Raw genomic sequence first — 57,671 nt, forward strand, 5'->3', positions numbered from 1 at the left:
CTCCGGCTTCTCCGGGTCCTTCTCGACCTTGGAGCGCAGCCGCTGGACGTGCACGTTGACCAGGCGGGTGTCCGCCGCGTGGCGGTAGCCCCACACCTGCTCCAGGAGCACCTCCCGGGTGAACACCTGCCACGGCTTGCGGGCCAGCGCGACGAGCAGGTCGAACTCCAGCGGGGTCAGCGCGATGGACTGCCCCTCCCGCTTCACGGAGTGCCCGGCCACGTCGATGACCAGGTCGCCTATCGCGAGCTGCTCCGGCGCCGGTTCCTCCGACCTGCGCAGCCGCGCCCGGATCCGGGCCACCAGCTCCTTGGGCTTGAAGGGCTTGACGATGTAGTCGTCCGCCCCCGATTCCAGGCCCACCACCACGTCGACCGTGTCGCTCTTCGCGGTCAGCATCACGATGGGCACCCCGGACTCCGCCCGGATGAGACGGCACACCTCGATACCGTCCCGGCCGGGCAGCATCAGGTCGAGGAGGACCAGATCCGGCTTCGTCTCACGGAACGCGGCCAGCGCCTTGTCACCGTCGGCTACGAAAGACGGTTCAAAACCTTCACCACGCAGCACAATGCCGAGCATCTCGGCCAGTGCGGTGTCGTCGTCGACGACAAGGACTCGTCCCTTCATATAAGCCATCATCCCATTAGCTCGTCGTGGCCTGGCGTGACCTGGCACACAGCTCCGCCAGCGCCTCGGCCGTCACGGGTGAGACGACGCCCTCCTCGGTGACGATCGCCGTCACCAGCTCGGGCGGCGTCACGTCGAACGCCGGGTTGTACGCCTGGGTCCCCAGCGGCGCCACGGGGATCCCGCCGACCGCCTCCGCACCCACCACCGGCACCTGCGGTCCGGACAGCTCGGTGACCTCGTGGCCGCCGCGCTGCTCCACCTCCACGGAGGCTCCGTCGGGGGTGTCCGGATCCACCGTCGTCACCGGTGCCACGACGACGAGCGGCACGTGATGGTAGCGGGCCAGCACCGCCAGCGGATAGGTGCCGATCTTGTTCGCCACCGATCCGTCGGCGGTGATCCGGTCGGCCCCCACCAGCACCGCGTCCACCTCGCCCGCCGCGAACAGCGAACCGGCCGCGCTGTCCGTCAGCAGCGTGTACGCCATCCCGTTGCGCGCCGCCTCGTACGCCGTCAGCCGGGCGCCCTGCAGCAGCGGCCGGGTCTCGTCCACCCACAGCCGGCGCAACCGCCCCGCCCGGTGCGCCGCGAGCGCGACCGCGAACGCCGTGCCCTCCCCGCCCGACACCAGCGCCCCGGTGTTGCAGTGGGTGAGCACCCGGTGGCCCCCGCCGGGCAGCAGCTCGTCGAGCAGCGCCAGCCCGTGCGCCGCCATCCGCGCGCTGGCCTCGGCGTCCTGCCGGTGCAACGCCCGCGCCGCCTCCAGCGCCGCCCGCGCGGCCGCCTCCTCGCCGGCACCCCCGGCCAGCGCCTCCTGGTGGGCGGCCCTGGCCCGGCGCACGCCCAGGGACAGGTTCACCGCAGTGGGCCGGGCGCCCGCGAGCGCCTGCGCGGCGTCCGCGACGTCGAAGCCGCGGGCGGCGGCGAGCGCGACCCCGTACGCCCCCGCGATCCCGAGCAGCGGCGCCCCCCGCACGGCGAGGCCGCGGATCGCCTCCACGAGCGCGGGCGGGTCCGTGCACACCCGCTCGACCTCCTCGGCGGGCAGCCGGGTCTGATCGAGCAGGACCAGCACGGGGCCCTCGGGCGGCTCCTCCCAACGGATCGCCGGGGTGACCCGGTTCTCGGACGTCTCGGCCGGCCCGTCGCCGTCGCCGCTGTGCGCGTACTGATCAGCCATCCGTCCAGTCTGCCCCGGATCGGGCGGACAATTGAAGGCGTACAGCTCGGACGGCCCGCGGTCACCCCCCGGGCGCCCCATGACACGATGGCAGCCAATTGGCCGCCGCGACCGCGGACGGGCACCGAGAAGGAGCGACGATGACCGACACTCCGGGCTGGGCCTCGCCCGGATCTGCCCCCTCCGACGAGCCGGACACCCCCGGCGGCGCCGCACAGCCGCCGGAGCAGCCCTCGGAGCAGCCCTCCGACCGGATCCCGGACCAAGGTGACCAGGGCGGCCAGGGCGGCCGGGACGGCGCCGACCGCACCCCGCAGTCCTCCAAGTGGTCCGAGGAGCAGCCGCCGGCCGGACAGTGGACCGCTCCTCAACCCCCGCAGGCCCCGCAGGCCCCGCAGGCCCCGCAGGCCGGTCCCGGCTACCCCGGCTGGGGGACACCGCCGCCCCCGCCGACCGGCCCCGGACCGTACGGCGGAGGCCCCGCCGCTCCCGGCGGCTGGGGCACCCCGGGCCCCACCGGCGGCCCCGGATACGGGCCCCCCGGTCACGGCGGCCCCGGATACGGCCATCCGGGTTACGGCCCGCCCGGCGGCTGGGGCGGCCCCTGGGGCGGACCGCCGCCCGCGGCCAAGCCCGGCGTCATCCCGCTGCGCCCGCTCGGCCTCGGCGAGATCCTCGACGGCGCCGTCGCCACCATGCGCACCCACTGGCGCACCGTTCTCGGTATCTCGCTGGCCGTCGCCGTCGTCACCGAGATCGTCGTCGTCCTGCTCCAGGGCCTGTACCTCGACAACACCGCCGTCCTCGACGACCCCAGCGCCACTCCCGAGGAGACGCTGCGCGCCGCCGGCGGCTCGCTGCTGAACTCGAGCGTCGTCCTCCTCGTCACCGCCGTCGCCGCCATCGCCGCGACGGCCCTGCTGACACCCGTGATGAGCCGTTCGGTCCTCGGCCGTCCGGTCACCGCCGGCGAGGTCGCCCGGGACATCCGGCCGCAACTGCCCCGGCTGTGCGGGCTGACGCTGCTGCTGCCGCTCATCGGCGCCGCGATCATCGGCGTCGGCACCCTGCCCGGCATCCTCGTCGCCCTGGGCGGCTCGACCGCGGGAGGCGCCGCACTGGCCGCGCTCGGCGGGATGGCCGCGAGCGTCCTGGCCACCTGGGTCCTCGTACGGTTCTCCCTCGCCCCGCCCGCGCTGGCACTGGAGAAGCAGAGCGTCCGCAAGGCCCTCGGCCGCTCCGCGAAGCTGGTGAACGGCTCGTGGTGGCGGGTCTTCGGGATCCAGCTGCTCGCGCGGGTCATCGCCGGCGTGGTCGGCTCGGTCATCGCCGTGCCCTTCACCGTCCTGGCCGGTGTGCTCACCGGCAACGGCCTCGGCAACTTCCTCGACGGCACCGCCGACCTGGGCTGGTCCTTCCTCATGATCAGCGGCATCGGAGGCGTGATCGGCTCCGCCCTGACACTGCCCCTCACCGCCGGTGTCACCTCGCTCCTCTACATCGACCTGCGCATCCGGCGCGAGGCCCTCGACCTCGAACTCGCCCGCGCCGCCGGTGTCGAGCGCCCCGGCCCCGGCCCCACCCCGGGGAGCTGATCCGGTGGGCCGGGCGGGGGGAGGGCCGGCTCTGCTGCCCGCCATGTGGCGGGCGGGCGAGGACACTCCGCCGTTGACGGTCCCGCGCGACCCGGCGCGGGGGGCCGCCCGTCGCGAGCTGACCAAGCCGATGTACCACCAGGACGACCCCAGCCTGCTCCAGCGCGTCCTCGACGCCTTCTGGGACTGGCTCGACCGCCTGCTCGGCGCCGCCTCCTCGGCCGCGCCGGGCGGCACCGCCGGACTGGTCGTCATCCTTCTCGCGGTCCTCGCCCTGCTCTCCGCCCTGTGGTGGCGACTGGGCACCCCCCGCCGGACCTCCGCCTCCGTCCCCGCCCTCTTCGACGACCGGCCCCGCAGCGCCGCCGAACACCGCTCGGCCGCCGCGGCGCACGCCGCCCGGGGCCACTGGAACACCGCGGTCCAGGAACGCATGCGCGCCCTCGTCCGCGCCCTGGAGGAACGGGCACTGCTCGACCCCCGCCCCGGCAGGACCGCCGACGAGGCCGCCGCCGAGGCCGCCCGCCCCCTCCCCGGCCACGCGAGCCGCCTCCATGCCGCCGCCCGCGATTTCGACGACGTCGCATACGGCGGCCGCACCGCGGACGAGGCCACGTACCGCCGCCTCGCCGACCTCGACGAGGACCTCGCACACGCCCGCCCCCAACTCGCCGCGAGCGCCCCCGGCACCCCGCACCACGGCCCCCGCGGGGGTGCCGCCGGATGACCACCGCGCCCCCCTCCACGGACGCGCACCGGAACACCCCGCAGGGCACCTCCGTCTCGCCCACCGCCCGTCAGGTGTGGACCCGCACCCGGGGCATCCTGCTCGCGCTGCTCGTCCTGCTCGCCGCCGGCGCCGCCATCGCCGTGATCCGCTCCGGCGCCGACCACGGCCGCCTGGACCCACGCTCCGCCGACCGCTCCGGAAGCCGCGCCGTCGCCGAACTCCTGAACGACCGGGGTGTGTCCACCCGCGTCGTCACCACCCTCGCCGCGGCCCGCGCCGCCGCCGGCCCCGACACCACCCTCCTCGTCGCCTCGCCCGACCTGCTGACCACCCCCCAGCAGCGCGGCCTGCACGAGGCGATCCGCGATTCCGGCGGCCGCACGCTCCTCGTCGCCCCCGGCACACCGTCCCTCGACACCCTCGCCCCCGGCGTCCGGGCCGACGCCGCCCCGAGCTTCGACTCGACACTCGCCCCCGACTGCACCCTGCCGGCCGCCCGGCGCGCGGGGCCCGCCGACACCGGCGGCCTCCGCTACACCACCGACGACACCCGCGCCGACCTGTGCTACCCCAGCGACGGCCTGGCCACCCTCGTCGTCCTCCCGGCCCGCGATGAGGACACCGGCACCACCCGCCCCGGCGACACCGTGCTCCTCGGCGCGCCCGACATCCTCTACAACGACCGCCTCGACGACGAGGGCAACGCCTCCCTCGCCCTGCAACTCCTCGGTTCCCGGCCCCATCTCGTCTGGTACCTCCCCTCGCTCTCCGACGACTCGGCCACCGACGCGGGCGACCGCTCCTTCTTCGACCTCATCCCGCGGGGCTGGCTCTGGGCCACGCTGCAACTCCTCCTCGCCGCCGCCCTCGCCGCTCTGTGGAGGGCACGCCGATTCGGCCCCCTGGTGCCCGAGAAACTCCCCGTCGCGATTCGCGCCTCCGAGACCACCGAAGGCCGCGCCCGCCTCTACCGCCGCACCGACGCCCGTGACCGCGCCGCCGCCGCTCTTCGCTCCACCACCCGCACCCGGCTCGCCCCCCTCGTCGGCGTCCCCCCGGCCCGGGCACACACGCCCGAGGTCCTGATCCCCGCCCTCGCCGCCCGCCCGCACGGCGACGGACCGGCCCTGCACACCCTCCTCTTCGGCCCCGCACCCGGCGACGACGCAGCACTCATCGCCCTCGCCGACCGACTCGACGCCCTCGAAAGTGAGGTACGCCGTCCATGATGGACCCGACCACTGACAACGCCGGGCACACCGGGCAAGCCGGCCGCTCGGACACCGCCCGGGCCTCCCTCGAGGCCCTGCGCACCGAGATCGCCAAGGCCGTGGTCGGCCAGGACCCCGCCGTGACCGGCCTCGTCGTCGCCCTGCTCTGCCGCGGACACGTCCTGCTCGAAGGCGTCCCCGGTGTCGCGAAGACGCTGCTCGTCCGCGCCCTCGCCGCCGCCCTCGAAGTGGACACCAAGCGCGTCCAGTTCACCCCCGACCTGATGCCGAGCGACGTCACCGGCTCCCTGGTCTACGACGCCCGCACCGCCGAGTTCTCCTTCCAGCCGGGCCCCGTCTTCACCAACCTCCTCCTCGCCGACGAGATCAACCGCACCCCGCCCAAGACCCAGTCCTCCCTGCTGGAGGCCATGGAGGAACGGCAGGTCACCGTCGACGGCACCCCCCGCCCGCTCCCCGAGCCCTTCCTCGTCGCCGCCACCCAGAACCCGGTCGAGCACGAGGGCACCTACCCCCTCCCCGAAGCCCAACTGGACCGCTTCCTCCTCAAACTGACGATCCCGCTGCCCACCCGCCAGGACGAGATCGACGTCCTCACCCGCCACGCCCAGGGCTTCGACCCGCGCGACCTGCGCGCCGCCGGCGTACGCCCCGTCGCCACCGTCCAGGACCTCGAAGCGGCACGCACCGCCATCGCCGCGACGACGATCTCCCCCGAGATCACCGCCTACGTCGTGGACCTCTGCCGCGCCACCCGCGAATCGCCCTCGCTGGCCCTCGGCGTCTCCCCCCGCGGCGCCACCGCCCTGCTCGCCACCGCACGCGCCTGGGCCTGGCTGACCGGCCGCGACTACGTCATCCCCGACGACGTCAAGGCACTCGCACTGCCCACCCTGCGCCACCGCGTCCAACTCCGCCCCGAGGCCGAGATGGAGGGCGTGAGCGCCGACGCGGTCATCACCGCGATCCTGTCCCACGTCCCGGTGCCGCGCTGATGGCGCTGACCGGACGCGCCGCGCTCCTCGCGGCCCTCGGCACGCTCCCGGTCGGACTCTGGGCACCCGGCTGGACGGGCATCCTCGCCGTCAACGGCCCCCTCGCCCTGGCCTGCGCCTGCGACTACGCCCTTGCAGCACCCGTCCGGCGCCTGGGCCTGACCCGCTCGGGCGCCACCTCCGTACGCCTCGGCGAACCGGCCGACGTGACGCTCACCGTCACCAACCCCACCGGTCGGCCGCTGCGCGCCCGCCTCCGCGACGCCTGGCCCCCCAGCAGCTGGCAGCCGGGCACCGAGGCCGCCGCCTCACGCCACCACCTGGCCGTCCCGCCCGGCGAACGCCGTCGCGTCACGACCCGCCTGCGCCCCACCCGCCGCGGCGACCGCCACGCGGACCGCGTCACCCTCCGCTCCTACGGCCCCCTCGGCCTGTTCGCCCGCCAAGGCACCCACAAGGTTCCTTGGACCGTGCGCGTGCTCCCCCCGTTCACCAGCCGCAAGCACCTGCCCTCGAAACTCGCCCGCCTGCGCGAGCTCGACGGCCGCACCAGCGTCCTCACCCGCGGCGAGGGCACCGAGTTCGACAGCCTGCGGGACTACGTCCCGGGCGACGACACCCGCTCCATCGACTGGCGCGCCACCGCCCGCGGCACCACCGTCGCCGTACGCACCTGGCGCCCCGAACGCGACCGCCACATCCTCTTGGTCCTGGACACCGGCCGCACCTCGGCCGGCCGGGTCGGCGACATCCCGCGCCTGGACGCCTCCATGGACGCGGCACTCCTCCTGGCCGCCCTGGCCTCCCGCGCCGGCGACCGCGTCGGCCTCCTGGCCCACGACCGGGCCGTCCGCGCCCTCGTACAGGGCCGCACCACGCGTGACCTCCTCCCGTCCCTGGTCGACGCGATGGCGACCCTGGAACCCGAACTCGTCGAACTCGACGCCCGAGGCATGGCCGCCACGGCCCTGCGCACCGCACCGCGCCGCTCCCTGATCGTCCTGCTCACAAGCCTGGACGCCGCCCCGGTCGAGGAGGGCATCCTGCCGGTCCTCTCCCGCCTGACCCGACGCCACACCGTCCTGCTGGCCTCGGTCTCCGACCCTCACCTCACGGCCATGGCCAAGGGCCGGGGCAGAATCGACGCGGTCTACGAGGCCGCGGCGGCCTCCAAGGCCCAGGCGGAACGCGCACACACGGCGGAGCAACTGCGCCGCCACGGCGTCACCGTCGTCGACGCGACGCCGGACAACCTGGCGCCGGCACTGGCGGACGCCTATTTGTCCCTCAAGGCGGCCGGCCGTCTGTGAACGCGCCCAGACAGACGCCACAAAAACAAGAAAGCCCCCGTGCCAATGGCACGGGGGCTTTCTCCAATATTTGTTCGGCGGTGTCCTACTCTCCCACAGGGTCCCCCCTGCAGTACCATCGGCGCTGTAAGGCTTAGCTTCCGGGTTCGGAATGTAACCGGGCGTTTCCCCTACGCTATGACCACCGAAACACTATGAAACACAACCAGCAACCGGTAACAAAACACGGTCTGATCGTTCGTGGTTTCAGAACCAACACAGTGGACGCGAGCAACTGAGGACAAGCCCTCGGCCTATTAGTACCGGTCACCTCCACCAGTTACCTGGCTTCCAGATCCGGCCTATCAACCCAGTCGTCTACTGGGAGCCTTACCCCATCAAGTGGGTGGGAGTCCTCATCTCGAAGCAGGCTTCCCGCTTAGATGCTTTCAGCGGTTATCCCTCCCGAACGTAGCCAACCAGCCATGCCCTTGGCAGAACAACTGGCACACCAGAGGTTCGTCCGTCCCGGTCCTCTCGTACTAGGGACAGCCCTTCTCAAGACTCCTACGCGCGCAGCGGATAGGGACCGAACTGTCTCACGACGTTCTAAACCCAGCTCGCGTACCGCTTTAATGGGCGAACAGCCCAACCCTTGGGACCGACTCCAGCCCCAGGATGCGACGAGCCGACATCGAGGTGCCAAACCATCCCGTCGATATGGACTCTTGGGGAAGATCAGCCTGTTATCCCCGGGGTACCTTTTATCCGTTGAGCGACGGCGCTTCCACAAGCCACCGCCGGATCACTAGTCCCGACTTTCGTCCCTGCTCGACCCGTCGGTCTCACAGTCAAGCTCCCTTGTGCACTTACACTCACCACCTGATTACCAACCAGGCTGAGGGAACCTTTGGGCGCCTCCGTTACCCTTTAGGAGGCAACCGCCCCAGTTAAACTACCCATCAGACACTGTCCCTGATCCGGATCACGGACCCAGGTTAGACATCCAGCACGACCAGACTGGTATTTCAACGACGACTCCACCCGAACTGGCGTCCGAGCTTCACAGTCTCCCAGCTATCCTACACAAGCCGAACCGAACACCAATATCAAACTGTAGTAAAGGTCCCGGGGTCTTTCCGTCCTGCTGCGCGAAACGAGCATCTTTACTCGTAGTGCAATTTCACCGGGCCTATGGTTGAGACAGTCGAGAAGTCGTTACGCCATTCGTGCAGGTCGGAACTTACCCGACAAGGAATTTCGCTACCTTAGGATGGTTATAGTTACCACCGCCGTTTACTGGCGCTTAAGTTCTCAGCTTCGCCACCCCGAAGAGTGACTAACCGGTCCCCTTAACGTTCCAGCACCGGGCAGGCGTCAGTCCGTATACATCGCCTTACGGCTTCGCACGGACCTGTGTTTTTAGTAAACAGTCGCTTCTCGCTGGTCTCTGCGGCCACCCCCAGCTCACCGTGCAAGACGGCTCACCAGACATGGCCCCCCTTCTCCCGAAGTTACGGGGGCATTTTGCCGAGTTCCTTAACCATAGTTCACCCGAACGCCTCGGTATTCTCTACCAGACCACCTGAGTCGGTTTAGGGTACGGGCCGCCATGAAACTCGCTAGAGGCTTTTCTCGACAGCATAGGATCATCCACTTCACCACAATCGGCTCGGCATCAGGTCTCAGCCTTGATGAACGGCGGATTTACCTACCGTCCGGCCTACACCCTTACCCCGGGACAACCACCGCCCGGGATGGACTACCTTCCTGCGTCACCCCATCACTCACCTACTAACCGCTTGGGCCGGCGGCTCCACCACTCCCCCTCACTCCGAAGAGATCAGGGGCGGTTTCACGGCCTTAGCATCACGATGCTCGATGTTTGACGCTTCACAGCGGGTACCGGAATATCAACCGGTTATCCATCGACTACGCCTGTCGGCCTCGCCTTAGGTCCCGACTTACCCTGGGCAGATCAGCTTGACCCAGGAACCCTTAGTCAATCGGCGCACACGTTTCCCACGTGTGAATCGCTACTCATGCCTGCATTCTCACTCGTCAACCGTCCACAACTCGCTTACGCGGCTGCTTCACCCGGCAGACGACGCTCCCCTACCCATCCATACGGGCGTTGGCCCTCATGTATGAATGACACGACTTCGGCGGTACGCTTGAGCCCCGCTACATTGTCGGCGCGGAATCACTAGACCAGTGAGCTATTACGCACTCTTTCAAGGGTGGCTGCTTCTAAGCCAACCTCCTGGTTGTCTCTGCGACTCCACATCCTTTCCCACTTAGCGTACGCTTAGGGGCCTTAGTCGATGCTCTGGGCTGTTTCCCTCTCGACCATGGAGCTTATCCCCCACAGTCTCACTGCCGCGCTCTCACTTACCGGCATTCGGAGTTTGGCTAAGGTCAGTAACCCGGTAGGGCCCATCGCCTATCCAGTGCTCTACCTCCGGCAAGAAACACACGACGCTGCACCTAAATGCATTTCGGGGAGAACCAGCTATCACGGAGTTTGATTGGCCTTTCACCCCTAACCACAGGTCATCCCCCAGGTTTTCAACCCTGGTGGGTTCGGTCCTCCACGACCTCTTACAGCCGCTTCAACCTGCCCATGGCTAGATCACTCCGCTTCGGGTCTTGAGCGTGCTACTCAAACGCCCTATTCGGACTCGCTTTCGCTACGGCTACCCCACCCGGGTTAACCTCGCAACACACCGCAAACTCGCAGGCTCATTCTTCAAAAGGCACGCAGTCACGAGAACAAGGCAAGCCTTGCTCCGACGCTCCCACGGCTTGTAGGCACACGGTTTCAGGTACTATTTCACTCCGCTCCCGCGGTACTTTTCACCATTCCCTCACGGTACTATCCGCTATCGGTCACCAGGGAATATTTAGGCTTAGCGGGTGGTCCCGCCAGATTCACACGGGATTTCTCGGGCCCCGTGCTACTTGGGTGTCTCTCAAACGAGCCGCTGATGTTTCGACTACGGGGGTCTTACCCTCTACGCCGGACCTTTCGCATGTCCTTCGCCTACATCAACGGTTTCTGACTCGTCTCACGGCCGGCAGACCGTAAAAGAGAGATCCCACAACCCCGCACACGCAACCCCTGCCGGGTCTCACACGCATACGGTTTGGCCTCATCCGGTTTCGCTCGCCACTACTCCCGGAATCACGGTTGTTTTCTCTTCCTGCGGGTACTGAGATGTTTCACTTCCCCGCGTTCCCTCCACACTGCCTATGTGTTCAGCAGCGGGTGACAGCCCATGACGACTGCCGGGTTTCCCCATTCGGAAACCCCCGGATCAAAGCCTGGTTGACGACTCCCCGGGGACTATCGTGGCCTCCCACGTCCTTCATCGGTTCCTGGTGCCAAGGCATCCACCGTGCGCCCTTAAAAACTTGGCCACAGATGCTCGCGTCCACTGTGCAGTTCTCAAACAACGACCAACCACCCACCACCCCACCCCTAAGGGCGAGTTCACTGGGGCCGGCATCCCGAAGACCCAGCCTCACGGCCATGCCCTCAGACACCCAACAGCGTGCCCGACCAGAACCCGTCCGAAGATCATGCGTTCCACACTCCGAAGAGCAGTACTAACAGCCTCCGACCCGAACATCCGGCCGAGTAGTCAACGTTCCACCCATGAGCAACCAGCACCGGACATTCGCCGATGTACTGGCCTCTGGACTGCCGAAACAGCCTAGAAGTGCTCCTTAGAAAGGAGGTGATCCAGCCGCACCTTCCGGTACGGCTACCTTGTTACGACTTCGTCCCAATCGCCAGTCCCACCTTCGACCGCTCCCTCCCTTGCGGGTTGGGCCACGGGCTTCGGGTGTTACCGACTTTCGTGACGTGACGGGCGGTGTGTACAAGGCCCGGGAACGTATTCACCGCAGCAATGCTGATCTGCGATTACTAGCGACTCCGACTTCATGGGGTCGAGTTGCAGACCCCAATCCGAACTGAGACCGGCTTTTTGAGATTCGCTCCACCTCACGGTATCGCAGCTCATTGTACCGGCCATTGTAGCACGTGTGCAGCCCAAGACATAAGGGGCATGATGACTTGACGTCGTCCCCACCTTCCTCCGAGTTGACCCCGGCGGTCTCCCGTGAGTCCCCAACCTCCGAAGAGTTGCTGGCAACACGGGACAAGGGTTGCGCTCGTTGCGGGACTTAACCCAACATCTCACGACACGAGCTGACGACAGCCATGCACCACCTGTACACCGACCACAAGGGGGGCACTATCTCTAATGCTTTCCGGTGTATGTCAAGCCTTGGTAAGGTTCTTCGCGTTGCGTCGAATTAAGCCACATGCTCCGCCGCTTGTGCGGGCCCCCGTCAATTCCTTTGAGTTTTAGCCTTGCGGCCGTACTCCCCAGGCGGGGCACTTAATGCGTTAGCTGCGGCACGGACAACGTGGAATGTTGCCCACACCTAGTGCCCACCGTTTACGGCGTGGACTACCAGGGTATCTAATCCTGTTCGCTCCCCACGCTTTCGCTCCTCAGCGTCAGTATCGGCCCAGAGATCCGCCTTCGCCACCGGTGTTCCTCCTGATATCTGCGCATTTCACCGCTACACCAGGAATTCCGATCTCCCCTACCGAACTCTAGCCTGCCCGTATCGACTGCAGACCCGGGGTTAAGCCCCGGGCTTTCACAACCGACGTGACAAGCCGCCTACGAGCTCTTTACGCCCAATAATTCCGGACAACGCTTGCGCCCTACGTATTACCGCGGCTGCTGGCACGTAGTTAGCCGGCGCTTCTTCTGCAGGTACCGTCACTTTCGCTTCTTCCCTGCTGAAAGAGGTTTACAACCCGAAGGCCGTCATCCCTCACGCGGCGTCGCTGCATCAGGCTTTCGCCCATTGTGCAATATTCCCCACTGCTGCCTCCCGTAGGAGTCTGGGCCGTGTCTCAGTCCCAGTGTGGCCGGTCGCCCTCTCAGGCCGGCTACCCGTCGTCGCCTTGGTGAGCCACTACCTCACCAACAAGCTGATAGGCCGCGGGCTCATCCTGCACCGCCGGAGCTTTCCACCACCCGACCATGCGGTCAGTGGTTGTATCCGGTATTAGACCCCGTTTCCAGGGCTTGTCCCAGAGTGCAGGGCAGATTGCCCACGTGTTACTCACCCGTTCGCCACTAATCCCCACCGAAGTGGTTCATCGTTCGACTTGCATGTGTTAAGCACGCCGCCAGCGTTCGTCCTGAGCCAGGATCAAACTCTCCGTGAATGCTTCCGGGTAATCCCGGTAACACACACGAGAGCGGAACAGCCAGGCGGAATAAGCCCAGCCGTTCACAGCGTCCTCGCTGTGTTTTCTTCAAAGGAACCTCGCCCCAGCAGACGCTGGAGACGGGGTATCAACATATCTGGCGTTGACTTTTGGCACGCTGTTGAGTTCTCAAGGAACGGACGCTTCCTTCGTACTCACCCGAGAGACTCTCTCAGGCTTTCCTCCGGGCGCTTCCCTTCGGTCTTGCGTTTCCGACTCTATCAGACGTTTTCGCTGTCCGATTTCCTCGGTGCTTTCCAGGTTCCCGCTCTCGCGTTTCCCTTTCCGGCGATTCCGACTTTATCAGAGGTTCCGGGCCGCATTGACCGGCCGTTCGTTCTGAACCATTCGGAGGGTGGCTTCATCGAAGTCGCAATTATCAACGTCTCGAGAAGCAGATAGTTTCCTGCTGGCCGCCGGCCGGACTCGACATCGTCGATCCAGTTCCAGGCAACTGTTCGAATCTACCTCCCCGTGCGCTTCGTGTCAACGAAAGCGGTGGGGCGGAGAAGACAGTAGCAGCTCGGCACGCGTGCCCGCACATCAGGCCGCGGTGGGGACCTCGGCGCTCCGCCCGGTCTCGTCGAGGTCCCCGGTGACACCGTCACGTGTCGCGCGGCCGCCCAGGACGAAGACGTAGGTCAGAAAGGCGAGCTCGGCGACGACGCCGATGCCGATACGGGCCCAGGTGGGCAGGCCGGACGGGGTCACGAAGCCTTCGATGGCCCCTGAGACGAACAGGACGAGGGCGAGTCCCAGCGCCATACCGAGGGCGGCGCGACCCTCCTCCGCCATTGCGGTGCGGCGGGACCGCGGGCCGGGGTCGACGAGTGTCCAGCCGAGCCTCAGCCCGGTGCCGGCGGCGACGAAGACGGCCGTCAGTTCGAGCAGGCCGTGCGGGAGGACGAGTCCGAGGAAGGTGTCGAGTCGGCCCGCGGAGGACATCAGACCGAGGCCCACCCCCAGGTTGAGCATGTTCTGGAAGAGGATCCACAGGACGGGAAGGCACAGGAAGACGCCCAGGATCAGGCAGAGCGCGGCGGCCTGGGCGTTGTTCGTCCAGACCTGGGCGGCGAAGGAGGCCGCCGGATGGCTCGAGTAGTAGGTCTCGTACTCGCCCCCGGGCCGGGTGAGCTCCCGCAGGTCGCTGGGGGCGGCGATCGTGGACTGCACCTCCGGGTGGGTGCCGATCCACCACCCCAGGAGCGCAGCCACCGCCGTGGAGAGCAGCGCGGTGGGTACCCACCAGTGACGTGAGCGGTAGACGGCGGCGGGGAACCCCGTCGTCAGGAAGCGGACGACGTCCCGCCAGGAGGCGCGGCGGGTGCCGGTGACGGTTGCCCGGGCTCGTGCGACGAGTCGGCTGAGCCGACCGGTGAGCTGCGGGTCGGGGGCGCTGGACTGGATCAGTGACAGGTGCGTGGCGGCGCGCTGGTAGAGGGCGACGAGTTCGTCGGCCTCGGCCCCGGTCAGGCGGCGCCTACGGCGCAGCAGGCTGTCGAGGCGGTCCCATTCGGCACGGTGCGCGGACGCGAAGACGTCGAGGTCCATGGATGTGCTGCCCCTCCTGGTCCGTTCGTCCCGCGGTCGGCCGGCGCCCCGCACCGTACGTCAGCTTGTCGTACTGCGGTGCTTCGCGCTCTCAGCTTGGCAGACTGGCCGGACGTGGGGTGGGCCAGGGAAGGAACGCGGTGTGAGCGAGCTGGTGACGGGTGAGGCCGTGGCGTTGGAGCTGCGGCCCGCGAGGCTGCCGAGCCGGGTGCTGGCGGTGGCGCTGGACCTGGGCGTGACGGTGCTGACGTACATCGTCGTGATGATCGTGGTGGTGCTGGCCGGCTCGGGGCTCGACGAGGCGGCGCAGATCGCCCTGTCGATCGCCGTGTTCCTGCTGGTGCTGGTGGGCGGGCCCATCGCGGTGGAGACCCTGAGCCACGGGCGGTCGCTCGGGAAGCTCGCGTGCGGGCTGCGGGTGGTGCGGGACGACGGGGGGCCGATCCGGTTTCGGCACGCGCTCGTGCGGGGGGCGATCGGGATGGTGGAGATCCTCATGACGTTCGGCGTCGTGGCCTGTATCGCCTCCCTCGTGTCGGCGCGGGGGCGGCGGCTCGGTGACGTGTTCGCCGGGACGCTGGTCGTGCGGGAGCGGATCCCGGCGGGGGGCACGGGTTTCGTGCCGCCTCCCCCGCCCTGGCTGGTGGGGCGGTTCTCCGGTCTGGACCTCTCGGCGGTGCCGGACGGACTGTGGCTCACGGTGCGGCAGTACCTGACGCGGATGCCGCAACTGGATCCGGTGGTGGGCTGGGGGATGGCTGAGCGGCTCGCGGCCGATGTCGCCGCGCGTACGGGGGCGCCGGTGCCGCCTGACCTGCCACCGGCCGCGTTCCTGGCGGCAGTGGTGCACGAACGCCGGATGCGGGAGGCGCGGCCGACGAGTGGCGCGGGGGTGGTCGCGGGTGAGCGGGCGGGCGCGCCGGGGAACGGGGACGTGCCCGGTACGGCCGCGTCTCCGCAGGCCTACGCGGCACCGGCCGCCCCTCCTGCCCCTCCCGCCGCGCCTCCCGGCTCGGGCTCCGGCGCCGCTCCGGCGGCGTGGCAGGCGGCGCCGTTGGCGGACGCCGGGCGGGAGCCGCGGGCGGACCGGCCCTCCACCGGGTTCGTGCCGCCCGCCTGAGCCCGACGGGGCCGGGGCCCCGGATCAGGTGAAGGCGGACGGGGGTGACTCCAGGTCCTCCAGCTCGATGCCGGGGGCTTCGAGGACCACGTCGCCGGTGAGGTGGACGGTGTGCTGCTCGCCGGTGTCCAGGGCGGTGACCTGGTACGACTCCACGGTCAGGGGCCCGTTGTCAGTGGCGTGTGCTTCTCTTTGGACCAAGGCCCAGGACTGGTCCACGGTGCGGGGGGCGAGGACCGGATCCGTGAGGGCGAGGAGGCGTACGCGTGTCGCGGCTGAGGAGGGGGTGAGGCGCAGGAGACGAGCGGTGGCGACGAGGAACGCCGGGGACGTGCCGGTGAAGGCGTGGGCGCGCACATTGCCTTCGGTGGCATGGGTTCCGGTGGGGTCGGTGCGGACCCAGGTGACGCCGTCGAGGGCCGCGCCGCGGACCTGCCAGTCCGACGCACGCAGTTCGAGCCGGATGGGGCGTCCCAGTTCGTCGAGGGCGAGGTCGACGGAGCCCATGGGGGCGCCGGAGGGGGTCGTGCGTTGGGCGACGTAGCGCCAGCCGGAGGGGCCGGGCGCGCACTGGAAGTGTTCTTCGCCGAGGGAGGTGTGATCGTGCGGATCGTGGAGCGAATACCGGCCGCGGGGCATGGGGTTCCTGGGTCGTGAACGGGCGGGCGCGGCCGGAGGGCCGGACGGGCAGGCCCCCGTCACGGGGGTGCGGGGGCCTGCGCGAGCGCCTGGGCGACGTCGCCGGCCGGCTGCCGGGCATGCACGGCAGCCGGGTGGCGGCGGGGCTCAGTAGCGGTAGTGGTCCGACTTGAACGGGCCGTCGACCTCGACGCCGATGTAGGCGGCCTGCTCGGGGCGGAGCTTGGTGAGCTTCACGCCGAGCGCGTCCAGGTGGAGGCGGGCGACCCGCTCGTCGAGGTGCTTGGGGAGCACGTAGACGCCGGTGGGGTACTCGTCGGGCTTGGTGAACAGCTCGATCTGGGCCAGGGTCTGGTCCGCGAACGAGTTGGACATCACGAACGAGGGGTGGCCGGTGGCGTTGCCCAGGTTCAACAGGCGGCCCTCGGACAGCACGATGATCTTCTTGCCGTCCGGGAAGGTCCAGGTGTGCACCTGGGGCTTGACCTCGTCCTTGACGATGCCGGGGACCTTGGCGAGGCCGGCCATGTCGATCTCGTTGTCGAAGTGGCCGATGTTGCCGACGATGGCCTGGTGCTTCATCTTGGCCATGTCCGAGGCCATGATGATGTCCTTGTTGCCCGTGGTGGTGACGAAGATGTCGGCGGTCTCGACGACCTCGTCCAGGGTGGTGACCTGGTAGCCGTCCATCGCGGCCTGCAGGGCGCAGATCGGGTCGATCTCGGTGATGATCACGCGGGCGCCCTGTCCGCGCAGGGACTCCGCGCAGCCCTTGCCCACGTCGCCGTAGCCGCAGACGACGGCGGTCTTGCCGCCGATGAGGACGTCGGTGGCGCGGTTGATGCCGTCGATCAGGGAGTGCCGGCAGCCGTACTTGTTGTCGAACTTCGACTTCGTCACGGCGTCGTTCACGTTGATCGCCGGGAAGAGGAGGTCGCCGTCGCGCTGCATCTCGTACAGGCGGTGGACGCCGGTGGTGGTCTCCTCGGTGACACCACGGATCTCGGAGGCCAGGTGGGTCCACTTCTGGGCGTTCTCGCCCAGGGTGCGGTGGAGCAGCTGGAGGATGACGAGGTGCTCGTCGGACTCGGCGGTGTCCAGGGCGGGGACCTTGCCGGCCTTCTCGTACTCGACGCCCTTGTGGACGAGGAGGGTGGCGTCGCCGCCGTCGTCGAGGATCATGTTGGGGCCGCCGGTGGGGCTGTCCGGCCAGGTCAGCGCCTGCTCGGTGCACCACCAGTACTCCTCCAGCGACTCGCCCTTCCAGGCGAAGACGGGGATGCCGCGCGGGTTGTCGGGCGTCCCGTCGGGGCCGACGGCGATGGCGGCCGCGGCGTGGTCCTGGGTGGAGAAGATGTTGCAGGAGGCCCAGCGGACGCGGGCGCCCAGGGCGGTGAGGGTCTCGATGAGGACGGCGGTCTGCACGGTCATGTGCAGGGAGCCGGTGATGCGGGCGCCGGCGAGGGGCTGGGCCTCGGCGTACTCCTTGCGGATGGCCATCAGGCCGGGCATCTCGTGCTCGGCGAGGGTGATCTCCTTGCGGCCGAATTCGGCCAGGGAGAGGTCGGCGACCTTGAAGTCCTGTCGGTTGTCGACAGTCGTCATGGTGTGCTGCTCCTCGGGGTCGGTTCGAGGTGGGTACGGCTGGTCTGCGCGGCAGTCGGCCGGCACGGCGGTGCCCGGGAGGGCACGGGTGTGCCCCGGGGCGTACGCGTGCCCGAGTGCGCGCAGCGCAGTCCGTCGGAGGCCCTCTCTCCCTCGGCCGGTCCCTGACGGAACCGCCCGACCGCCATCAGCAGCGACGTCTGGCTCGCCTCCAAGCTACACCGGGCGGCCGGGTCGGCCCCAGTCCGCCCGTGGGCGGTGGGGGCCGGTTCCGGCCGGACGCGCGGCGCGCGAGGGGGTCAGTGGTCCGCGTCGCCGGTGGGGGTGGGGCCGCCGGGAGTGGCCTCGCGGTCGGCGCCCTTGCGGGCCTCGGACTCGCTGAAGATGTCCGGTTCGAGGTAGATGACGCGGGCGATGGGGACGGCCTCGCGGATACGGACCTCGGCAGCGTTGATGGCGGTGGCCACCTCGCCGGCCGAGTCGTCGTGCTGGACGGCGATCTTGGCGGCGACCAGGAGTTCCTCGGGGCCCAGGTGGAGGGTGCGCATGTGGATGACGCGGGTGACCGTGTCGCCGTCGACGATGGCCGTCTCGATCGCCTTGACCTGTTCGATGCCCGCGGACTCGCCGAGGAGCAGGGACTTGGTCTCGGCGGCCAGGACGAGGGCGATCAGGACGAGGAGGACACCGATGCAGACGGTGCCGATGCCGTCCCAGACGCCGTCACCGGTGAGCAGGGCGAGGCCGACGCCGCCGAGGGCGAGGACGAGGCCGATGAGGGCGCCGAAGTCCTCCAGGAGGACGACGGGCAGCTCGGGGGCCTTGGCGCGGCGGACGTACTCGACCCAGGAGAGGCTGCCGCGGGTCTCGTTGGACTCCTTGATGGCGGTGCGGAAGGAGTAGCCCTCGGCGAGGATCGCGAAGACGAGGACACCCACCGGCCAGTACCAGTGTTCGACCTCGTGCGGGTGGCTGATCTTCTCGTAGCCCTCGTAGATGGCGAACATGCCGCCGACGGAGAAGAGGACGATCGAGACGAGGAAGGCGTAGATGTACCGTTCGCGGCCGTAGCCGAACGGGTGCTGCGGGGTGGCCTCGCGCTGGGCGCGCTTGCCGCCGAGGAGCAGCAGGAACTGGTTGCCGGAGTCGGCGACCGAGTGGACGCCCTCGGCGAGCATCGAGGACGAGCCGCTGAAGGCGAACGCCACGAACTTCGATACCGCGATGGCGAGGTTGGCGCCGAGTGCCGCCACGATCGCCTTGGTGCCGCCTGACGCGCTCATGTGTTCGCGTTGTCCCTTCGTAACCGTCGTGGTCGCTCGTATCGGGCTTTGCCCGCCCTTTGCGGTGGGTCATTCTTGCAGCCCGGTGCGGCCGAATGTGCCGGGCCGTCCGAACGGTGCGCGGCCCGGCGGGCGTTCAGACGAGGACGGTGGCGCGGAAGAGGGTGCCTGGGCCGCTCACCCGGACCGTCTCGCCGGCCGGGACGAAGACGGAGTGGCCCGGCGTCAGGTCCTCCTCGCCCGCGCGCACCGTGCCCGCCGTGCAGAGGAGGATCTGGGGGGCCGGCCGGCTGAGGTCGTACGGGGCGGCGCCCTCGGCCAGGACGTGACGGGACAGGCGGAACTCGTCGATGGGGGTCTCGTAGAGCTCCTCGCCGTCGGGTCCGGCCTCGGGGCGCAGTACGCCCGGGTCGCCGGCCTCGAAGCGGACGATGCGCAGGAGTTCGGGGACGTCGACGTGCTTGGGGGTCAGTCCGCAGCGCAGGACGTTGTCGGAATTGGCCATGATCTCGACGCCGAGTCCGTCGAGGTAGGCGTGCGGGACGCCGGCACCGAGGAAGAGCGCCTCGCCGGGCTGCAGTCGCACGTGGTGGAGCAGCAGCGCGGCGATGACGCCGGGGTCGCCCGGGTAGTGGTGGGCGACCCCGGCGTACGGGGCGTAGGGGCCTCCGAGGCGGGCGCAGGCGGCGGCGGTCTCGGTGACCGTGCGGCGCATGTCCTCGGGGTCGGCCGTCAGCACGGCGGTGAGGACCTCGCGCAGGGCGGCGTCCTCGGGGTGGGCGCGCAGCAGGTCGGCGTACGGCTTGAGGGAGTCGACGCCCAGGCCCTCCAGCAGAGCGGCGGCCTCGGCGGGGTCGCGGAAGCCGCACAGGCCGTCGAACTCGGTGAGGGCGCAGATCAGTTCGGGCTTGTGGTTGGCGTCCTTGTAGTTGCGGTGGGCCGCGTCGATCGGGACGCCTCGGCGTTCCTCGTCCGCGTAGCCCTCCCGTGCCTGGTCGAGGTTCGGGTGCACCTGGAGGGAGAGGGGGGCCGCGGCGGCGAGCACCTTCAGCAGGAACGGCAGCCGGGGGCCGAAGGCCGCGACCGCCCCCTCGCCCAGCTCGCGCTCCGGGTCCTCGGCGATCACCCGGTCGAGGGGGCCGCGGGGGGTGCGGGACGGGGCTCCCGGGTGCGCGCCCATCCACAGTTCCGCCTGCGGTTCGCCGGTCGGTTCCTCGCCGAGCAGGGTGGGCAGGGCGGTGACGGAGCCCCAGGCGTAGGGGCGGACGGTGTTGGTGAGGCGGTCCATGTGGTGTCTCCGGGACGGGTGGGGCCCCGGGGCCCCTTCGGCGGCGGGTGTGGGTGAGCGGCGGGCGTGACTCGGTCGTCCGGGGCGGCCGTCCGACTCGGTCGGCCGCTGTGCCGTTCGGCGGGTGCTTGGTCAGTTGTTCGAGGCGAGGGCCAGGTAGACGGCGGCGAAGTCGGTGACCGCGATGAGTTCCGCGAGGGTCTCCAGTTCCCCGCCCTCCTCCGGTTCGAGTTCGCTGATCGGTGTGTCGTGGCCGTAGGCCAGGTCACGGGCGGCGGGGGCCGCGCTGAGGCCGCCGATCGGGCGGTCGCGGAGCAGCACCACGCGCGCGTGGAGGGCGGCGGGCTCCTCGACGCGGTCCCGGAAGAAGTCCTCGGGGTCCGCGCCGGCCGCGAGCGGGCCGGACAGCAGCACGCTGTGCGCGGCGAGCGCCTCGGGCAACTGCGCGGTGACGGCGGGCCGGCCGGCCAGTTCGGCGAGTGCGGCGGTGAAACGCCGGCCGGCGGGACCCGCGGAGATGCCCTCCGTCCAGATCACCGGGAGGCTGTCGGCGAGTTCGGCGGCGAGGGTCTTGGCCGGGTTGCCGTACGTGGCGACGGCGGGTCCGCAGCGTTCGGCGACCCGGTCCAGGCGGTCGGCGACCTTCTCCAGCGCCTCGGGGGGCGCGGTCAGCAGGCCGGTGCGGTCCAGGAGCGCGAGCAGCGGGGTGAGCAGGGCCCACAGGACGCCGGGGGCGGAGGCGGTGGGGGGCCCGGGGGCGACGACGGGGTCCCCGGGCCCCTCGGGAAGGTCCGGGGCGGCGGGTCCCTGCGGGGCGGACGCCATCGGTACGAAGAGGCCGTGCGCGCGGCCGACCGCGTCCGCGAGCGGCGTCCGGGCGGGGGCGACGGCGACGACCGTGCAGCCGCGGCGGTAGGCCTGGTCGACCAGGAGCGCGAGGCCCGGTTCGGAGCCGTCGGGGGTCGGCACCAGGAGGAGGTCGACGGGGCCGGCCCAGCCGGGCAGCTCCCAGCGCAGGGCGCCGGGGGCGGGGGCCACGCCGGTGGGATGCACGCGGGTGATCGGGCAGGCCGCCCCGGCGAGCGTGGTGAGCAGTTCGGCGACGCCCGCGGAGGCGGTGCCGGGGCCCGCGATCAGGACGGCGCGGGGGCGGCCGTCGGGCTGCAACTGGGGGATGCCTGCCTCGGTGGCGTGCCGGAGGGCGGTGCGGACGCGGGCGCCGGCCTCGGCGGCGCCGCGGAGGAGGCCGCGGCGGTCGGCTTCGGCGAGTGCGTCGGGGGTGTCGAGCAGCGATTCGTCGAGCATGGTGCGGGGCCTCCGGGCGGGCGCGGGGCGAAGGGGTGGGCCGGGGACGTCTGCCGCTGGGCCGGGGCGGCCCGGCCGGGTGCCCTACGCCGGGCGGCGGGCCTCGTCCACGAGGAGGACGGGGATGCCGTCACGGATGGGGTAGGCCAGGGCGCAGTCCTTCGCGGTGCAGACCAGCTCGTCTTCCGCCTCCTTGAGGGGGGCGTGGCAGGCCGGGCAGGCGAGGATCTCGAGGAGGCCGGCTTCGAGCGGCATGGGGGTCCCTTCGGGGTGGGGCGGCGCGTGGCCTGGTCAGGGTACCGCCGTGGGGGGTGCGGGCGGGGGTGGGGCCGGGGGTCTTCGCCCCGCCGCCCCTACCCTTCCCGTACCCAGGGGCTCCGCCCCTTCGCCCCCGCCGGGGCTCCGCCCCCTGGCCCCCGAAAGACGTGAGGGGGTCCGCACCGAAGGCACGTGCTCAGGGCTCCGCCCCCGGCCCGACGGGGCTCCGCCCCCTGGACCTCCGGAAGGACAGGCGGCGCGACCCCCGCACCCGGCGGGGCTCGGCCCCGCCCCCAGAAAGACGCGAGAGGTTCCGCCCCGGAAGAAAGCACCCGGGGCTCTCTCCCCCCGCCCGGGGGGGGCTCCGCCCCCTTGCCCCCCTGAAGGGCAGGGGCGGATCCCCGCACCCCGCGGGGATCCGCCCCTGCACCCCGAAGGGACCTGCCCGGGGCTCCGCCCCCGGCCCGGGGGGGGTGCCCCTGGCCCCCGGAAGGGCTGGAGCTGCGCCCCTTCGAGCCCGTCGGCGCTCTGGCCCCCGCGCCCCGCGAGGTGTGCCCCCGCACTCCGCGAGGTCCCTCAAGGGCTCGGCCCCGGCTCGGCTCAGGAGCGGATCAGGGTCAGGGCCTCGTCGCGGATCTTGGTCATCGTGGGTTCGTCCTTGGCCTCGGCGTTGAGGCGGAGGAGGGGTTCCGTGTTGGAGGGGCGGACGTTGAACCACCAGTCCTCGGCGGAGACGGTCAGGCCGTCCAGGGTGTCCAGTTCGACGCCGTCACGGTTCTCGTAGGCCGTGCGGATCGCGGACAGGCGGGCCGCCTGGTCGTCGACCGTGGAGTTGATCTCGCCGGAGGCGGCGTAGCGGTCGTACGCGGCGACGAGGCGGGACAGCGGGGCCGACTGGCCGCCCAGGGCGGCGAGGACGTGGAGGGCGGCCAGCATGCCCGTGTCCGCGTTCCAGAAGTCGCGGAAGTAGTAGTGCGCGGAGTGCTCGCCGCCGAAGATCGCGCCCAGGGCGGCCATCTCCGCCTTGATGAAGGAGTGGCCGACCCTGGTGCGGACCGGGGTGCCGCCGTTCTCCCGCACCACCTCCGCGACCGAGCGCGAGGTGATCAGGTTGTGGATGACCGTGCCCCGGCCGCCGTGGCGGGCGAGCTCGCGCGCGGCGACCAGGGCGGTGATCGCGGAGGGGGACACCGGTTCGCCCCGCTCGTCGACGACGAAGCAGCGGTCGGCATCGCCGTCGAACGCGAGTCCGAGGTCGGCGCCCTCCTCACGGACGCGCCTCTGGAGGTCCACGAGGTTGGCCGGGTCGAGCGGGTTCGCCTCGTGGTTCGGGAACGTGCCGTCCAGTTCGAAGTACATCGGCACGAGGGTGAGGGGCAGGCCCTCGAAGACGGTCGGCACCGTGTGCCCGCCCATGCCGTTGCCCGCGTCGACGACGACCTTCAGCGGGCGGACCGAGGTGAGGTCGACGAGGGAGCGCAGGTGCGCCGCGTAGTCCTTCAACGTGTCGCGCCGGGTGAACGTTCCCTGACGGTCCGTGGGCTCCGGCGTCCCGGACTCGCTCCACTGTTCGACGAGAGACCGGATCTCCGTGAGACCGGTGTCCTGGCCGACCGGGGCCGCGCCCGCCCGGCACAGCTTGATGCCGTTGTACCGCGCGGGGTTGTGCGAGGCGGTGAACATCGCGCCCGGCAGGTCCAGCGCGCCCGAGGCGTAGTAGAGCTGGTCGGTGGAGCACAGGCCGATGTGGGTGACGTCGGCGCCCCGGGCCGCCGCCCCGCGCGCGAAGGCGTCGGACAGGCCGGGGGACGAGGGCCGCATGTCGTGCCCGACGGCGATCGCGTGCGCGCCGGTCACCTCGACGAAGGCCGCGCCGAAGAGCGCGGCCAGTGCCTCGTCCCACTGGTCCGGTACGACACCGCGTACGTCGTACGCCTTCACGATCTGCGACAGATCAGCAGCCACGGCCGGCCTTTCCTGAGGTCACCTGGGGTCATGCGGACTGTGAGGGTCCTGCCGTACGGGTTCCCGGGAGGCCACCGGCGGGTGCGGCGCGTGTTCCGGGAGTCGGACGACTGGCCCAAAAGTACCCGGGGACGTGGCTGAGCCGCGGCGGCCCGGCCGGTCGACGGCGTGGGCCGTCAGTTGTCCGGGGAGCGGAGCACCCTCAGATGGCCGCGGCGGGCGACCTCCATCGGGTCGGCGGTGCGGCCGCCGCCCGCCTCCGCGGCGCGCTGCTGCGGGCGGGCCGCCTCGCGGACCGCGTTGGCGAGCGCCTCCAGGTCGTCACCGCTGGGGCGCGCCGGGGCGGAGCCGTCCAGCAGGCGTACGACTTCCCAGCCGCGGGGGGCGGTGAGGCGCTCGGAGTGCTCGGCGCACAGGTCGTAGCAGTGGGGCTCGGCGTAGGTGGCGAGCGGGCCGAGGACCGCGGTCGAGTCGGCGTAGACGTACGTCAGCGTCGCTACGGCGGGACGGCCGCAAGCGGTGCGCGAACAGCGACGTACAGGGCTCACGACGTTGGACGGTACCGCACTCTTGAGCGGGCCGCGACGACTCTCCCCCAGGTCACTCCCCCGTGTCGGGGTGTGAGACGCCCCACACGCACTGTTCGACCCCCCTCGCTGACCTGCGAGGACCGGGGCCGACGAAATACCGAACAGGCATGAATCCGGTCAGAAGACCATACAGAAATGATCAAAAGACGCGAGTCGGCCGACCTGGGACGACTCCTAGAAGATACGCAATCAAGCCGAGCTTGGCTGGAATGATCCCCTCCGGTCGTGTCGCCGCACGTTGCCGGCCCTTGTCCCGTTCCTCTCCGCCCGCGTGCCCCGTCCCGTCGTGCCGGGACGGGGCACGCGGGCGACGGCGGGGCTACGCTTCGTAAGTGATGGACAACCTCGTACCGCACCGCAGCGCCGCCCCCGGGCCCCGCCGCCGCGACCGGCACGGCAGGGGTATGCGCGGCCCCATCGCACCACCGCAGGTGCCGCTCGCCGCCAGTCGCGGCGAGGCCTTCGCGGACCTGGTGCAGGACTCGGTGGAGCGCCTCGAACGGCGCTGGCCCCAACTGTCCGACGTCGACTTCCTCGTCCTCGACGTGCCCCGGCTGGACGGCACGGCCGGGTGGAGCGACGAGACCGTTCCGCTGGGCGGCACCGTGGCGGCCCGGGACGGCCGGCCCGCGCGGGTCGTGGTCTACCGCCGCCCGGTGGAGATCCGCACCAAGGGCCGGGACGAGCGGGCGGCGCTGATCCACGAGGTGGTCGTGGAACAGGTCGCCGAGGTGCTCGGGCTCACCCCGGAGACGGTCGATCCCCGGTACGGGGAGGACTGACCGCTCCCCGGAGGCCCCCAGGGAGGCCCCAGGAGGCTCCGGGCCGTCGGGGCGCTATCTCTTCTGCAGGACCGACAGGTCCTGGTCCGCCCGCGGGACCGCCACCGTCCCGCGGTCGTCGGGCAGCGTCTGGACGGTGAAGGCCGGAACCCCCTCGTAGGTCCGCTCCAGCGTGCGCGAGGCGTAGACCTGGCCGCCCGACAGGCGTTCGACCGTGAGGGCGTACGTGCCCTTCAGGCCGTCCGGCACGGGCAGGGCGACATTCTCGGTGGCACCGGCCTTGAGGGTGTACTGCTTCGTCGTCGCCGTACCGCCCTCGCTGCCCGCCGAGGCCGTGACCCGCACCGTCGCCGAGGTGCCGAGGGCGGTCAGTGAGAGCACGGTGCCCTTGGCGTCGTTCCCGGCGACCGAGGCCCTGGTGTCCACCGGCGCGGTGGCCGGGACGAAGGCCGTCTCCTGCTTGCCGCTCTTGCCGCGCAGCACCCGCAGGGCGGCCACCACCGGCACCGCGCCCTCTCCCTCGCCCGAGGTCAGGACCAGCGAACCGGCCTCCCCGCGCGTGAGGTCGCCCAGGTCGACGGCGGTGGTCATGCCGGCCTTGAGGTGCACCGCCTCGTGGCCCGCCGGGGTGATCAGCCCGGACGGGGAGGCGAGCCGCACCTTCAGGTCGGCGTCGGCCTCGCCCGGCGCGAACGCCACCAGCGTCACGTCGGTGGCGTCCTTGGGGATGCCGGGCAGCACGAGCCGGGCGGCCGGGTCGGTGGTGGGGGCCAGCCAGTCGCCGCCCCGCTGGCCGTCGAGGGCCAGGACGGCGGCGGCCACCCGGCCGCTGCGGACGCTCACATGGACGGTGAGGTCCTTCTCGTCGGCCTCGGTGAGGGTGGACAGCAGGATCGGCTCGCTGGCGTGCGGCTTGACGGTGATGCCGTCGCCGACGGTGGACTTCAGGACGCCGCCCTTGCCGTAGAGCTCGACGTCCACGACGGCGGCGGAGTCGTCGGGGTTGGTCAGGTGCACGTAGTCCGTGCGGGAGGCGGCGGTGCTCGCGCCGGGGAACCAGAACTCGGTGTCCGGGAGGCCGCAGGCGGTGCCGAGCAGACCCCGGCCGGCACCGGCGGCCACCTCGGTGGTCTGCTGCACGGTCCAGCCGGGCGCGAACCGGCCCGTGGCGGTGCCGGTCAGGGCGGGGGTCTCGGCGCCCGAGGTGTCGTCGGCCACGGGGGTCCCGGGCTCCTTGGGGTTCAGCGTGGGCGCGCCGGCGCTCGTGCCACCGGTCTTCCCGCCCGCCTTGCCGCCGCCCTTTCCGCCCTCGCCCTTTCCGCCCTCGCCCGTCGAGTTCTCGGGCGACTGCCCGTCCGCCGCCGCCAGTCGCACCTTGCCCTGCTCGTCGGTGCCCTTGGTGACCGGTGTGAAGGACGTGTACACCGTGTCGGCCAGGTCGGAATTGCTGGGTGCGGGGCACAGCCGGCTGCTGCGTTCCACGGGCAGCTGGGCGGCCGTGCGGGCGGTGCTCTCCTCGGAGCCGGCCGGGGAGTTCATCGTGGCGAACCCGGTGACGGCGGCGAGCGCGGCCGTGCCGGCGATCAGGGACAGGGTGGTGCGCTTCACTGCTGGCTCCCGTGGGGGCGCTCGCGGTCGGTGTCGGGCGCGGAGTCGTACCCCGTGCCCTGCTCGTACGGGTCGCCCTGGGCGTAGGGGGCCTGCGGGTCGTACGGCGCCTGGGGGTCGTACGGCGCCTGGGGGTCGTACGGCGCCTGGGGGTCGTACGGCGCCTGGGGGTCGTAGCCGGCCCCGCCCCCGTAGGACGGGTCGTAGCCCTGGGCGTACCCCTGGTCGTACGGGACGCCGCCGCCGTAGGCGTACGGGTCGTACTGACCGTTGTTCTGCGCGACCCCGGCGTCCTGGTAGGGATCGCCCTGGTAGGGCTGCTGCTGCCCCTCGTACGGTTCCTGCGGGTACTGGCCGCCCTGGTAGGGGTCGGCCTGGTAGGGGTCGGCCTGGTGACCGGCGTACTCGGCGTCCTGGTATCCCTCGGCGCCGGCGGTGTCCCAGGTGCCGTAGCCCTGCTGCGGGACGGCGGCGCCCTGGGCCGCCTCGTCCTCCCGCTGCCCGGCGAAGCTCTCGTCCGGCGCCCCGGCGTTCCCCCCGGGCTCCCCGGACTCCCCGAATCCGCCCGGCGCCTCGAACTCCCCGGTCCCGGCCGGTACCTCCATCTCCCCCGTGCCCTCGGCCGCCTCGGCGCGTTCGCGCAGGCGGCGGGCACGGCGGCCGTCGCCGGTCAGGTCCTGGGCGGGCACCAGCGGTTCCTCGGGCAGGTCGTCGTCGACGTCGCGACGGCGGCCCGGCAGGGCGAGCACCACGAGGACGAGGGCGAGCAGGCCCTGCGCCCACAGCCAGGCGATGTGCGCCGGCGGCGTGTCGTAGGTGACGTCGAGGTTGCCGCCGGTGGCGGGGAGCTGGAAGCCCTGGGCCCAGCCGTCCACCGTGGTGCGGGTGAGCGGCTTGCCGTCCAGCGTGGCGGTCCAGTTCGCGTCGGCGGTGTCGGCGATCCGCAGGATGCGGTCACCGGAGCCGGCGGCCGCGGGGATCTTGGTGTGGATCTCGACGGGACCGGAGGCGACGGCCTCGACCCCGCCGGCCCCGGAACCGGACTCCGAGCCCCCGTCCGCGCCGGCCTCCGAGCCCGAGCCGGTGACGACGGCCGCGCGGGAGACCTGACGGTCCACCCGCCACAGCGCGCTGCCGTCCCGCTGGCTGAGCCGGCTCAGTCCGGGCGTGGCGTCCAGCACGCGGCTCACCTGGCGGGGCGCGCCCTTGCGGACCAGGACGTACCGCACGGCGAAGCCGCCGAGTTCGTCGGCCTGGTCGGCGCCGGAACCCGCGACCAGGTTGGCGACGACCTTGTCCAGCCGCGCGTTCTCGCCGTCCTCCGCCGTCAGTTCGGCGTCCCCCAGGCGGGCCCCGGAACCGCGCACCAGGGTGTAGCGGACGTCGGCGGCGGAGGGGCTGTCGAGCACGAGCGTGCGCGGCTGGTCGGAACCGGTGCTCTCCTCGGCGACGAAGGCGGGCACCTGGGCCGGGTCGCGGCGCTCCAGGGGGCCGTCGGCGCCGCCGATCATCCAGCCGGCGGCCACGAGCAGCGGGCCCGCCGCCGAGGCGAAGGCGATGAGCGCGGCGACCGGCTGGCGCCAGCCGAAGCTCTGTTCGGCCACTCGCGCGCGTGCCCCGTCGGCGCCGAGCACGGCGGCGGCGAGCAGCGCGATTCCGTAGACCAGGGTCGCGGGCCCGGCCCACGTGGAGTCGTTGGACAGGACGGCGAAGACGAGGGCCACCAGGGCGACCGCCCAGGCCGTGCGGATGCCGAGGCCGCGCTCGGAGCGCAGGAGGGCGGCGAGCGCGGCGAGCACGATGCCGATCAGCATCAGGCCGCTGACGGTGCCCGGGCCGCCGGGGCTCGCGCCGAGCAGGTCGGTGGCCGAGGCGGCGCCGGCGCCGAAGTCCAGTCCGGCCTCCTGGAAGAAGCCGGTCGGGAGCAGCGTGAGCGACCAGGGGGCGAGCACGAGCAGTGGCACGCCGAGCTGGACCAGGTAGCGCGGCAGGAGGGCGAGCGCGTCCCGGCGGCGAGCGGCGAGGACGGCGATGCCGAGGACGGCCGCGAGGGGCCACACGATCGGGGTGAACGCCGTGGTGACGGTGAGCAGCAGGGCGTAGGCCCAGGTGGCCCGCCAGCTTCCCCGGGTGCCCGGGGCGTGGGCGAGTCCGGCGGCGGCGATGCCCGCGCGGGCGATGAGCGGCAGCAGGACGGCGAGGACGGCGGTGCCGAGGCGGCCGCCTGCCAGCGCGCCGGTCGCCGCGGGCAGGAAGGCGTAGGCGACGGAGGCCCAGGCGCGCAGCAGCCGGGAGGGGACGAGCGGGCGCGAGGCGAAGTACGCGGTGACTCCGGCCAGTGGCACCGAGAAGACCAGCAGCACGGTGACCGCGAGTCCGGTGGAGCCGAGGAGCACGCTCGCGAGGAGGGCGACGAGGGCGAGGTAGGGCGGCGCGGAGGGGGTGCCGCCGGTGCCGACCGGGTGCCAGGCGTCGAGGTAGCGGGACCACAGCTCGGAGGCGTCGGCGGGGGCGGGCAGCAGGGCCCCGCCGGCCAGGGCTCCGCCGCCGAGCAGGTTGCGGCAGGCGGCGAGGGAGACCAGGAGCAGCACCACGAAGAGCAGCGGGCCGGGGCGGCGGGCGATGCGCTTGAGGCGGGCGAACTGCTCGATCTCCAGGAAGTCGGCGTCGTCGCCGCCGGGACCGGACTCGACCGCGCCGCCGTGCCGGCCGGCCGAGGAGGCCTCGGTGTCGGAGCGGCTCACGAGGTTGCCCGCGACCTGTTCGACGGTGGCTCTCAGGGTGGCGCCGGGCGGCGGGAACAGTGCCTTCGACTCGTCCTTGTCGAGACGGTCCCGGCGCTCGCGGCGGCCGGCGAGGATCCGCTCGGGCCGCAGCAGGACGCCGAGCAGTCCGCGGATCTCGTCGAGGGCCTGGCCGGGCACCTTGCCGACGAGGTAGGCGAGTGTGCGCAGCAGGGTGCCGAGGACGATCCTGACGGCCATCCAGGGGAGCTGCGCGCCGCGGGCGTTGACGAGGAGGGTGTAGACGGCGCCCGCCTTGTCCACCTTGTGCGGGGAGGCGGCGGTGCGGCCCACGCAGTCGACGGCGCGGCGTTCGCGGGACGCCGCCTCGGCGTGCCGTACGACGGCGTCGGGGGCGACCAGGACGCGGTGGCCGGCGGCCTGGACGCGCCAGCACAGGTCGACGTCGTCGCGCATGAGGGGGAGGTGACGGTCGAAGCCGCCGAGTTCCTCGAAGACGTCGCGGCGGATCAGCATGCCCGCGGTGGAGACGGACAGCACGGGGCGCACGTAGTCGTGCTGGCCCTGGTCCTGCTCGCGGCGGTCCAGGCCGGTCCAGCGGCGGCCGGAGTTGGCGATGGTGACGCCGACCTCGAGGAGCTGCCGGCGGTCGTACCAGCCGCGGAGCTTGGGGCCGACGACCGCCACGTCGTCCCGGCCGGCCTCGCGCTCCGTCTCCACGACGCGCAGGAGCTGGGCCAGGGCCTCGGGTTCGGGGGCGCTGTCGTCGTGCAGCAGCCAGAGCCAGTGTTCCGGTTCGCCGTACGGCAGTTCGGGCAGGTCGTACGTGTCGTCGCGCCAGGAGCGGGTGACGGGGTCCCAGCCGCTGGGGCGCTTGAGGTACGGCAGGTCCTCGACGGTGGGCGCGGGCGCGGTGCGGTGGGCCTCTTCGACGGCCTGGCCGAAGCCCGTGCGGCGGGCCAGGTGCAGCACCCGGTCGTCGCCGAGGGACTCGGCGAGCAGTCGTGCGGAGTCGTCCGCGCTGCCGGTGTCGGCCGCCCAGGCCTGCTGCACCGGGCGCTCCTGGCCGAGCAGCCCGGCGAGCGCGTCGGGCAGCCAGCGGGCGCCGTCGTGGGAGACGAGCACCGCGGTCACCACGTGACGCGGGAACTCAGGGAGGGCGGTGTCATGAGGAACCGCCGTGTGGCTGTGCACGGACATCGAGGTACGGGCCCCGGTTCGATGGACTGCGGTGGACACCCGCGCCCGAACCTCTGGGGAACGGCGGGGTGTCTCGGACGGAGGCCCACACTAACGGCTGTGCAAGATCACGGCCCGCCGCCTGTGGACAACCCCGCGGCGGCGGGCCGTTCGTGGTGTTTCGCGGTACCCCGGGGGCGCCGGAGGGGGCGCCTCGGCGGCGCGGTGCGGGGTGGGGGGTACGGGTGGGTCCCGAGGCGACGCGGCCTACGGTGTACGGGAGTTGGCGGGTACGGTGTACGGGAGTCGAGCGTCAGACCGCGGCCTTCTTGAGGCGGCGGCGTTCACGCTCGGACAGACCGCCCCAGATGCCGAACCGTTCGTCGTTGGCGAGCGCGTACTCCAGGCATTCGGAGCGGACCTCGCAGGCGAGGCAGACCTTCTTGGCCTCCCTCGTGGAGCCGCCCTTCTCGGGGAAGAAGGATTCGGGGTCGGTCTGGGCGCACAGCGCGCGCTCCTGCCAGCCGAGCTCCTCGTCCGCGTCGTCGACCAGCAGTTGCTGCACCAGCTCGGTCATGTGCGCCCCTCGTCTGTCTTTCGCGTCCCCGTGATGCGGCCGTTACCGATTCCGGCTGAACGACACGAGTGAAATTACAAGTGTGCTGCTCCGGGCGAGTCAAGCCGAGATCTGCTATTGGGCCCCTTATTCACTCTGCGGAACCAAGGCGGCGCAGTAAGTGTTCAAATCGGCCTAAATCATGACAGCCGACAGGGGCCCCGGCGGGCCTCCACCCCTTCGGAAGGGAGGACGCCCAGACGTTCGATCTCGTTGCGTTCCGGCCGACGAAGCGAACTTGATCACGTTCGTATCACAGGATCACAACGACGGCCGTGCGCCCGGGTGTGGGCCATGTGTCCCCGGATCCGGGAGAGCAAACCTTTCGCCCCGGGGTTCGACCGGATGAGGTGAAACACCCTCCACACCCCGGGGGACGAGTTGACACCGCACGTGTGAACCGCTGTCCTAGGGGGCATGCTCGCGAACTTGGCCATCGCCTCGACCCGGCTCACCGGGTCCCACGGTGCTGCCCGGTCCCGCTGTAGCTGTTGCCGGCACTTCGTGCCCTGTCCGGGCTGTCCGCCGATCGGCTGTTGAGCGTCGCCTCGCTCGCCGCTCCGGTAGTCACCGGTTCGGACGCGGTCCTCGGGCAGTCGTCCGACCGGTTCTCTCCTCGCCACCCCTGAGGATGACGTCCCGCTCGCCTCGTTGACGCCTGGCCCGGCCGCCCGCACCGTCCCGGTGGCCCGCGTCCGCGCCTCACCTCCGGCGTGCCGCCCCGGCTCCGGTCCTCGGGTTCCCGGGTCCCGCCCGCCTCCTTCCGGTCGTCGGGCTCCCGTGGCGCCTCCGCCGTCTCCTCCCGCCTCCGCCCCACTCTCCGCCGAGGAACCACCGCACCCATGAACAGCGACAGCGACCTCCAGATCGCCGGCGACATCCTCGAAGTACCGCACCTGCTGCAGCCGCCGCGCGAACACCCCTCCACCGTGGCCGAGTTCGCCGGTCTGGCGCGGGCCCTCGCGGCCGACCGCGCGCAGTGGGAACCGCTCGTCCAGTACGACGCGACGTCCCGCTGGTACCACCGGCTGCGCACCGGGCCCGGCTATGAGGTGTGGCTGCTGTCGTGGGTACCGGGACAGGGCACCGGGCCCCACGGACACGGGCGGTCCTCGGGCGTGCTGACGGTGCTGGACGGGGTGCTGACCGAGCGGAGCGAGCGGGGGGTGCGGGCCCTGGGGGCGGGAGTGCAGCGGGTGTTCGGGGCCGGGTACGCGCACGAGGTGGTCAACGACACGCTGTCGCCCGCGGTGAGCCTGCACGTGTACTTCCCGGGGCTGACGGAGATGCCGGTGGTGCCCGGAGTGGGGGTGGGAGCCTGCGCCCCCGCGACTCCCCCGGCCTCCCTGGGCGCAGTCTGACCTCCGCGCGCCGGCCGGAGCGCCCCCTTCGGTGCGCTTTGTCGGTGGCGGCTGACACACTGTGCCCATGCGGATTGTGGTTTTGGCCGGTGGGATCGGTGGGGCTCGTTTTCTGCGCGGACTGCGTGCCGCCGTGCCCGACGCGGAGGTCACCGTCATCGGGAACACCGGGGACGACATCCATCTCTTCGGGCTGAAGGTCTGCCCGGACCTCGACACGGTGATGTACACGCTCGGCGGCGGCATCAACGAGGAGCAGGGCTGGGGCCGGTCCGAGGAGACCTTCCACCTCAAGGAGGAACTCGCGGCCTACGGCGTGGGACCCGAGTGGTTCGGGCTCGGCGACCGGGACTTCGCGACGCACATCGTGCGGACGCAGATGCTGGGCGCGGGTTACCCGCTCAGCGCGGTGACCGAGGCGCTGTGCGACCGGTGGCGGCCGGGGGTGCGGCTCCTGCCGATGTCGGACGACCGCGTCGAGACGCACGTCGCCGTGGAACTGGACGGTGAGCGCAAGGCGGTGCACTTCCAGGAGTACTGGGTGCGGCTGCGCGCCTCCGTGCCCGCCCAGGCCGTCGTCCCGGTCGGCGCCGAGCAGGCGAAGCCCGCGCCGGGGGTGCTGGAGGCGATCGCCGAGGCGGACGTCATCCTCTTCCCGCCGTCCAACCCCGTGGTGTCCGTGGGCACCATCCTCGCCGTCCCCGGCATCCGCGAGGCGATCGCCGAGGCCGGGGTGCCGGTCGTCGGCCTCTCCCCCATCGTCGGCGACGCGCCCGTGCGCGGCATGGCCGACAAGGTGCTCGCGGCGGTCGGCGTGGAGTCGTCGGCCGCGGCGGTCGCCGAGCACTACGGCTCGGGGCTGCTGGACGGCTGGCTGGTCGACACGGTCGACGAGGGCGCGGTCGGACGGGTCGAGGAGGCCGGCATCCGCTGCCGTGCCGTACCGCTGATGATGACCGACCTGGAAGCGGCGGCGCAGATGGCACGGGAGGCGCTCGCGCTGGCCGAGGAGGTGCGGGTCGCGTGAGCGGGGACGCGGGTGCCGCATACCGGGTGTGGGCCGTGCCCGGACTGCCCGAGGTGCGGGAGGGGGACGACCTCGCCAAGCTGATCGCCGCCGCCGAGCCGGGCCTGGCCGACGGTGACGTCCTGCTCGTCACCTCCAAGATCGTGTCCAAGGCGGAGGGCCGGATGCTGCGGGCCGCCGACCGGGAGGCCGCGATCGACGCCGAGACCGTACGGGTCGTGGCGCGGCGCGGACCGCTGCGCATCGTCGAGAACCGGCAGGGTCTGGTGATGGCCGCCGCCGGGGTCGACGCCTCCAACACCCCCGAGGGCACCGTGCTGCTGCTGCCCGAGGAGCCGGACGCCTCCGCGCGGGCGTTGCGGGCGGGGCTGCGGGAGACGCTCGGGGTCGAGGTCGGGGTGCTGATCACCGACACCTTCGGGCGCCCCTGGCGCTCCGGGCTGACGGACGTGGCGATCGGCGCCGCGGGCGTGCGGGTCCTGGACGACCTGCGCGGCGGCACCGACGCCCACGGCAATCCGCTGAACGTCACGGTCGTCGCCGCCGCCGACGAACTGGCCGCCGCCGGCGACCTGGTCAAGGGCAAGGCCGCCGGGCTGCCGGTGGCCGTGGTGCGCGGACTGCCGCACCTCGTCGCGGCTGACGCCGAGGGCGACGCCGTCGGGGCGCGGGCGCTGGTGCGCGGCGCGCGGGACGACATGTTCCGGCTGGGCACCTCGGAGGCGGTACGGGAGGCGGTGACGCAGCGGCGCACCGTGCGGGCGTTCACCGACGAGCCCGTCGACGCCGGTGCCGTACGGCGGGCGGTGGCCGCGGCGGTCACCGCGCCCGCCCCGCACCACACCACGCCGTGGCGGTTCGTCCTGCTGGAGTCCCCCGGGGCGCGCACCCGGCTCCTGGACGCCATGCGGGAGGCGTGGATCGCCGACCTGCGCGGCGACGGCAAGAGCGAGGAGTCCATCGCCAGGCGGGTCCGCCGCGGGGACGTGCTGCGCGAGGCGCCGTACCTGGTGGTGCCGTGCATGGTCATGGACGGCTCGCACACCTACGGCGACGCGCGGCGGGACGCGGCCGAGCGGGAGATGTTCGTGGTCGCCACGGGCGCCGGGGTGCAGAACTTCCTGGTCGCGCTCGCCGGGGAGCGGCTGGGCTCGGCGTGGGTGTCCTCGACGATGTTCTGCCGGGACGTCGTGCGCGAGGTGCTGGAACTGCCGCGGGCGTGGGAGCCGATGGGCGCGGTGGCGGTGGGGCATCCGGCCGAGGAGCCCCGGGCCCGGGACGCGCGGGACCCGGAGGACTTCCTCACGGTGCGCTGAGGTCGGGCCGCGCGAGGGGCACCGGAGGGTGCCGACGGTGGCACGCACCGGCCCGGCGCACCCACCGGCCGCCCGTCGCCCGCGCCGTTCGCGCCGCGGTGACGGGCGGCACACCCGTTTCGTGAACCGGGGCGCGGGGCGGCGCCTACTCTCGTAGGGCACCTTTCGCCCCCTCCTTCCCAGGGACCTCCTCCGTGGCTGGACGCTTCGCACCTCGGCCCACGCGTACGACCGTGCGCGGTGGGGAGGTCGCCGTACCCCCGGCCGGGCCGGCGGGCGTGCCCGAGCAGGCCACCCGCCCCGTCACCGGGCTGCGGCGGTCCTGGGCGCTGCCGTGGCCGCTCGACCTCGGCCTGGTGCTCGGCCCGCTGCGGCGCGGTCCCGGCGACCCGACCTTCCGTACGACGCCGGACGGGTCGGTGTGGCGGACCGGCCGCACGCCGCTCGGCCCGGGGACGCTGCGGGTCGCCGTGCGCGGCGGGGCCGCCGAGGCGGAGGCCTGGGGGCCCGGCGCCCCGTGGCTGCTGGAGAAGCTGCCGGAGATGCTGGGGTCGCTCGACGATCCCGAGGCGTTCGCGCCGCGGCACCGGCTGCTCGCCACGGTCCGGCACCGGCGGCCGGGGCTGCGGCTGACGCGGACCGGTCTGGTGCTGGAATCCCTGATCCCGTCCGTGCTCGAGCAGAAGGTGACCACGGACGAGGCGTACCGGGCGTGGCGGCTGCTCGTGCGGAAGTTCGGCGACGAGGCGCCGGGGCCGGCGGCGGGGCGGATGTGGGTGGTGCCCGAGCCGCGGACGTGGGCGCTGATCCCGTCCTGGGAGTGGCACAGGGCCGGGGTCGACGACAAGCGGGCCTCGACGATCCTGCGGGCGGTGCGGCTGGCCGCGCGGCTGGAGCAGACGGTGGGGCTGCCCCCGGCGCAGGCACGGGCCCGGCTCGAAGTGGTGCCGGGGATCGGGCCGTGGACCTCTGCGGAGACCGTGCAGCGCAGTCACGGGGCGGCGGACGAGGTGACCGTGGGCGATCTGCATCTGCCGGGGATCGTGGGCTTCGCCCTCGCGGGCGACCGGCACGCGGACGACGCGGTGATGCTGTCGCTCCTCGAGCCGTACGCGGAGCAGGGGCAGCGGCACCGGGCGGCCCGGCTGGTGCTGCTGAGCGGGCGGGTGCCGCCGCGCCGGGCGCCGCGGATGCGGCGGGGGGACATCGGGCGGCTGTGAGCGGCGCGGGCGCGCCCGGAGGTTCACGCCCCGCCGCCCGCGGTGGCCGGACACGGCCCCGCGCCCCTCGCGGGGCGCGTCCGCCCGGCCCGCCTACTCGTCCGAGGAGAAGCGCACCGCGCCCGCCGGGATGTGGGCGTCGCACCAGATCCGGGTGCCCTCGCGGAGTTCGTTGTCGGGGCCGACGCTCGCGCCGTCGCCGATCACCGCGCCCGTGAGGATCGTGCGGCGGCCGACGCGGGAGTGGGCGCCGATCATGGAGTCGGTGATGACCGCGCCGGGTCCCACGACGGCGCCGGAGAGCACGGTGCTGCCGCTGATCCGGGCGCCCTCCCCCACGCACGCGCCCTCGCCGACCACCGTGCCGCCGGTGAGCTTGGCGTCCGTGGCGACCTCGGCCGTCGGAAGGACCAGGCGGTCGCCGCAGCGGCCGGGGACCGCCGGGGAGGGGGCGCGGCCGAGGACCAGGTCGGCCGAGCCGCGCACGAACGCGGCGGGGGTTCCGAGGTCGAGCCAGTAGGTGGAGTCGACCATGCCCTGCAGATGGGCGCCGGCGGCGAGCAGTCCGGGGAAGGTCTCGCGCTCGACCGAGACCGGGCGGCCGGCCGGGATGGTGTCGATGACGGAGCGCCGGAAGACGTAGGCGCCCGCGTTGATCTGGTCGGTGACGATCTCCTCGGGGGTCTGCGGCTTCTCCAGGAACGCCGTCACCCGCCCGGTGGCGTCGGTGGGGACCAGCCCGTACGCGCGCGGGTCGGTCACCCGCGTCAGGTGCAGGGAGACGTCCGCCCCGGTCGTCTCGTGCGTGCGGACGAGGGCGCGGATGTCCAGGCCGGTGAGGATGTCGCCGTTGAAGACGAGGACCGGCTGCTCGGGACCGGAGTGGAGGCGTCCGGCCACGTTCCGGAGGGCGCCGCCGGTGCCGAGCGGTTCCTCCTCGGTGACGTACTCGAGGTGGAGGCCGAGGGAGGAGCCGTCGCCGAAGTAGGGCTCGAAGACCTCGGCGAGGTAGGAGGTGGCGAGCACGATGTGGTCCACGCCCGCCGCCCGGGCCCGGGCGAGCTGGTGGGTGAGGAAGGGGACGCCGGCCGCCGGGAGCATCGGCTTGGGGGTGTGCACCGTGAGCGGGCGCAGGCGGGTGCCTCTGCCCCCGACCAGGAGGATCGCTTCTGTCACCTGTCGTCTCCGCTTCCTGCCGGGACCGGCCGAGGCCCCTCGGCCGGTCAGTGTATGCAGTCCGTTCGACGCGCTTTCGAGGCGCCTCGGATGCGTCCCCGGGGCCGCCGGTGGGGCGGCCCCGGGGACGGGCCGAAGCCGGATCGAGGACGGTTCGCGCGCGGGTTCGACGAGCGTGGCGACGTTCGCCTGAGCCCGCCTCGGGCACTTTATGGTGTTTTGCGGCGAACGCGGGTGCGGACGTGCCGTCAGCGCCCCTGGTAGCCCGCCGAGGTGGACCTGGCCGAGCCGAGCTTGGCGTACAGGCGCTTGCCCGGGCAGCTCGTGGCGAAGCCGTCCCGGTGGCCGGAGATCGTGTGCAGGTGCACCTTCCGGCCCTTCGCGTAGAGGTTGCCACCTCCGGACGTCAGGTATGTCTTGCCCTTGGGATTGACCCCGTAGAGGCCGAGCTTCCACGCCGTCAGGCGCGCGACGGCCTTCACCGCGGCGGCGGAGGGCTTCTTGGAGGTGTAGGTGCCGAGCACGGCGATGCCGGTGCTGTCGGTGTTGAACCCGAGGGTGTGGGCGCCCATGACGGCCTTGGCGACCCCGCCCGCGCGGCCCTCGTAGATCTTCCCGCACCTGTCGACGAGGAAGTTGTAGCCGATGTCCCGCCAGCCGCTGCTCAGCACGTGGTAGCGGTAGATGCCGCGGATCACCGAGGGCGCCTGCGCGCACGTGTAGTTGTTGCCGGTCGCGGTGTGGTGCACGAAGGCGGCCTTGACCTTCTTGGTGTACAGGAAGCCGCCCTTGCGGATCTTCTCGTCGGCGCCCCAGCCGCGGCGGGTGGTGATGCTCGGGCGGGGGCCGATGTACGGCTTGGCGCGGGTGCCCTCGGCGGAGTCGGCGGACTCGGCGAGGCTCGCGGCGAACGCCTCCTCGGTCTCCTCCTTCGACAGGGCCGGGATGACGGTGGCGTCGGCGGGCGCGAGGTCCGCGTTGGCGGCGGCGGTCTCGGCGGCGCGCGCGTCCAGGGCGGGGGCGCGGTCGGTGGCGGCCACGCCGGCGGCGGGTGCCGGGGCCGATTCGGTGCCGGGCTGCTCGCCGGGGTCGACGAGTTCGAGGCGGAGTCCGCCGGGGAGGTCCCGGGCGGCGGGGTCGGGGTCCGAGGCGTCGGCGGCACCCTTCGCCGCCGCGGGACCCGCCGTTCCGTCCGGGGCGCCCGCCGCGGATCCGGTGTCCGGGCGCACCCGGACCTCGACGCCGTCCGAATCGCCCACCCACAGCGGAGCGGTGGAGCCGCGGACCCGGCCGGAGCGGCTCTCGGCGGTGCCGGGGTCGGCCGCGTGGTCGTCGTTGTGCGTCTCCACCTCCTGCCAGCCGGACCACTCGTGGGTGGCGGTGGCACGGGTGCGGACCTGGACCGTGCCGTGCAGGGCGGCGCGGGGGTCGTCCCAGACCACTCCGAGGAGCGAAAACGGCCGCACCTCACGCCGGGTCAGCCCCTGGGCGCCGGGGCCGGTGTCCCCGCCCGTTCCGGCCCGGGTGCGGGGCAGGGGGGCGAGCGCGAGGGACCGGGTGCTGCCGGGGACCGCCCCGGAGGCGGCCCCGTGCGCCGCGGTGGAGACGGTCCGCGAGGGCACGGCGGCCGCGGTCGCCGCGGTCGGGGCGAGCGGCAGGGTGAGTGCCGCCGCGCAGGTGACGCCGATCGAGGAAGCAAGGTATCCACGCATGCTCTCGATCCTGGACATAGTCATACATATCTGTCCATCCGGGATATGACGGGTCGTCGGCCGTCGTTGCGCCGAACCGGTGGCCCGGGGTGGCCCGTACGGCGGGTCCCGGGCGCCCCGCCCGCGTAGGCTGGCGCGCGTGAACGCCACCGACCGCACCCCCGCCGACCTGCTGCGATCCGCGCTCGCCGCGGACCCCGCGCGCCCCCTGGTGACCTTCTACGACGACGCCACGGGCGAACGCGTCGAACTCTCCGTCGCCACCTTCGCCAATTGGGTGGCCAAGACCGCCAATCTGCTCCAGGGCGAACTGTCCGTGGAGCCCGGCGACCGGGTGGCCCTGCTGCTGCCCGGCCACTGGCAGACGGCGGTCTGGCTGCTGGCGTGCGCCTCGGTGGGAGCGGTCGCCGACGTGGCGGGCGAGCCGGGCGCCGCCGACGTCGTCGTCAGCGGACCGGACTCGCTCGACGCGGCGCGCACCTGTTCCGGGGAGCGCGTCGCGCTCGCTCTGCGCCCCCTCGGCGGACGCTTCCCGCAGCCCCCCGAGGGATTCCTCGACTACGCCGTGGAGGTACCGGGTCAGAGCGACCTGTTCCGCCCGTACGCGCCGGTCGATCCCGAGGAACCGGCACTGATCGTGGCGGGCCGGGAGTTCAGCGGGGCGGAGGTCGTGGAGCGGGCCCGCGCCGAGGCGGCCGGGCTCGGCCTGACGGGCCCGGGTTCGCGCCTGCTCTCCGGACGTCCGTACGACACCTGGGAGGGCCTCGCGGCCGGCCTGTACTCCCCGCTCGCCACGGGTGCCTCCGTGGTGCTGTGCCGGAACCTCGACGCGCTGCCCGAGGAGCGACTGACCCAGCGTCTCGAGGCGGAACGCGTCACGGCGACGGCGCGCTGAGGATGCCGGAATGCCCGATTCCGGCACCCTCGGCGAACAACACGGGTAAAGGACACACCAAGAGAGGGAACATCAGAGCTAAGAACTCTTCGAGAAATGGTCGGATTGCCCGGTTGTAGGTACGTGAATAAGCGCACTGCCGTCGCTCAGGGCCCAACCGGGCGGATAGTGTGAGCGACCCGGTGCACTGCCCCGAGGTCCGTCCTGGGCTCACGCATCGCACGAAGTGACCCGAGCGCCTTTGAGGGGAAAGGCGCCGCGTGGCCCCGACGGAGGATCAGGAAACCGTGGACGCGCAAGGCCGTGGGCGGGCGGACGACATCGACCCCGCAGACCAGTGGGTACTCAACCCGGACACCGGCGAATACGAACTGCGATTGGCCCCTTCCTCTCCGCAGTCCTCCGTACCCAGACCCCGCATTGGGAACACCCCCGCCGGGCGCTCCCGCAGTGCGCCGGCTCCCAAGGCGCCGGCGCCCGACGCCCTGCCAGGGCAGCGCCGCCGGCGCGGCGCCCCGGAGGAGCCGCCCGGCCGCCGCCGCGGCGGCAGGCCCAAGAAGGGCAAGGCCAAGAAAGTACTGCTGTGGACCGGCGGCAGCATGGCCTTCGTGCTCGTCGCCGCGGCGGGCGGAGGTTACCTGTACCTCAAGCACCTCGAAGGAAACATCACCACGACGGACGTCGGTGACGCGGCCAAGAGCAGCTTCAGCAAGGACGAGGCCTTCAACCTGCTGATCATCGGCACCGACAAGCGCACCGGTGCGGGCAACAAGGGGTACGGCGACAAGGGCAGCGCCGGTCACGCCGACACCAACATCCTGCTGCACGTCTCCAAGGACCGGACCAACGCCACCGCGCTGAGCATCCCGCGCGACCTGATCACCAACATCCCGGACTGCCCGACCAAGCTGGAGGACGGCACCGAGAAGGTCATCCCCGGTACGCCGAACCAGCGCTTCAACACGAGCCTCGGCCAGTTCGAGCGCGACCCGGGCTGCACCATGCGCACGGTCAAGGAAGTCACCGGGATCCAGCCCGACCACTTCATGATGGCCGACTTCAACGCCGTCAAGACGCTGACCTCGGCGGTCGGCGGCGTCGAGGTGTGCGTCGGCAAGGACATCGACGACCCGAAGTCCCACCTGAAGCTGCCCAAGGGCAAGTCCACCGTGGAGGGCGAACAGGCCCTCGCCTTCGTCCGCACCCGGCACGCCTTCGGTAACGAGGGCGACCTGGACCGGATCAAGGTGCAGCAGCAGTTCCTGGGCTCCCTGGCCCGCAAGATGTCCTCCGGTGACACGCTGACCAGCCCCACCAAGCTCTACAAGCTCGCCGAGGCCGCCACCAAGGCGCTCACCGTCGACCAGGGCATCGGCAAGGCGAGCACGCTGAAGGACATGGCGCTGGAGCTGAAGAAGGTGCCGCCGAAGAACATCACCTTCCTCACCGTCCCGGTCATCGACAACCCCCTGGAGAAGATCAAGGCGACGGTCGTCGTCAATCAGACGGCGGCTCCCGCCGTGTTCCAGGCGATCAAGGACGACGTCTCCTTCACCGAGGTGAAGCAGAAGGAGAAGAAGGAGAAGAAGGCGATCGCCGCCCGGCTGAAGGGCTCCCGCTCCTCCGCCGCCGACGTGCGCGTCGACATCTACAACGGCGGCGCCGCCACCGGCAGCGCCCAGGAGACCCTGGCCTGGCTGCAGAACCAGCAGGGGGTCACCAAGGCGAGCCAGCTCGGCAACGCCGACGCCCCGCTCGAGAAGACGACGCTGGAGTACTCCCCCGACCAGGCCGACCAGGCCCGCAAGCTGGCCGACCTGATGGGGCTGCCCGGGTCCGCGATGAAGCCCGGCGAGAGCGAGAAGAACGCCCAGGGGCTGCCCGCGATCGTGCTGACCCTCGGCAAGGACTTCAAGGGCGCCGGCATTCCGCTGAAGAAGTCCTCCAAGGCGCCGGACGTCGACGGCAAGTCGACCGCGGACAAGCAAATCTGCGCCACGTGATGACCTGACGGGGCCGTTGCGCGTCTAACAGGACGCAGACGCACCGCCGCCGGAACGTTTCCGGCACGGCGGCGGTGCGGCGTCCAACGGGACGCGAGGACATCGGGCGCGGGTGGTCGTACGGCCGCGAGGAGCGGCGGACACGAAGGAATTCCCGCGCGGATACATCCGGTCGGGCGCGTGGGGCGTCCAACCGTACGGCGATGGTCCGGACCGGGCGCGACGGGGCGCCCGGCCGGATCGTGAACGGACCCGTGTGACGGGCACAGGGTGGGGAGGCAGGGCGGCGATGGTGCCTAGCGAGGTGCGGGGAGAGGGAGCGCGACCACGCGCCCGGGACGCCGGCGAGGCCGGCTGGGACGAGGACCTCTACGAGGGGGACGGAGAAGCGGACCGGACCGGCACCGTCCAGGGGCCCGGGGCCCGGGGCGGTGCCGCGACGAGCACCGGAGCCGCCGAGGCGGAGGGCACCGGCTCGCCCGCCACCGACAACGATGCCGACGGCGGGGAGCCGGGCGCCCGGACCGCGCGGGGCAGCGGCCACCGGCGCGGCGGCGGCTCGGGGAACGGCGACGGTGACGGGTCCGGCGGCCCGGCGGGACGGCCCCGCCGCAAACGCCGGATACTGCGCTGGTCGGCGACGGTTCTGGCGGTGGTGATACTCGGCACCGCGGGTGCCGGGTACCTCTACTACCAGCACCTGAACGGCAACATAAAGAAGGACGACCTCAACCTCGGCGACTCCAAGGACCGCGCCGCCGAGCCCACCCCGAACGCCGCCGGGCAGACCCCCCTCAACATCCTGCTGATCGGCTCCGACGCCCGCGACAGCAAGGCGAACCAGAAGCTCGGCGGCGCGAAGGACACCTTCGGCGGCGACGCCCGCGCGGACGTGCAGATGCTGGTGCACGTCTCGGCGGACCGCAGCAACATGTCGGTGGTGAGCATGCCCCGCGACACCCTGCTGCACCTGCCCAAGTGCACCGACCCCAAGACCAAGCAGGTCTACCAGGCGACCCAGTCGCTGGCCATGACGAACGACTCCCTGAACCACGGCGGCCCCGGCTGCACCGTCGCCACCTGGGAGAAGCTGACCGGCATCCACATCGACCACTTCATGATGGTCGACTTCGCGGGCGTGGTCTCGATGGCCGACGCCATCGGCGGCGTACCCGTCTGTGTCGACCGGAACATCTACTCGCACACCTCCACCGGCCACGGCTCCGGCCTGAAGCTGGAGAAGGGCACCACCTCCGTCAAGGGCAAGCAGGCCCTGCAGTGGCTGCGCACCCGGTACGGCTTCGAGGACGGCAGCGACATCGCCCGCACCAAGGCGCAGCACCAGTACATGAACTCGATGGTCCGCGAGCTGCGCGAGAACGCCACCCTGAGCAGCCCGAACAAGCTGCGCAAGCTCGCCGAGACGGCGACCAAGTCGCTCACCGTGGACGACGGCCTCGGCACGGTGAAGAAGCTGTACGACCTCAGCCTCGACCTGCGGAAAGTCCCCACGGACCGGATCAGCATGACGACCATGCCGTGGGTGTACTCCTCCGACGGCAACCGGGTGCTGCCCAAGGCGAACGACGCGGAGAAGCTGTTCCGCCTGGTGCGCGAGGACGTGGCGCTGGACGGCAAGGACAAGAAGAAGTCCCCGAAGGACAAGGAGCCGACAGACCCGGCCGCCCCCGACGAGCAGATCGCCGTGCAGGTGGTGAACGGCACCCGCAGCGACACCGCGGGGCCGGTCGGCGGCCGCGCCACCCAGGTGGCGCAGATGCTGAAGGGCGAGGGATTCACCCGGGCCGCCACGGACGGTTCGACGCTGCCCTCGGAGGAGACCACGGTCGTGCGGTACCCGAGCGAGGACCTGGAGGGCGACGCCTGGCGGATCGCCAAGCGGCTCGGCATTCCGAGGAACGCCGTGGAGAAGTCCACCGACGTCTCCGGCGTCACCCTGGTCGTGGGCGGCGACTGGCGCTCGGGCACCACGTACAAGGCACCCGAGGACGACGACAAGACGCCGGCCTCCGCGAAGCTCGACAAGGGTTCGGACACCAAGGCGTGCATGAAGGTGGACCCGAGCTACAGCTGGTGAGACACGCCTCGGGCCCCTCCCGCACGCGGCCGCCCTCGCGGTCGTCGTGGGAGGGGCCCGAGGGGGCCGGCCCCGGAGGCCCTCAGCCGGCGGTGGTGCTGTCCGTGGCGGCGGTCGTGTCCGTGGCGGTCACGGCGGGGCGCCGGGAGGCGATCACCTTCCGCGCGAGGGCGCGCGGGCTGGTCAGGAAGCCCCAGCCCCAGCACATGTGCATGGTGGCCAGCGCGACGGGGATCCGCAGCCGGGCCTTCAGCGGCAGCCCCTTGCCCGCGGGCAGGGAACCGGCGGTGATCGCCACGAGGTAGGCGGCGGGGACGGCGTAGGCCCACGGGGTCAGGGCGGCGCCCACCACGATGCCCGCCGCGATCGCGCACACGGCGGCCGGCGGGGCGAGGTAGCGCAGGTTGATGGAGCCCTCGTGGTAGCGGGCGACCACGTGCCGCCAGCGGCCGTAGTCCTTGTACTGCTTGGCCAGCGCCCGCACGGTGGGGCGCGGCCGGTAGGAGACCCGCAGCTCGGGCGAGAACCAGATGAGGCCGCCCGCCTCGCGGATGCGGAAGTTCAGCTCCCAGTCCTGGGCGCGGATGAACTCCTCGTTGTAGCCGCCCTGTTGCTCCAGCGCCTCGCGGCGGAAGACACCGAGGTAGACGGTCTCGGCGGGGCCGGCCTGGCCGCCGGTGTGGAAGGCCGCGTTGCCGACGCCGATCTTCGAGGTCATGGCGGCGGCGACCGCGTGCTCCCAGTCGTTCTCGCCCTCGGCGTGCATGACACCGCCGACGTTCTGCGCGCCGGTCTCCTCCAGGAGGCGCACGGCGGTGGCGATGTAGTTCGGGGAGAGCATGCCGTGGCCGTCGACGCGGACCACGATCGGGTGCCGGGATGCCTTGATGGCGGCGTTGAGCGCGGCGGGGGTGCGGCCGGTGGGGTTGGGCACGGTGTGCACCCGCGCGTCCTCGCGCACCAGTTCGGCGGCTATCTCGTCCGTCCGGTCACCGGAGGGACCGAGGGCGATGACGACCTCCATCTCGCCCGCGTACTCCTGGGCCAGGATCGCGGTCACTGCTCCGCGCAGGTGCCGCTCCTCGTTGAGGACGGGCATGATCACGGACACGGCGGGGAGCTGCCCGTCGGAGCGCACCTGACTCACGTGGTGGGATCCCATCTCGTCTTTTCGTCCGGGGTTTCGTCCGGAGGGTTCTCATCCGGGGTTTTCGTCCGGCGGTTCTCGACCGGACGTGCCGGGGGCCTCCCTCCGTGCGGGCCGGGAATCGCCTCCGGTTCATCAAGAATCGGTGCTCACGTTACCGCGATCGGGGGACACGGGTGCGCGCCACCGGGTTGCCGCGGCGGGCCGCAGATCGTATGGGCATACCGTGCTCACGGTTCAGGCCCCCCTCGTCGCGGAGGTGTCCCCCGTGCCCGCACCGTCCGACCCCCCCGTGCCCCCGCCCCCGCCGCGCCGGCCGACCGCGCCATCGGCGTCGTCGGCGTCGTCGGCGTCAGCCGCGTCATCCGGGGCGTCTGCGGCCTTCCGTACGCGGACGACGGCGTCCGGCCGACGGGACGCCCCGGTGCCCTCCCGTCCGGGCGCCGCGCCACCGCTCCGGGCGGGCGTGCCCGGGCTGTCGCGGGTGACGGGCCGGCGCGGGCCGGGCGGCGGACGCCCCCGCCGGGGCAGGCCGCGGTGGGCGACGCGGATGGCGACCACCCTCTCCGTGGTCGTCCTCGCCTCCGCCGGGATCGGGCACGCGGTGGTCAGCAGCATCGAGTCGGACATCACCCGGGTCGACGCGTTCCGCGACATGAAGAACCGTCCCGCCGCGGGCCACGGCATGAACGTGCTGCTGGTCGGCACGGACGGCCGGGAGCGGCTCACCGCCGCCGAACGGCGCGACTTCCACCTGGGCGGGGCGCCCTGCCACTGCACGGACACCATGATGATCGTGCACCTCTCGGCCGACCGGGAGCGGGCCAGCGTGGTCAGCCTGCCCCGCGACTCCTACGCCGAGGTGCCCGCGCGCACCGATCCCAGGACGGGCGAGCCGCGGGCCGCGCACCCGGTCCGGCTGAACGCGGCCTACGCCGAGGGCGGGCCCAACCTCACGGTGAGCACCGTCGAGCACATGACGGACCTGAAGATCGACCACTACGTCGAGGTCGACTTCACCAGCTTCATGCGCACCGTCGACGTGCTGGACGGGGTGCGGGTCTGCACCCCGGAGCCGCTGAAGGACTCCTACACCGGCCTCGACCTGCCCGCGGGAACCCACCGGCTGACCGGCGGGCAGGCGCTGCAGTACGTGCGCTCCCGGCACGCCGACGGGGCCTCCGACCTCAGCCGGATGCGGCGCCAGCAGCGGTTCCTCGCGGCCCTCCTGGAGCGGACCACGTCCTCCGGCGTACTGCTCAACCCGATGCGGTTCCGGGACGTGACGCGGGCGGTGCTCGGCTCGGTGCGCGCGGACAAGGGCTTCGGCGCGGACGAACTGCTCGACCTGGGGCGGGCGATGCGGAACTTCTCGCCCTCGTCCTCGGAGTTCACCACCGTGCCGATCGCGGAGATGGCCTTCCCGGTGAAGGGGATCGGCTCGACGCTGAAGTGGGACGAGGACAAGGCGCGCAGGCTGTTCGACGCGCTGCGCGCGGACCGCCCGCTGGCGGCGCCGCACCGGCGTCCCCCGGCCGACCGCACGCCGACGGTGGAGGTGGCGCCGCGGGAGATCCGGGTGCAGGTGCTGAACGGCACGACGACGAAGGGGCTGGCCGGCCGGGTGGACCGCGCGCTGGCCGGGCTGGGCTTCGCCGTGACGGGCCGCCCGGCGGACGCGCCCGTGCACGACGCGCGGCGCACGGTCGTCGAGTACGACCCCCGCTGGGACCGCTCGGCCAGGTCCCTGTCCACGGCGCTGCCGGGCAGCGAACTGCGCGCGGTCCCCGGCCAGGGCCCGGTGCTGAAGGTCACGGCGGGCACGGACTTCAAGGACGTCCGCAAGGTCAAGGTCGCCACCCCGCCCTCCTCCGACGCCCCCGAGGTCGTCAAGGGCGACGAGGTGGTGTGCCCGTAGGGGGCCACGGGGCTTCGTGCGCCCACCCCGCATCTCGGTACTCATTTCCGGCAGCTCGGACCGGAAGACGGCCCGCCGGGTCACCCGGCTCATCGGCGAGATCCCGCGTGACCCCTTCACCGGCATCGGCAAACCCGAGCCGCTCAAGGGCGACCTGTCCGGTCACCGGTCGCGCCGCATCGACGACGAGCACCGTCTCGTGTACAGGGCGGACGAAAAAGAAGTGAAGATCCTCAAGGCCCGGTACCACTACCACGACTGAGGCAGTGGTACCGGCCAGGGGCCGTCCGACGTCCCTCAGGCCGTCGGGCGGCCCATCGCGCGGTAGGTCCAGCCGGACTTGCGCCACAGGTCGGCGTCCAGGGCGTTGCGGCCGTCCAGGAGGATGCGGGAGGCGGCGACCTCGCCGAGGACGGCGGGGTCCAGCTCACGGAACTCGCGCCATTCCGTCAGGTGCAGGACGACGTCGGCGCCGCGCACCGCCTCCAGGGCGGAGGGGGCGTAGGCCAGGGTGGGGAAGAGGCGGGCGGCGTTGTCCATGCCCTTGGGGTCGTAGACGGTGACCTGGCCGCCCTGGAGGTGGATCTGGCCGGCGACGTTGAGCGCCGGGGAGTCCCGGACGTCGTCGGAGTCCGGCTTGAAGGTCGCGCCGAGGACCGCGACCCGCTTGCCGAGGAAGGGGCCGCCGCCGAGGGCCTCCCGGGCCAGCTCGACCATCCGGCCGCGCTGGCGCATGTTGATGGAGTCGATCTCGCGCAGGAAGGTCAGCGCCTGGTCGGCGCCGAGTTCGCCGGCGCGGGCCATGAAGGCGCGGATGTCCTTGGGCAGGCAGCCGCCGCCGAAGCCGATGCCGGCCCGCAGGAACTTGCGGCCGATCCGGTCGTCGTACCCGATGGCCTCGGCCAGCTTGGCCACGTCGCCGTCGGCGGCCTCGCACACCTCGGCCATGGCGTTGATGAAGGAGATCTTGGTCGCGAGGAAGGAGTTGGCGGAGGTCTTCACCAGCTCGGCGGTCGGGAAGTCGGTCACCACGAAGGGCGAGCCCTCGCCGACCGGCACCGCGTACACCTCGCGCAGCAGCGCCTCGGCGCGCTCGCTGCGCACGCCGATGACGATGCGGTCGGGGTGCAGCGTGTCCTCGACGGCGAAGCCCTCCCGCAGGAACTCCGGGTTCCAGGCCAGTTCCGCCCGCTCGCCCGCCGGCGCCAGCTCGGCGAGCCGGGCCGCGAGCCGGTCCGCGGAGCCGACCGGCACGGTGGACTTGCCGACCACGAGCGCGGGGCGCTTCAGGTGCGGGGCGAGCGAGTCGACGGCGGAGTCGACGTAGGACATGTCGCAGGCGTACTCGCCGTGCTTCTGCGGGGTGTTCACGCACACGAAGTGGATGTCGCCGAACTCGGCGGCCTCGGCCCAGTCCAGGGTGAAGCGGAGCCGGCCGGACGAACCCTCGATCCCGGCGACGTGCCGACGCAGCAGTTCCTCCAGGCCCGGCTCGTACATCGGCGTCTCGCCGCGCTCCAGCATGGCGATCTTCTCGGGCACCACGTCGAGCCCCAGCACCTCGAAGCCGAGTTCGGCCATGGCCGCGGCGTGTGTGGCGCCGAGATAACCGGTACCGATCACGGTGATCTTCAGGGCCATGGCTGCTCCAGAGGTCTACAAGCGTCGATGCGCGCCCGAGCATATCCGGGGCCGCGCCGGACGACTTCGGGGGCCGCCCGCCCGTTGTTGTCGAACTCACCTATCCAGGACTCCGGAGGCGCTCTAAAATTCGTGTTACTTAACGGTAGTTAGCGTCACCGTCGCAGCACACTGGGAGCGTGAGAGACCTTGGCCGGATCGGCTGACTTCGACCTGTACCGCCCGTCCGAGGAGCACGACATGCTCCGCGACGCGATCCGCTCGCTGGCCGAGGCGAAGATCGCGCCCCACGCCGCCGCGGTGGACGAGGAGGCCCGCTTCCCGCAGGAGGCGCTGGACGCCCTGGTCGCGAACGACCTGCACGCCGTGCACGTGCCCGAGAGCTACGGCGGCGCGGGCGCCGACGCGCTCGCCACGGTCCTCGTGATCGAGGAGGTGGCCCGCGTCTGCGCCTCCTCCTCCCTCATCCCGGCCGTGAACAAGCTCGGCTCGCTGCCGGTGATCCTCTCCGGCTCCGAGGAGCTGAAGAAGAAGTACCTGGGCCCGCTCGCCAAGGGCGACGCGATGTTCTCGTACTGCCTCTCCGAGCCCGACGCGGGCTCGGACGCGGCCGGCATGAAGACCAAGGCCGTCCGCGACGGCGACTTCTGGGTGCTCAACGGCGTCAAGCGCTGGATCACCAACGCGGGCGTCAGCGAGTACTACACGGTCATGGCGGTCACCGACCCCACCAAGCGCTCCAAGGGCATCTCCGCCTTCGTCGTGGAGAAGTCCGACGAGGGCGTCTCCTTCGGCGCCCCGGAGAAGAAGCTCGGCATCAAGGGCTCCCCCACCCGCGAGGTCTACCTCGACAACGTCCGCATCCCCGCCGACCGCATGATCGGCGAGGAGGGCACCGGCTTCGCCACCGCGATGAAGACGCTGGACCACACCCGCATCACCATCGCCGCGCAGGCCCTCGGCATCGCCCAGGGCGCCCTCGACTACGCCAAGGGCTACGTCAAGGAACGCAAGCAGTTCGGCAAGCCGATCGCCGACTTCCAGGGCATCCAGTTCATGCTCGCCGACATGGCCATGAAGATCGAGGCCGCCCGCCAGCTCACCTACGCGGCCGCCGCGAAGTCCGAACGCGGTGACAGCGACCTCACCTTCCAGGGCGCCGCCGCCAAGTGCTTCGCCTCCGACGTCGCCATGAAGGTCACCACCGACGCCGTCCAGCTCCTCGGCGGCTACGGCTACACCCGCGACTACCCGGTCGAACGCATGATGCGCGACGCCAAGATCACGCAGATCTACGAGGGCACCAACCAGGTCCAGCGGATCGTCATGGCCCGCAACCTGCCGTAACGACGTCCGCGGCCACCGCCCGCCGTCCGCCGAGGGGCGCCCCGTACCGCCGGGGCGCCCCTCGGCCGTTCCCGCTACCTCGCCCGGTAACGCCGCATCTTCGCGCGGGCCCCGCAGACCGACATCGAGCACCAGCGGCCCCGGCCCGCCGGGCTGCGGTCGTAGTACGCCCAGTGGCAGTCGGCCGCCTCGCAGGCCTTGAGACGGCCCCAGGTGCCCGCCACCAGCGCCTCCGCGATCGCCGCCGCCACGCGGGAGGCGAGCGCCCGGCCGTCCGCCGGGGCCAGCGCCGCCGCGCCGTCCGCGCCGACGGTCACCACCAGGGGCGCCTCGGCGAGCAGCGCCTGGAGCGGGACCACTTCCCGGTGCGCCGGATGCCCCGCGTGGGCCAGCAGCGCCACCCGCAGCGCCTCCCGCAGCTCGCGGGCCGCCGCCGTCTCCCGTTCCCCCGCCAGCCCGAAGCGCGCCCGTCCCTCGGCCGTGTCCAGCGAGTCCTCGCCCGACTCGAGGTCCAGCGTGTTCACCAGGTCCTGGACCAGGGCCAGACCACCCGGTGCGGGCACTCGCTCACTCATGTCAGTGACGGTACCGCTCCACCCCCTTGCGGGGTTACCGGATGGACGGCAGCATGGGGTCACTCCGCGGGTTACCGGAAGGTCCCTTCAACCGGTAACCGGCTCCCTCACGGACCACGAGGAGAACTCATGGCACTCGCCGCACTCGGCACCGTCGTCCTGGACTGTCCCGACCCCCACGCGCTCGCCGGCTTCTACGCCGAGGTGCTCGGCGGCACGGTGGAGGACCAGGGCGACTGGGTGGACCTGAAGCTGCCCGGCGGCGCGACCCCGCTGGCCTTCCAGGCCGCCCCCGGCTTCGTCCCGCCCCGGTGGCCCGCGCCCGACGCCTCGCAGCAGTTCCATCTCGATCTGAGCGTCGAGGACCTGGACGCGGCGGAGAAGGCCGTCCTGGCGCTCGGCGCCACCGTGCTGGAGGCCGAGGACCGCACGCGCACCTTCCGCGTTTACGCGGACCCGGCGGGGCACCCGTTCTGCCTGTGCGCCTGCTGAGGCACAGAACCCGAACCACAGGGCCGAGCAGCCCCGAAGGCCCTGTAGCCCGGTGGTCCCGCAGTCCCGCAGTCCCGCAGTCCCGCAGGCCCGTAGTCCCGTAGTCCCGTAGTCCCGTAGAGAGGACATCCCATGGCCGAGACCGTCGCCCGGTTCCGCTCCGTCGTGCTCGACTGCCCCGACCCGAACGCGCTCGCCGCGTTCTACGCCGGGGTCCTCGGCGGCGCCCCGGAGGCCGAGGACGGGGGCGAGGACTGGGTCGTCGTCCAGGTGCCGGGCGGGCCCCGGCTCGCCTTCCAGCGGGCGGGGAAGGACTACACCCCGCCGGAGTGGCCGCGCTCGGACCGGAACGCGCAGCAGCTCCACCTGGACCTGGACGGCGGGAGCACCTGGGCGGATATCGACGCGGCCGAGGAGAAGGTGCTGGCGCTGGGCGCCCGCCGGCTGCAGGCGCCCGAGGGAGAGGACTTCCGGGTGTACGCGGACCCGGCGGGGCACCCGTTCTGCCTGTGCCGCATCGAGCACGGCGGCTGACGGCACCGACGTGAGGCAGGGCCCCGGGCGGACACCCGCCCGGGGCCTTCGCCGTCTCAGCCGTCCAGGTCCTCGATCCGTGCCGTCGACGGTCCCCGGCGCTGCTGGGCCGCGCGGGCGGTGAAGTCGGCGCAGCGCACCACCCGTTGCACGTTCCCCCAGGTGAGCAGGGCCACGTCCGCCTCGGTCCAGCCGCGGTCGAGGAGCTCGGCGACCAGGTGCGGGTAGCGGGAGGTGTCGGCGAGGCCGCGGGGGTGCGCGGTCCCGGTGTCGTAGCTGCCGGACAGGCCGACGCAGTGCGCCCCTGCCAGCCGGCGGACGTGGTCGAGGTGGTCGGCGACGTCCCGCAGCGAGGGGCCGGTCTGCTCGGCGGTGAGCGGCACCAGGCACAGCCCGTGCGCGGTGCCCAGTTCGGTGAGCAGGTCGTCGCGCAGGTTGGCCGGGTGCGGGCGCAGCGCGTGGGCGGCGGAGCGGCTGAAGACGACCGGCGCCTTGGACAGGGCGAGGCAGCGGCGGGCGGTGGCGTCGGTGGCGCCGGACAGGTCGGCGAGGACGCCGAGGCGGTTCATCTCGCGGAGCACCTCCTCGCCGAAGCGGGTGAGCCCCGGGCCGCCCGCGCCGCCCCGGTCGTCCGCCCCGCCGGTTCCGTCCGCGCCGCCCACCGCGCCGGTTCCCTCCGCGTCGCCCGCCCAGGAGGTCCGGGAGAGGGTGAGCAGCCGCAGTCCGAGGGCGTGCAGGGAGCGCAGGATGCCGAGTGAGTCGCCGAGCGCGGCGGCCGCGGCGGGCCCGGGGACGACGGCGGTGCGGCCGCAGTGGCGGGCGTCGGCGAGCTGGCCGGCGTCCAGGGCGAGCCGCAGCCCCTCGGGGTGGCCGCCCACCACCCGGCGGACCAGGTCGAGGAGTTCCAGGGTGGCGTCCACGGCCCGCTCGCCCCCGGGGGAGCCGGGCGGCAGGTGCAGCGACCAGAACTGGGCGCCGACGTGACCTGCGCGCAGCCGGGGCAGGTCGGTGCCGAGGGCGCTCTCGCCGAGTTCCAGGTCGTACCAGGGCAGGTTCCGCAGCACGCGCGGCAGGCCGTTGTGGCCGTCCGCCACGGGGTGGGCGGCGAGGAGGGCACGGGCCCGCTCCAGGGTGTCCCCGCTCCGCCCGGCGTCCTCGTGACGGGGTTCCCCTGCGCCCTCCTCCGGCAGTTCCCCGGCGTCCTGCGGGAGGCGGGCCGCGCGCCGCTCCGGGTCGGCCGGCGCTTCGCCGAACCCGCCGAGACCGGTGGTGTGGTGCAGCTCGTCCTGCAGGTCGGCCATGGCGGGCTCCCTGTGTCGTGAACGGGTTCGGTTCACGGTCGCACGGAGCCCTGGCCGCTTCCTGGTGGGCGGAGCGTTCGGGGTACGGGCGCGCGAAGGACGCCGGGGGGCCGGCCTCAGTTGCCCGAGACCGTCACCTTCTCGTCGTTGTTCAGCTCCTTGACCAGCGTCTTCACCTTCTCCTTGTCCCAGACGAGATTGCCGCCTGTGGAGCCGGAGATCGGCATGTTCAGGGAGGTGCCGTCACCGCTGTTGACGCCCTTCATCGCCCAGAACATGGACGCCAGGTTCCACAGCGACATGTCCTTGTCGACGATCAGCGAGTCCAGGCCGGCCCCGAGCGTCGGGTACAGCTTGAACGGGTTGAGCACCGTGGAGGGCGTGGCGACCTGGTGGGCGAGCGCGGCGAGGAACTTCTGCTGGTTCTTGGTGCGTTCCAGGTCGCTCGCGGCGAAGGCGTGCCGGGTACGGACGAAGGCCAGAGCCTCCTCGCCGTTCAGCGTCTGCTTGCCCGCCTCGAAGTCGGCGCCGGAGTACTTGTCCTTGAACGGCTTGTCGATGGTGATGTCGACGCCGCCGACCGCGTCCACGATGTTGGCGAACCCGGCGAAGCCGATCTCGACGTAGTGGTCGATGTGCAGGCCGGTGTTGAACTCGACGGTCCGCACCAGCAGCGTCGGTCCGTCGGTGGCGTAGGCGGCGTTGAGCTTGGTGTGCTTTCCGGTGCCCTGGAAGGTCTTGCCGGACTCCGAGCCCTTGAACGTGGGTATCTCCACGTCCGAGTCGCGGGGCAGCGAGATGAGGGTGTCGCCGTTGTCGCCGACGTGCAGGATCATCATCGAGTCGGTCCGCTTGCCCTCGGCGGAGCCGGTGTGCAGGTTCTTCTTCTGGTCGTCGGACAGGCCCTCGCGGCTGTCGGAGCCGACGATCAGGTAGTTGGTGCCGTCGCCCTCGGCGGGCCGGTCGATCACCTTGGACAGGTCGACGTCCCGGTTGAGCTTGGAGTCGGCCCAGAAGTACGTGCCGACGGTGGTCACCACGAGCACGGTGACGACGGTGATGGCGGTCCACTTGGCGCGCCGCCGCCAGTTCGGGGCCGGACGGCCGCCGCCGGTCCCGCCCGCGCCGCCACCGCCGTAGACCTGGCCGGTGTTGTAGCCGGAGCCGTCGTCGTACCCGCTCTGCCCGGCGCCGCCGGCACCGGCACCGCCGGCACCGCCGTCAACGTATGACGGCTGCTGCGGCACCCTGCCGTACGGCGGGGCGGAGGAGTCGGGGCCGTAGCCCTGCCCGGCGTCCGCCGGGCCGCGCCGGGCCTGCCGCGCCACCCGGGCGCCCTCGGGCCGGGCACCGGCGCCGCCGCGTCCGTACCCATTGCCGTTGCTGTCGGACCACCCGTCCGGCCACTCGTTCATGCCGCCCAGTGTGCAGTGCCCGGCTGTGCGCCATACAGGGGTCCCGGCGAATTGGACCGCTGCTGTTGCGAACCCGACACAAAGTCTCCGGACCGCACCGCCGCATAGGGTGGAGTTCATGACAGACCACGCCTCGCCGGCGACCGCGGAGGGACTTCCCGGGAAGCCCGTCTCCGCCTCCCGCACCACGCTCAGCCACATCATGACCCACAACGACACGAACCTTCTGGGCACGGTCCACGGCGGGGTGATCATGAAGCTCGTCGACGACGCGGCCGGCGCCGTGGCCGGACGGCACTGCGGCGGGCCCGCCGTGACGGCGTCCATGGACGAGATGGTGTTCCTGGAGCCGGTCAGGGTCGGCGACCTCGTCCATGTGAAGGCGCAGGTCAACTGGACCGGGCGCAGCTCCATGGAGGTGGGCGTGCGGGTCCTCGCGGAGCGCTGGAACGAGTCGGCGCCCGCCACCCACGTCGGCTCGGCCTACCTGGTGTTCGCGGCCGTGGACGCCGACGGCAGGCCGCGTCCGGTGCCGCCGGTGTTCCCGGAGACCGACCGGGACCGGCGCCGGTACCAGGAGGCGCAGATCCGCCGCACGCACCGGCTGGCCCGCCGCCGCGCCATCCTGGAGCTGCGGGAGAAGCGGGCGGCGGAGGGGTACGAGCACTAGGGTCTTGCGTTCGGATCAGGCCGGCCGGGAGGCGATACGTCTTCGACCGACCGGCCCCCGCGACGCCGGGATGATCCGGACGGGCGGCCCTCGGGCCGATCCGAGGGCCGCCGCCCGCCCGCCCTCATCCGTCGAGCTGCTCCAGCGTGGCGTTGGACGGGGGCCGGGCGGCCTGCTCCGCGCGGGCCACGTCCTCGGCGGCGCCGAGCACCCGGACCGCGTTCTGCCAGGTCAGCTTGGCCAGGTCGGCCCGTGACCAGCCCCGGTCGAGCAGTTCGGCGATCAGGTTCGGGTAGCCCGAGACGTCGTCGAGGCCGGCCGGGGTGAAGGCCGTGCCGTCGTAGTCCCCGCCGATGCCGAGGTGGTCGACGCCGGCGACCTCGCGCATGTGGTCGAGGTGGTCGGCCACCGTGGCCGCCGTGGCGACCGGGCGCGGGTGCGCCTCCTCGAAGGCGCGGTGCACCTTCATCGCCTCGTCGTTCGTCTCCAGGTGGTGGAAGCCGTGCGCCCGCAGGTTCTCGTCGGCGGCGGCCGTCCAGTCGACGGCGGCCTGGAGGACGAACTTGGGGACGAAGGTCACCATCGCCACGCCGCCGTTGCCCGGCAGCCGTTCCAGCACGTCGTCGGGGATGTTGCGCGGGTGGTCGCAGACGGCGCGGGCGGAGGAGTGCGAGAAGATCACCGGCGCCGAGGTGGTGTCCAGGGCGGCCCGCATGGTGTCGGGGGCCACGTGGGAGAGGTCCACGAGCATCCCGAGCCGGTTCATCTCGCGCACGACCTCGCGGCCGAAGGCCGAGAGCCCGCCGACGCGCGGCTCGTCCGTGGCCGAGTCGGCCCAGGCCACGTTGTCGTTGTGGGTGAGCGTCATGTAGCGCACGCCGAGCGCGTACAGACCCCGCAGGGTGCCGAGCGAGTTGTCGATGGAGTGGCCGCCCTCGGCGCCCATCAGCGAGGCGATCCGGCCCTCGGCGCGGGCCGCCTCCATGTCGGTGGCGGTGTGCGCGGCGCGCAGCGCCTCGGGGTGGCGGTCGAGGAGCTGCCGTACGCAGTCGATCTGCTCCAGCGTCGCGGTGACCGCGCCGGGCAGGTCGGAGCGCACGTAGACCGACCAGAACTGGGCGCCGACGCCGCCGGCCCGCAGCCGGGGGATGTCGGTGTGCAGCTGTGCGCGCCGGTCGCCGGCGATGTCGCGGGCGTCGAGGTCGTAGCGGACCTGCTCGCGCAGCGCCCAGGGCAGGTCGTTGTGGCCGTCGACGACGGGGAACTCGCGCAGCAGCGCGCGGGCCGCGTCCAGGGAGGCGGAGGCCGGTGTCGTCATCGCCGTCACTTCCCCGCGCCCGGGCCGAAGCCGAAGCCGGCGCCCGCGCCCTGGACCTTGGCGCGCAGCCGCTTGCCCTTCTCGGTGGCCTGGTCGTTCAGCTCCTGCTGGAACTCCCGCATGCGGGTGCGCAGGTCCTCGTCGTGGGTGGCGAGGATGCGGGCCGCGAGCAGCCCGGCGTTGCGCGCCCCGGCGACGGAGACGGTGGCGACGGGCACCCCGGCCGGCATCTGCACGATGGACAGCAGGCTGTCCATGCCGTCCAGGTACTTCAGCGGCACGGGCACGCCGATGACGGGCAGCGGGGTGACGGAGGCGAGCATGCCGGGCAGGTGGGCGGCACCGCCCGCGCCCGCGATGATCACCTTCAGTCCGCGCTCGGCGGCCTGCTCGCCGTAGGTGATCATCTCGCGCGGCATCCGGTGCGCGGAGACGACGTCGACCTCGTGGGCGATCTCGAACTCGTCGAGGGCCTGGGCGGCGGCCTCCATGACGGGCCAGTCGGAGTCCGACCCCATGACGATGCCGACGGCGGGGTGTGCGGCGGGGCTCATTCGGTGATCGTCCCTCTCAGGTAGCCGGCTGCGTGACGGGCGCGCTCCAGCACGTCGTCGAGGTCGTCGCCGTAGGTGTTGACGTGCCCCACCTTGCGGCCGGGCTTCACGTCCTTGCCGTACATGTGGATCTTGAGCTGGGGGTCGCGGGCCATGCAGTGCAGGTACGCGGAGTACATGTCCGGGTAGTCGCCGCCGAGGACGTTGACCATGACGGTCCACTTCGCGCGCGGGCGCGGGTCGCCGAGCGGGAGGTCCAGGACGGCGCGGACGTGGTTGGCGAACTGGCTGGTGATCGCGCCGTCCATCGACCAGTGGCCGGAGTTGTGCGGACGCATGGCCAGCTCGTTGACCAGGACGCGTCCGTCGCGGGTCTGGAACAGCTCGACGGCGAGGTGGCCTACGACGCCGAGTTCCTTGGCGATGTTCAGCGCCATCTCCTCGGCGCGCAGGGCCAGTGCCTCG

At 72.1% G+C, this 57,671-nt stretch carries 44 protein-coding genes and 3 rRNA genes (2 of these 47 cut by a window edge); 20 read left to right on the plus strand and 27 right to left on the minus strand.

Annotated features, from left to right (window positions below):
- Positions 1-642: the 5' portion of a two-component system response regulator MtrA gene (gene mtrA / locus OHB09_RS12575; protein WP_191853481.1), read on the minus strand. It extends 48 nt beyond the left edge of the window; only the first 642 of its 690 coding nucleotides appear in the window; its start codon is at positions 640-642; its stop codon lies beyond the left edge, outside the window.
- A gap of 4 nt (positions 643-646) precedes the next feature.
- On the minus strand, positions 647-1,813 hold the full coding sequence (mtnA, locus tag OHB09_RS12580) for an S-methyl-5-thioribose-1-phosphate isomerase (protein WP_006138842.1): 1,167 nt from the start codon (positions 1,811-1,813) through the stop codon (positions 647-649).
- A 140-nt stretch (positions 1,814-1,953) separates the two neighbouring features.
- Here mtnA and OHB09_RS12585 point away from each other — a divergent pair, with 140 nt between their 5' ends.
- The 5 genes from OHB09_RS12585 to OHB09_RS12605 are packed head-to-tail and all read left to right on the plus strand — an operon-like array spanning position 1,954 to position 7,675.
- Complete coding sequence (locus OHB09_RS12585) at positions 1,954-3,408, plus strand: glycerophosphoryl diester phosphodiesterase membrane domain-containing protein (RefSeq protein WP_328921987.1); 1,455 nt, start codon at positions 1,954-1,956, stop codon at positions 3,406-3,408.
- Positions 3,409-3,451: 43 nt separating this feature from the next.
- Positions 3,452-4,135 (plus strand): DUF4129 domain-containing protein, encoded by a 684-nt coding sequence (locus tag OHB09_RS12590; RefSeq protein ID WP_328923015.1) that lies wholly within the window; start codon positions 3,452-3,454, stop codon positions 4,133-4,135.
- Complete coding sequence (locus tag OHB09_RS12595) at positions 4,132-5,367, plus strand: DUF4350 domain-containing protein (protein WP_328921988.1); 1,236 nt, start codon at positions 4,132-4,134, stop codon at positions 5,365-5,367. Before OHB09_RS12590 ends, OHB09_RS12595 begins: the two co-directional genes overlap by 4 nt.
- Positions 5,367-6,365: an AAA family ATPase gene (locus OHB09_RS12600; RefSeq protein WP_319352310.1), complete on the plus strand. Its 999-nt coding sequence runs from the start codon at positions 5,367-5,369 to the stop codon at positions 6,363-6,365. The genes OHB09_RS12595 and OHB09_RS12600 overlap by 1 nt, the downstream gene beginning before the upstream one ends.
- Positions 6,365-7,675 (plus strand): DUF58 domain-containing protein, encoded by a 1,311-nt coding sequence (locus OHB09_RS12605; protein WP_328921989.1) that lies wholly within the window; start codon positions 6,365-6,367, stop codon positions 7,673-7,675. Before OHB09_RS12600 ends, OHB09_RS12605 begins: the two co-directional genes overlap by 1 nt.
- Positions 7,676-7,747: 72 nt before the next feature.
- Here the strand turns inward: OHB09_RS12605 and rrf are convergent.
- From rrf to OHB09_RS12625, 4 genes are all read right to left on the minus strand, one after another.
- Positions 7,748-7,864: ribosomal RNA gene (gene rrf, locus OHB09_RS12610) — 5S ribosomal RNA — on the minus strand.
- Between the two features lie 87 nt (positions 7,865-7,951).
- Positions 7,952-11,074: ribosomal RNA gene (locus tag OHB09_RS12615) — 23S ribosomal RNA — on the minus strand.
- 313 nt (positions 11,075-11,387) lie between these two features.
- A 16S ribosomal RNA gene (locus tag OHB09_RS12620) occupies positions 11,388-12,911 on the minus strand.
- Together the 16S, 23S and 5S rRNA genes form the textbook arrangement of a ribosomal RNA operon.
- A 585-nt stretch (positions 12,912-13,496) precedes the next feature.
- Positions 13,497-14,504 (minus strand): stage II sporulation protein M, encoded by a 1,008-nt coding sequence (locus tag OHB09_RS12625; protein ID WP_328921990.1) that lies wholly within the window; start codon positions 14,502-14,504, stop codon positions 13,497-13,499.
- A gap of 142 nt (positions 14,505-14,646) precedes the next feature.
- Here OHB09_RS12625 and OHB09_RS12630 point away from each other — a divergent pair, with 142 nt between their 5' ends.
- Entirely contained in the window at positions 14,647-15,624 is a 978-nt protein-coding gene (locus OHB09_RS12630; RefSeq protein WP_328921991.1) for an RDD family protein, read from the plus strand.
- A 24-nt stretch (positions 15,625-15,648) separates the two neighbouring features.
- Here the strand turns inward: OHB09_RS12630 and OHB09_RS12635 are convergent, their stop codons facing one another.
- The 8 genes from OHB09_RS12635 to OHB09_RS12670 form a co-directional block, all read right to left on the minus strand.
- Complete coding sequence (locus OHB09_RS12635; protein WP_191890638.1) at positions 15,649-16,263, minus strand: hypothetical protein; 615 nt, start codon at positions 16,261-16,263, stop codon at positions 15,649-15,651.
- Positions 16,264-16,410: 147 nt separating this feature from the next.
- Positions 16,411-17,868 (minus strand): adenosylhomocysteinase, encoded by a 1,458-nt coding sequence (gene ahcY, locus OHB09_RS12640; RefSeq protein ID WP_006143693.1) that lies wholly within the window; start codon positions 17,866-17,868, stop codon positions 16,411-16,413.
- 299 nt (positions 17,869-18,167) lie between these two features.
- Entirely contained in the window at positions 18,168-19,151 is a 984-nt protein-coding gene (locus tag OHB09_RS12645; RefSeq protein ID WP_006143694.1) for a cation diffusion facilitator family transporter, read from the minus strand.
- Positions 19,152-19,287: 136 nt separating this feature from the next.
- Positions 19,288-20,439 carry a mannose-6-phosphate isomerase, class I gene (gene manA / locus OHB09_RS12650; RefSeq protein ID WP_319351051.1) on the minus strand — a complete coding sequence of 384 codons (1,152 nt, stop codon included), beginning with the start codon at positions 20,437-20,439 and terminating at the stop codon, positions 19,288-19,290.
- Between the two features lie 132 nt (positions 20,440-20,571).
- Positions 20,572-21,744 (minus strand): SIS domain-containing protein, encoded by a 1,173-nt coding sequence (locus tag OHB09_RS12655; protein WP_006143696.1) that lies wholly within the window; start codon positions 21,742-21,744, stop codon positions 20,572-20,574.
- A gap of 84 nt (positions 21,745-21,828) precedes the next feature.
- A complete protein-coding gene (locus OHB09_RS12660; RefSeq protein WP_328918876.1) occupies positions 21,829-21,999 on the minus strand; it encodes a Trm112 family protein in 171 nt (56 codons plus the stop codon).
- A 603-nt stretch (positions 22,000-22,602) separates the two neighbouring features.
- Positions 22,603-23,967 (minus strand): phosphomannomutase/phosphoglucomutase, encoded by a 1,365-nt coding sequence (locus OHB09_RS12665; RefSeq protein ID WP_328921992.1) that lies wholly within the window; start codon positions 23,965-23,967, stop codon positions 22,603-22,605.
- Positions 23,968-24,143: 176 nt separating this feature from the next.
- A complete protein-coding gene (locus OHB09_RS12670) occupies positions 24,144-24,515 on the minus strand; it encodes a DUF3499 domain-containing protein (protein WP_006143699.1) in 372 nt (123 codons plus the stop codon).
- A 377-nt stretch (positions 24,516-24,892) separates the two neighbouring features.
- Here OHB09_RS12670 and OHB09_RS12675 point away from each other — a divergent pair, with 377 nt between their 5' ends.
- On the plus strand, positions 24,893-25,339 hold the full coding sequence (locus OHB09_RS12675; RefSeq protein ID WP_040896956.1) for a metallopeptidase family protein: 447 nt from the start codon (positions 24,893-24,895) through the stop codon (positions 25,337-25,339).
- 54 nt (positions 25,340-25,393) lie between these two features.
- On the opposite strand, the gene OHB09_RS12680 is transcribed toward OHB09_RS12675, so the two are convergent.
- The 3 genes from OHB09_RS12680 to OHB09_RS12690 form a co-directional block, all read right to left on the minus strand.
- A complete protein-coding gene (locus OHB09_RS12680) occupies positions 25,394-26,947 on the minus strand; it encodes a DUF5719 family protein (protein ID WP_191890635.1) in 1,554 nt (517 codons plus the stop codon).
- Positions 26,944-30,891 (minus strand): glycosyltransferase, encoded by a 3,948-nt coding sequence (locus OHB09_RS12685; RefSeq protein WP_328921993.1) that lies wholly within the window; start codon positions 30,889-30,891, stop codon positions 26,944-26,946. The genes OHB09_RS12680 and OHB09_RS12685 overlap by 4 nt, the downstream gene beginning before the upstream one ends.
- A gap of 292 nt (positions 30,892-31,183) precedes the next feature.
- On the minus strand, positions 31,184-31,447 hold the full coding sequence (locus OHB09_RS12690; RefSeq protein WP_003975777.1) for a WhiB family transcriptional regulator: 264 nt from the start codon (positions 31,445-31,447) through the stop codon (positions 31,184-31,186).
- A gap of 881 nt (positions 31,448-32,328) precedes the next feature.
- On the opposite strand from OHB09_RS12690, the gene OHB09_RS12695 reads away from it, so the two are divergent.
- The 4 genes from OHB09_RS12695 to OHB09_RS12710 all read left to right on the plus strand — a co-directional run bounded on the left by OHB09_RS12695 (position 32,329) and on the right by OHB09_RS12710 (position 36,410).
- Complete coding sequence (locus OHB09_RS12695; protein WP_167793054.1) at positions 32,329-32,847, plus strand: cysteine dioxygenase; 519 nt, start codon at positions 32,329-32,331, stop codon at positions 32,845-32,847.
- A gap of 67 nt (positions 32,848-32,914) precedes the next feature.
- Entirely contained in the window at positions 32,915-33,874 is a 960-nt protein-coding gene (gene cofD / locus OHB09_RS12700; RefSeq protein WP_093598747.1) for a 2-phospho-L-lactate transferase, read from the plus strand.
- Positions 33,871-35,190 carry a coenzyme F420-0:L-glutamate ligase gene (locus OHB09_RS12705; RefSeq protein ID WP_328921994.1) on the plus strand — a complete coding sequence of 440 codons (1,320 nt, stop codon included), beginning with the start codon at positions 33,871-33,873 and terminating at the stop codon, positions 35,188-35,190. Before cofD ends, OHB09_RS12705 begins: the two co-directional genes overlap by 4 nt.
- A 194-nt stretch (positions 35,191-35,384) precedes the next feature.
- Positions 35,385-36,410 (plus strand): DNA-3-methyladenine glycosylase family protein, encoded by a 1,026-nt coding sequence (locus OHB09_RS12710; protein WP_234525688.1) that lies wholly within the window; start codon positions 35,385-35,387, stop codon positions 36,408-36,410.
- 93 nt (positions 36,411-36,503) lie between these two features.
- Here the strand turns inward: OHB09_RS12710 and OHB09_RS12715 are convergent, their stop codons facing one another.
- Both OHB09_RS12715 and OHB09_RS12720 read right to left on the minus strand, forming a co-directional pair.
- Positions 36,504-37,586 carry a mannose-1-phosphate guanylyltransferase gene (locus tag OHB09_RS12715; protein WP_328921995.1) on the minus strand — a complete coding sequence of 361 codons (1,083 nt, stop codon included), beginning with the start codon at positions 37,584-37,586 and terminating at the stop codon, positions 36,504-36,506.
- A 248-nt stretch (positions 37,587-37,834) separates the two neighbouring features.
- Positions 37,835-39,298: a peptidoglycan recognition protein family protein gene (locus tag OHB09_RS12720; protein WP_328921996.1), complete on the minus strand. Its 1,464-nt coding sequence runs from the start codon at positions 39,296-39,298 to the stop codon at positions 37,835-37,837.
- Positions 39,299-39,437: 139 nt separating this feature from the next.
- Between OHB09_RS12720 and OHB09_RS12725 the strand changes: the two genes are divergently transcribed.
- The 3 genes from OHB09_RS12725 (at position 39,438) to OHB09_RS12735 (ending at position 44,294) form a co-directional block, all read left to right on the plus strand.
- On the plus strand, positions 39,438-40,193 hold the full coding sequence (locus OHB09_RS12725) for a TIGR03089 family protein (protein WP_191890631.1): 756 nt from the start codon (positions 39,438-39,440) through the stop codon (positions 40,191-40,193).
- Between the two features lie 287 nt (positions 40,194-40,480).
- On the plus strand, positions 40,481-42,196 hold the full coding sequence (locus OHB09_RS12730; protein WP_328921997.1) for an LCP family protein: 1,716 nt from the start codon (positions 40,481-40,483) through the stop codon (positions 42,194-42,196).
- Between the two features lie 289 nt (positions 42,197-42,485).
- A complete protein-coding gene (locus tag OHB09_RS12735; protein WP_328921998.1) occupies positions 42,486-44,294 on the plus strand; it encodes an LCP family protein in 1,809 nt (602 codons plus the stop codon).
- Positions 44,295-44,376: 82 nt separating this feature from the next.
- On the opposite strand, the gene OHB09_RS12740 is transcribed toward OHB09_RS12735, so the two are convergent.
- On the minus strand, positions 44,377-45,456 hold the full coding sequence (locus tag OHB09_RS12740) for a glycosyltransferase family 2 protein (RefSeq protein ID WP_006143713.1): 1,080 nt from the start codon (positions 45,454-45,456) through the stop codon (positions 44,377-44,379).
- Between the two features lie 409 nt (positions 45,457-45,865).
- Here OHB09_RS12740 and OHB09_RS12745 point away from each other — a divergent pair, with 409 nt between their 5' ends.
- Together OHB09_RS12745 and OHB09_RS12750 are read left to right on the plus strand one after the other, a co-directional pair.
- Positions 45,866-47,359 carry an LCP family glycopolymer transferase gene (locus OHB09_RS12745; RefSeq protein ID WP_435843202.1) on the plus strand — a complete coding sequence of 498 codons (1,494 nt, stop codon included), beginning with the start codon at positions 45,866-45,868 and terminating at the stop codon, positions 47,357-47,359.
- A gap of 16 nt (positions 47,360-47,375) precedes the next feature.
- Entirely contained in the window at positions 47,376-47,621 is a 246-nt protein-coding gene (locus tag OHB09_RS12750; protein ID WP_328921999.1) for a Txe/YoeB family addiction module toxin, read from the plus strand.
- Positions 47,622-47,656: 35 nt separating this feature from the next.
- On the opposite strand, the gene OHB09_RS12755 is transcribed toward OHB09_RS12750, so the two are convergent.
- The gene (locus tag OHB09_RS12755) at positions 47,657-49,000 is read right to left on the minus strand and encodes a UDP-glucose dehydrogenase family protein (RefSeq protein WP_006143716.1); all 1,344 of its coding nucleotides are present in this window, start codon (positions 48,998-49,000) and stop codon (positions 47,657-47,659) included.
- Positions 49,001-49,189: 189 nt separating this feature from the next.
- Here OHB09_RS12755 and OHB09_RS12760 point away from each other — a divergent pair, with 189 nt between their 5' ends.
- Positions 49,190-50,347: an acyl-CoA dehydrogenase gene (locus OHB09_RS12760; protein ID WP_328922000.1), complete on the plus strand. Its 1,158-nt coding sequence runs from the start codon at positions 49,190-49,192 to the stop codon at positions 50,345-50,347.
- 74 nt (positions 50,348-50,421) lie between these two features.
- On the opposite strand, the gene OHB09_RS12765 is transcribed toward OHB09_RS12760, so the two are convergent.
- Complete coding sequence (locus OHB09_RS12765) at positions 50,422-50,922, minus strand: CGNR zinc finger domain-containing protein (RefSeq protein WP_319351043.1); 501 nt, start codon at positions 50,920-50,922, stop codon at positions 50,422-50,424.
- Positions 50,923-51,051: 129 nt separating this feature from the next.
- Between OHB09_RS12765 and OHB09_RS12770 the strand changes: the two genes are divergently transcribed.
- Both OHB09_RS12770 and OHB09_RS12775 read left to right on the plus strand, forming a co-directional pair.
- On the plus strand, positions 51,052-51,414 hold the full coding sequence (locus OHB09_RS12770) for a VOC family protein (RefSeq protein ID WP_006143720.1): 363 nt from the start codon (positions 51,052-51,054) through the stop codon (positions 51,412-51,414).
- A gap of 132 nt (positions 51,415-51,546) precedes the next feature.
- The gene (locus tag OHB09_RS12775) at positions 51,547-51,948 is read left to right on the plus strand and encodes a VOC family protein (protein WP_093598720.1); all 402 of its coding nucleotides are present in this window, start codon (positions 51,547-51,549) and stop codon (positions 51,946-51,948) included.
- Between the two features lie 56 nt (positions 51,949-52,004).
- Here the strand turns inward: OHB09_RS12775 and OHB09_RS12780 are convergent, their stop codons facing one another.
- On the minus strand, positions 52,005-53,249 hold the full coding sequence (locus OHB09_RS12780) for a dipeptidase (protein ID WP_093598717.1): 1,245 nt from the start codon (positions 53,247-53,249) through the stop codon (positions 52,005-52,007).
- 116 nt (positions 53,250-53,365) lie between these two features.
- Entirely contained in the window at positions 53,366-54,664 is a 1,299-nt protein-coding gene (locus OHB09_RS12785; RefSeq protein ID WP_191890626.1) for an LCP family protein, read from the minus strand.
- 118 nt (positions 54,665-54,782) lie between these two features.
- Between OHB09_RS12785 and OHB09_RS12790 the strand changes: the two genes are divergently transcribed.
- Positions 54,783-55,334, plus strand: a complete 552-nt coding sequence (locus OHB09_RS12790; RefSeq protein ID WP_040897086.1) for an acyl-CoA thioesterase — start codon at positions 54,783-54,785, stop codon at positions 55,332-55,334.
- 124 nt (positions 55,335-55,458) lie between these two features.
- Here the strand turns inward: OHB09_RS12790 and OHB09_RS12795 are convergent, their stop codons facing one another.
- The 3 genes in view from OHB09_RS12795 to OHB09_RS12805 are tightly spaced (at most 5 nt apart) and all read right to left on the minus strand, a layout consistent with a single transcriptional unit that may run on beyond the window.
- On the minus strand, positions 55,459-56,652 hold the full coding sequence (locus OHB09_RS12795; protein ID WP_191855025.1) for a dipeptidase: 1,194 nt from the start codon (positions 56,650-56,652) through the stop codon (positions 55,459-55,461).
- 5 nt (positions 56,653-56,657) lie between these two features.
- Positions 56,658-57,206, minus strand: coding sequence for a 5-(carboxyamino)imidazole ribonucleotide mutase (purE, locus tag OHB09_RS12800; protein ID WP_006143729.1), 549 nt, complete (start codon positions 57,204-57,206; stop codon positions 56,658-56,660).
- Positions 57,203-57,671, minus strand: the end of a protein-coding gene (locus OHB09_RS12805; protein ID WP_040896971.1) for a 5-(carboxyamino)imidazole ribonucleotide synthase. Its footprint extends 692 nt past the window's final position; the window shows 469 of its 1,161 coding nt (coding positions 693-1,161); the start codon falls outside the window, past its right edge — the gene reads right to left on this strand; it ends in the stop codon at positions 57,203-57,205. Before OHB09_RS12805 ends, purE begins: the two co-directional genes overlap by 4 nt.

This window comes from Streptomyces griseoaurantiacus, assembly GCF_036189845.1.
GTDB lineage: Bacteria > Actinomycetota > Actinomycetes > Streptomycetales > Streptomycetaceae > Streptomyces > Streptomyces griseoaurantiacus.

What these genes read in the sequence shown, in the direction of transcription:
- OHB09_RS12600 (WP_319352310.1), top strand. Translation starts at nt 5,367, where the DNA reads ATGGACCCGACCACTGACAACGCCGGGCACACCGGGCAAGCCGGCCGC.
- OHB09_RS12755 (WP_006143716.1), bottom strand. Translation starts at nt 49,000, where the DNA reads ATGGCCCTGAAGATCACCGTGATCGGTACCGGTTATCTCGGCGCCACA.
- OHB09_RS12735 (WP_328921998.1), top strand. Translation starts at nt 42,486, where the DNA reads ATGGTGCCTAGCGAGGTGCGGGGAGAGGGAGCGCGACCACGCGCCCGG.
- OHB09_RS12585 (WP_328921987.1), top strand. Translation starts at nt 1,954, where the DNA reads ATGACCGACACTCCGGGCTGGGCCTCGCCCGGATCTGCCCCCTCCGAC.
- OHB09_RS12660 (WP_328918876.1), bottom strand. Translation starts at nt 21,999, where the DNA reads ATGCCGCTCGAAGCCGGCCTCCTCGAGATCCTCGCCTGCCCGGCCTGC.
- OHB09_RS12635 (WP_191890638.1), bottom strand. Translation starts at nt 16,263, where the DNA reads ATGCCCCGCGGCCGGTATTCGCTCCACGATCCGCACGATCACACCTCC.
- OHB09_RS12720 (WP_328921996.1), bottom strand. Translation starts at nt 39,298, where the DNA reads ATGCGTGGATACCTTGCTTCCTCGATCGGCGTCACCTGCGCGGCGGCA.
- OHB09_RS12625 (WP_328921990.1), bottom strand. Translation starts at nt 14,504, where the DNA reads ATGGACCTCGACGTCTTCGCGTCCGCGCACCGTGCCGAATGGGACCGC.
- OHB09_RS12645 (WP_006143694.1), bottom strand. Translation starts at nt 19,151, where the DNA reads ATGAGCGCGTCAGGCGGCACCAAGGCGATCGTGGCGGCACTCGGCGCC.
- OHB09_RS12790 (WP_040897086.1), top strand. Translation starts at nt 54,783, where the DNA reads ATGACAGACCACGCCTCGCCGGCGACCGCGGAGGGACTTCCCGGGAAG.
- OHB09_RS12675 (WP_040896956.1), top strand. Translation starts at nt 24,893, where the DNA reads ATGGACAACCTCGTACCGCACCGCAGCGCCGCCCCCGGGCCCCGCCGC.
- OHB09_RS12595 (WP_328921988.1), top strand. Translation starts at nt 4,132, where the DNA reads ATGACCACCGCGCCCCCCTCCACGGACGCGCACCGGAACACCCCGCAG.
- OHB09_RS12795 (WP_191855025.1), bottom strand. Translation starts at nt 56,652, where the DNA reads ATGACGACACCGGCCTCCGCCTCCCTGGACGCGGCCCGCGCGCTGCTG.
- mtnA (WP_006138842.1), bottom strand. Translation starts at nt 1,813, where the DNA reads ATGGCTGATCAGTACGCGCACAGCGGCGACGGCGACGGGCCGGCCGAG.
- OHB09_RS12590 (WP_328923015.1), top strand. Translation starts at nt 3,452, where the DNA reads ATGTGGCGGGCGGGCGAGGACACTCCGCCGTTGACGGTCCCGCGCGAC.
- purE (WP_006143729.1), bottom strand. Translation starts at nt 57,206, where the DNA reads ATGAGCCCCGCCGCACACCCCGCCGTCGGCATCGTCATGGGGTCGGAC.
- OHB09_RS12770 (WP_006143720.1), top strand. Translation starts at nt 51,052, where the DNA reads ATGGCACTCGCCGCACTCGGCACCGTCGTCCTGGACTGTCCCGACCCC.
- OHB09_RS12740 (WP_006143713.1), bottom strand. Translation starts at nt 45,456, where the DNA reads ATGGGATCCCACCACGTGAGTCAGGTGCGCTCCGACGGGCAGCTCCCC.
- ahcY (WP_006143693.1), bottom strand. Translation starts at nt 17,868, where the DNA reads ATGACGACTGTCGACAACCGACAGGACTTCAAGGTCGCCGACCTCTCC.
- OHB09_RS12780 (WP_093598717.1), bottom strand. Translation starts at nt 53,249, where the DNA reads ATGGCCGACCTGCAGGACGAGCTGCACCACACCACCGGTCTCGGCGGG.
- OHB09_RS12655 (WP_006143696.1), bottom strand. Translation starts at nt 21,744, where the DNA reads ATGCTCGACGAATCGCTGCTCGACACCCCCGACGCACTCGCCGAAGCC.
- OHB09_RS12775 (WP_093598720.1), top strand. Translation starts at nt 51,547, where the DNA reads ATGGCCGAGACCGTCGCCCGGTTCCGCTCCGTCGTGCTCGACTGCCCC.
- OHB09_RS12690 (WP_003975777.1), bottom strand. Translation starts at nt 31,447, where the DNA reads ATGACCGAGCTGGTGCAGCAACTGCTGGTCGACGACGCGGACGAGGAG.
- OHB09_RS12605 (WP_328921989.1), top strand. Translation starts at nt 6,365, where the DNA reads ATGGCGCTGACCGGACGCGCCGCGCTCCTCGCGGCCCTCGGCACGCTC.
- OHB09_RS12765 (WP_319351043.1), bottom strand. Translation starts at nt 50,922, where the DNA reads ATGAGTGAGCGAGTGCCCGCACCGGGTGGTCTGGCCCTGGTCCAGGAC.
- OHB09_RS12685 (WP_328921993.1), bottom strand. Translation starts at nt 30,891, where the DNA reads ATGTCCGTGCACAGCCACACGGCGGTTCCTCATGACACCGCCCTCCCT.
- cofD (WP_093598747.1), top strand. Translation starts at nt 32,915, where the DNA reads ATGCGGATTGTGGTTTTGGCCGGTGGGATCGGTGGGGCTCGTTTTCTG.
- OHB09_RS12695 (WP_167793054.1), top strand. Translation starts at nt 32,329, where the DNA reads ATGAACAGCGACAGCGACCTCCAGATCGCCGGCGACATCCTCGAAGTA.
- manA (WP_319351051.1), bottom strand. Translation starts at nt 20,439, where the DNA reads ATGGACCGCCTCACCAACACCGTCCGCCCCTACGCCTGGGGCTCCGTC.
- OHB09_RS12785 (WP_191890626.1), bottom strand. Translation starts at nt 54,664, where the DNA reads ATGAACGAGTGGCCGGACGGGTGGTCCGACAGCAACGGCAATGGGTAC.